Origin of the sequence: Mangrovibacter phragmitis (assembly GCF_001655675.1) — a bacterium.
In the GTDB taxonomy this organism is placed as follows: domain Bacteria; phylum Pseudomonadota; class Gammaproteobacteria; order Enterobacterales; family Enterobacteriaceae; genus Mangrovibacter; species Mangrovibacter phragmitis.
In genome coordinates, this window is the sequence record NZ_LYRP01000043.1 from 173,015 (window position 1) to 229,461 (window position 56,447).

Here is a 56,447-nt window from a genome sequence, read left to right on the forward strand (position 1 = left end):
CGGCACAGTTACAGGCACAACACTAATTTACATTTCTTTATTCAGCACCTGTCTGGCATTTTTACCAGCGGGTGCTTTTTTTTGCATCAGAGACTTACCTGCCCAACTCCCGTTTTTAGGTGAAAAATTATGTCAATTGTGCCTCATTAATATGACATTGGCGTGAATTTTGCGCATTGACGATGCCATAAAATGAGCGTATTCGTTATTACTGATTGCATAAATTGTAATCACTGTTTTCTTTTCCACCAGACAACAAATGAATGAGGGAAACGAGGCATGAAGAGACAAAAACGAGATCGCCTGGAACGGGCTCACCAGAGAGGCTATCAGGCTGGCATTACAGGCCACTCAAAAGAGATGTGCCCTTATCAGACGCTAAATCAGAGGTCTCATTGGCTGGGAGGCTGGCGAAAAGCCATGGAGGACAAGGTGTCATTTGCATGACCCTGTCTCTTTAGAGCAAAAAAGAAACCTCCGCAATGCGGAGGTTTCGCGTTTTAGCCAGGCTGTGGCTCAAATCAGAAAGCAGAAGTATCTTTAAACAAGCCTACTTTGAGGTCGGTGGCAGTATAAATAACGCGGCCATCAACCAGCACCTCACCATCTGCAAGGCCCATAATCAGGCGGCGGTTTACCACACGTTTAAAGTGAATACGGTACGTAACTTTTTTCGCGGTAGGCAGAACCTGTCCGGTGAATTTCACTTCGCCAACACCCAGTGCGCGGCCTTTACCTTCTCCGCCGAGCCAGCCCAGATAAAAGCCGACTAACTGCCACATTGCATCCAGCCCAAGGCAGCCAGGCATTACCGGATCACCAATAAAGTGGCAGCCAAAGAACCATAAATCAGGATTAATATCGAGTTCGGCTTCAACATATCCTTTGTCGAAATTGCCACCGGTTTCAGTCATTTTGACAACCCGGTCCATCATCAGCATATCAGGTGCTGGCAGTTGTGGACCTTCGGCGCCAAATAGCTCGCCACGACCAGAAGCAAGTAGATCTTCTTTTGAATAAGATTCGCGTTTATCAACCATGTCTACAATAAGCCTTATTTTAGTGAAGCACGCAGGTTAGCGAACAGGTGTACGCTCAACAAGTCCGATCAGTTGTGGTTAAACCAGTTTAACCACCGTAACGGCCAGGGCAGCCGATGCCTGGCATCCTGCTGACTTGCCTGAGCGATGCGTTCCTGTACCAACTGCATAAGATTGTTTCGCCCCTGGATTTCATCACTCCAGGGTAAACCTGTTAATAAAGGTAGAGCATCGAACACATCCTCGACAGCCCAGATATAAAACTGCTCTTGTTCCACAGCGCTGCGTAACGGTTCACACAGGCTGAGATGGCGCACATTCGCCAGAGGAATAATAACCCCCTGATTACCGGTAAGGCCCCGTGCTGCACAGAGAGCAAAGAAGCTTTCAATTTTCTCGTTAAGCCCACCGACTGGCTGTGCACAGCCAAATTGATCAACAGAACCAGTAATGGCAATGTTCTGGTAAACAGGCACATCTGCCAGTGCACTAATAAAGGCGCAGAGTTCAGCCATTGATGCACTGTCGCCATCAACCTCACTATAAGATTGCTCAAAGGTTAACGATGCAGAGAAAGGCAACTGTTGGTCCAGATCCAGCTCAGCCATCAGGAAGGCCTGCATAATCATCATGCCTTTGGCATGAATATTCCCACCAAGTTCCGCTTTACGTTCAATATCTGTCAGTTCTCCATCACCAACATGCACAACACAACTAATGCGAGACGGTTCGCCAACAGGTCGGGGATGACCGGGAAATTCAATCACAGACAGTGCGTTGATTTGCCCAACGCGTTCACCCTGGGTTTCCACGCGCACCTGGTCGTCGAGAATATCATCCAGAATACGTTCTGCAAGATACCCTTCACGCCAGGCTTGTTTCTCAAGAAACAGTTGGAAGGCTTCGCCACTAAAAGTCTCTGTGCCCGTGGCGGTAGCGATGGACGTGAAAAGGCGTTCAAACCACAAAGGGTTAACGGGCAGAGAGCACTGGTCTTCAGTATAGCGAGTTGCGAGTTCCAGCAACCGGGGCCAGGCATCACTGGCAGGTCTGGGAAGCGCTTTATTCAGTGCCCGGTTGTGAATCCAGTTTCGCCAGCGAATAATATCCTGCTCGTCATTAATCAGAATTTCATCTTCGTATTCGCTGTATACCGCTATTTCTGTCATTTCTGGCGTAAGGGCGTCCAACTCTGCCAGTTCGTCGCGGTCCCCAACCAGAATCAGGCGAATATCCAGAGGAATAGCTGGCATCGTTACTGGGAGCGGCTTTGTTTCATCCGGCGAAAACCAGGTGAACACCTGACGTGTAACCCACTGCTTCACCCGTAACCACATCAGGGGTTGTTCAAGCAGCAAACGCAGGCTGAGAATAAGCACGCCACCATTGGCGCGGTGGAGAAGCCCTGGCTGCGCTGAAAGCTCACCGTTGAACTGGCGAATACAACCACATAACTGCTCAGTTTCCGCCCAGGCTGTGCTGAGCACATTAGGACGAGTGCAGAACAGTGCATCTTCTGTTGTTGGTGCGTCAAATGTGACATCTGTAGTGGAGAAACGGTAATGGCCTCCATACAGTGAATTGGTGCCAGTAAACTGTTGGGAAACCAGCTCATGGATCGTATCAAGATAAGGCTGTGTGCCGGGAGCTTTGATCACCATAAAACGTGACGGCACAGAAGGGTGCAGGAAGTGTGTCAGTGTATCAGTAAGGCGTGGCTGTATGCTCTGTAACGCCTGGGAAACAGCATCGTTATCGCCTGGCTGTGCAAACAGAGAATCATAGGGCGTTGCATCCAGGGTAAGTGCTTGTGATGTCAGTCGATTAATGGTCAATGTGATATTTATAAGTTAGTTGCCAAAACGGCGATTATACAATAAGCCACTTCGTGACACACCTGAAACAAGACTTGCTTTCCTTGCAGACAAACAACTTATCATTTCTGGTGCGCGAACGGGCAGAAAAGCTGATATTCTGTAACGGGTTAAACGGTTACGCCGAGATCATAATGAAATATCAACAACTCGAAAATCTCGAAAGCGGCTGGAAATGGAAATATCTGGTAAAAAAACACCGCGAAGGTGAGGCTATTACTCGCCATATTGAAGCCAGTATGGCGCAGGAGGCGGTTTCCGCTCTGCTGGAACTGGAAAGTAATCCTGTGCGTGTTCTTAGCTGGATTGACCAGCATATGAACCCGGCTCTTGCCAACAGAATGAAACAAACTATTCGTGCGCGCCGCAAGCGGCACTTCAATGCTGAACATCAGCATACCCGCAAAAAGTCTATCGACCTCGAGTTTGCGGTATGGCAACGGCTGGCATCTCTGGCCCGGCGCCGTAACAGCACGTTATCAGAGACTATTGTTCAGTTAATCGAAGATGCAGAGCGTAAAGAAAAATACGCGTCAAAAATGACTACGCTTAAAGACGACCTCAGGGCATTGCTTGGCGATAAAAAATAACCTGTTCCTGAGCGCGTTATTCACAATACTGAAAAAACAAAAAACCCACCGAGGTGGGTTTTTTGTTGCGTGGTAACTTAAGCCTGAGGCTGAGTCACAACGTCTTTAACGCCTTTAACTTCGATCTCAACACGACGATCCGGTGCCAGGCAATTGATCAGCGCTGCACGTGCTTTCACGTTGTTGCAGGTGCTGCCAGTAACCGGGTTGGATTCACCCATGCCGCGTGCAGAAATCTTGTTAGACGGGATACCTTTAGAAACCAGGTAATCAACAACGCTCTGTGCGCGCTGTTCAGACAGTTTCTGGTTGTAGGAATCAGAACCGATACGGTCAGTGAAGCCCAGAACAACAACAGAGCCATCTTTAGGATCCAGGTTGCTCAGCTGAGTGTACAGCTGATCAAGCGCCTGGCGGCCTTCAGGTTTCAGGGTGGATTTGCCGAAAGCAAACAGCACGTCAGATTTCAGAGTGAAATGTTTGGTGCTTACTTCAGGAGCCGGAGCCGGAGCTGGAGCCGGAGCCACTACCGGAGCAGGTTCGCTCTGACCAAAACGGTAGGAAACACCAACACTCAGCATACCGTTATCAGGACGAGCACCTACAGTGCCTGCATCACCGATATTGTTAACCCACTGGTATTCCAGACGGGTTGCGATTTCCGGAGTGATTGCATATTCAACACCGCCAGCGAATACTGGAGAAACGCCAGTATCGTGATTTTTCAGGCCAGTGTTTTCTTTAGAATCAGCACGCCATACCATGCCACCCAGACGAGTATATACATCCAGATCGTCCATTACCGGGTAGCTCAGTTTAGCAGTCAGCTGAACGCCTTGAGCTTTGAACGCACCGTTAGTTACGCTGCCTTTATAAGGCATACGACCTAACCAGTCATAACCCATTTCAAAACCAACATACGGGTTAACCTGGTAACCGCCGTAAGCACCAGCACCCAGTTGGCTTTGATGAGTCGGGCCATTGTTTTGAGTATAGCCGTTGCCATAAAAGCCGGTATCGTGGTACTGGGACCAACCCAGTTTACCACCTGCATACCAGGTGTTATCTTTCGGTGCTGCCTGTGCTACGGTAGCGAAACCAGCCAGTGCCACTGCAATTGCGATAGCTGTCTTTTTCATTTTTTGCGCCTCATTATCATCCAAAAGGCCATAGGTCTTTAAATCAATCAAAACCCACGGTTAAATCCTTCACCCGGGTTATCGCTCAATTGCCACTCTACCGATAAACTCGGTTTATTATGAGCAACCCTGGCGAGTTAAAGTCTACAACTTAGTTAGAAAGTTACAAGTGTGAACTCAGTCAGACATATGAAAAAAATCTGACTACGGATTAAATTTTTACGGCAGAATGGATGCAAGGCGCTGCGCACAAAACGTGAATCTTTTAGCGGAAATCCCGCCAGACATGGCTTTTCTGATGCTGATTATTTCCAGTTATTCAGATGATTCGCCATGTTCAGGAATTATCCTAAATTTACTTAGTGATACAAATTTGATTGAATTTTTAGCCCAAAATTTTGTCTGTCGCTCAAATTAACCTGAGAAACAGGTCGCATGATAAACCCAATTGCCTGTCCTTGCTCGGCTGATTGCTGCAATAGTAACCGCTCCTGATCACTCAATTCTTCTGGCAACCAGCCAATTACGACACTGTAGTTACCTGAGTTTAAGGCTTTAGCCATAGCCGAAACAGTTGTGGGTTGTTGTTCATGCCGTGCCTGCACATGCATAACTTTTGACAGGGGCAAACCTGCAGAAACCAGCCATTGGCGGTTTAATTTCTGCCCGGGAGTAATCCATAACTGCCAGCGTGCCTGCTGGCTTAACTGGCGCAGCAAGGGCAAGAGGATCAATTGAGACATCCAGGGTTGGTCTTCACGAAACATCATTTCACTGACAATACCTTGTGCAATAGCCGGCTGTTCTTCTAAACCGGCCTGGTAATGCTCATTAATATGATGAGTGATACTTCGGTTTTGGTAAGCCAATGCGTTCATAATGAGTTCCGCCTTTGTCACTGTATGAATATACAGTAATGCGCAATGGATGAAAGATCAACAAAAAATTTTGGAAATTCCCTCGCAAAACCGATAACAAATAACTTAAACCCTTAACCTCTTCTTGCCCTGAAGAGGTAACTTTCTTATGGTTAAACGAGGGTGTCCCGGATTAGGGATTATTCGTTATTACATAATGAAATGTAAGGATTTTTATGGGAAAGGTCTCCACTCCACGTATTAAGGCTTCATTAGAAAAACTCTCTTCTCTGGGCCGCATTTCTTCACGAGCTTTGTTCGGCGGGTACAGCATTATGGCTGACAATGTTGCTTTTGCCATGGTGAGTAAAGGGCAGCTTTACTTACGTGCCTGTGAGGAAAATACAGGCTACTTTACCTCGCGTAACTTGCCGCTATTAGTTACGCATAAACGTGGGCGCCCGCTGTCACTGAACTATTTCCGTGTTGATGAAACGCTCTGGAATGATGATGAGCAGCTCATCACCCTTGCGGGGCAGGCTCTTGCCGCCGCCAGGAAGGAAAAGCGGGAAAAGCAGGTAGTCCGGCGAATTAAAGACTTGCCAAATGTCACTTTCGGCCTGGAAATGATGCTATGGGAAGCGGGTATCCGCGATATTGAAACCCTGAAAAATAAAGGGGCAAAGGCATGCTGGATAATCCTGCGCCAGCGTTGCAATACCCTGGGAGCCAAGATATTGCTGTCTTTGGAGGGCGCTATCACAGGTTCCCATAGTGAGGCGCTCCCACGCCAAAGGCAGTGGGAGCTTAATGAATGGGCACAGCAACAACTCGAGCAGGAAGCCAGAGATAAAGTGCGGCGCAAATCTAACTAATCTGAGTACGTAGTTTTGAAAGCTCGGGCAGTATTGAAATCAGTAAACCAATTTGTTGAAGAACAAGTGGTTCCTTGCTGTCAGCCTTTTGGTCCTGTTTGCTGATGCGTTGTACCAGTTCTGCCAGAGCTTGCTGGACTTTTTCATCATCGGCTGGTTCGTGATGTAGCGCATCGTCTACATAACAGACTGCATCATCAAGAATTGTCAGTATCTGGTTGTTACTGAGTTTTTCCCGGTGTGCGCCCAGGGCGGAGATATAACTGTTAAATGTGTGGTTCAGGCACAGCAGGCGAAAAGCTGCCTCACGAACCTGCTGCGTCATATGTGGTTCGGAAGACATATTTGAGACTACGGATGCCAGTTCCGCATCACGGTTATAGGCATCGCGACGGGCAATACGGTAAGCCAGTCGGTTATCTCTGCCCTGGTGGTATTGCTCAAGTATAGCGTCCAGATAGCGGCAGTTAGCATTAATGGCGCGCTCAGCTACTTGCGGTAACCGCCGGAAACGCCAGTCAGGCCAGATAAAGGAGACTGCAGCCCATGCAATGGCACAACCCAGTAATGTGTCAATGATGCGTGGCAGCGCAACTTCAAAACCTTCACCCAACAGATTAAAACACAGTAGCACCAACAAGGTGATAAACATCGTTGCATGAGCATACTGAACATTACGGAATGCGAAAAACAGCACGCCGGTAATAACGATTAACACCAGTTGGCCTTCCAGCGAGGGCACAAACCACAGCACAGGAATACCAATGGCAACCCCGACCAGCGTGCCGACGACCCGCAGTGTCAGACGGTGTCGGGTGGCATTATAGTTGGGCTGGCATACAAACAGGCTGGTAAGCAAAATCCAGTAGCCATGATTCATCCCGGTAAATTGTATAAAAGCATAGCCAACACATAATACCACTGACATTCGAATGGCATGGCGAAACAGTGCCGATTCTGGTGTGAGGTTACGGCTTAAGCGTAACCAGATATCACTGAACCCTGTTATCCCATCGTCGGCGAGGCGGTTGTCTGTATCCAGCTTGATTCCGGCTTCTGTCTGCTCAGATTCAATGGTAGCCAGCTGTGCATCAATAGCGCGTAAATTGTTTATCAAGTATTCCAGCGCAGTTAACTCAGGCATTACTGCCTGGCTGGCTTTGATGCGCGCCATTGCGGTGTCCAGGTGTGCGAACGCATTATCAAAGCGGGTATCATGAGAATAAGGCGTACGTGACAAAATGCATTGTGCGAGTTGGTTGCAGGCCTGGGATTGCATAAATAATATACGCTGAAAACGGAACATAATATCGCTGTGGCGAAATTTATCTCTCAGACTTTGGTACTGGATGTGGGACGAGTTCGCCCTCTCATGAATATCCTGGGCAACAAAATAATAGTGCAGCGTGCGGCGAGTATTTTTTTGCCCCCGGTCGCCACGCAGCCGGGTCAGTAGCGATGCCTTGGTCTGATTCAGGGTATTGACCAAATCACTGTTAGCCATCGCCAGCGCATAGAGTGGTGCCTGTGCATCAGTCTCAATATCAGGGTCAAATAAACGCGACTTTATCTCCAGAAAATGCGCCAGTTGTTTGTAGCAACGAGACAGGTTGTCCTGCAGGGGCCGTACCGGGAAGATTAAATGACCAGACAGGGTGAGGATGTTGTACCATATTGCGCCAGCGAGCAAGAACAGAGGTTGCTGATACCAGTGTTCATACAACGAAACACCCAGCATGGTATAGATGGCAATCAGCAGCGCTCCAAAGGCAATGGTGGCATAACGCTGTCCAAGCCCGCCAAGCAGAATAAAACCGCAGGTGGAACTCATCAGGCCGAGGGTGAACAACCAGGGCCAGGGAAACAACAGTTCAACAGATGCCGATGCGATAAAAAAACACAGTAACGTGATAAGCAAATTTTTGAGCCGGCCAGTCAGCCTGTCGTCCAGGTCGGTAAGTGCCGCAGCGACCACACCCAGAGTTAATGGAATGGTGAGGCGAACCTCACCGAGCCACCAGGGATATGCTGCTGCGCCCAGCAAAGCAACAAAAATGCGCAAGTTATAAAGCCAGCTACTTTTCCATGTATAACGGCGCAGCCATTGAGAGATTAACATCGCAGGTATTGCCCCGTTTACTGGAAACGACCGCGGGCGTTGGCTTCCCGGGCGGCCTGGGCTACTTCAACGGAAACCACTCGGCGGCCAACAGGCCACAAGGCAATTGCTGCCAGTTTAAAATTGGCGATACCTACCGGAATGCCAATGATACTCAGGCACTGTATTATTCCGGTGCTGATATGCAGCAGGCACAACCACCAGCCGAACACCACAAACCAGAAGACATTAAGCAGCGTTCCGCCCGCATTCATTAGCTCATTTTTGCGTTCGGGGTATAACACATCAACATGCACCGCTTCATTACCAAATGGGAACAGCGAAAGACGTGTTATTTCCCAGCATGAGCGGGTTAATGGCAATGTGAAGATCAATACAATGCTCACCAGTGTTGCCAGAAACCAACTGAAGGTGGTCAGAAAGCCACCCAGAACAAAGTTAAGAATGTTTAATACTGTTCTCATAAGATCTCATAGATATGTGACATGGCGGAAAATAACCCTAATGATTGTATCGTGTTTTTACTCTGGAGCACGATTTCTCTCGCAGGTACACTGACATAACAACCAGATAATCAGGCCTGATAATGGAACTAAAAGCAACTGCACTGGGAAAACACCTGGCCCAGCACCCTTATAACCGGGTCACATTACTCAATGCTGGCGTAAATGTGGCTGGCGAGAAGCATGAATATCTTATCCCGTTTAACCAACTGATTGCTATTAACTGCAAGCGGGGCCTGGTGTGGGGCGAGCTGGAGTTTGTCCTGCCCGATAATAAAGTTGTTCGCCTGCATGGTACTGAATGGAACGAAACCCAACGTTTTTGGTATCACCTCAATGAGCGCTGGCAACAGTGGGGGGAGGAAATGAGCCAGGTTGCTGCCAGCGCGCTGGATAACCTGGTGGCCTGGTATCAGGAGGTCGCACCTGAAGATAAATGGCTCAGCCTGGATAAAGTGGAGGAAATTTGCCAGCGAACACGGCAAGTGTTGCAGGCATTACCCCTGCCAGAACAGCGTATCCCTGCCTTTGATGTGTGTCGCGATACCTGGTTAGCCTGTAAAAGCTGGCTGGACAATGCACAGGCTAAACGCCTGGCACATAACCAGCATTACACTGAAGTGATGCTGGAACGCCATGCGGATTTCTTTGCTCAGGTGGAAAGTGCGCCGTTAAATGCCTCTCAGGCACGGGCGGTGGTGAATGGCGAAAAAAATGTGCTGGTGCTGGCGGGGGCGGGCAGTGGAAAAACCTCTGTTCTGGTTGCCCGTGCCGGTTGGCTCCTTAAGTGCAATCAGGCAAGTGCAGATCAAATTTTGCTGCTGGCATTCGGTCGTAAAGCGGCAGAAGAAATGGACCAGCGTATTCAGTCCCGGCTACATACAGGCGATATTACTGCGCGGACCTTTCATTCCCTTGCTCGCTATATCATCGAGCAGGGTGGTCGCAAAGCACCGCAAATCAGTGAACTGGAGAGTAATACTGCCATGAGGCACCAGTTACTGCTTGATACATGGATAGCGCAGTGTCAGGAAAAGAAAGCACAGGCGAAAGGCTGGCGGCTGTGGCTTGAAGAGGAACTGGAGTGGAACCTGCCTGAAGGGGATTTTTGGCAGGATGAGAGTGTCACAAAACGCCTTGCGCCTCGCCTGGAGCGCTGGCTGGGGCTTATTCGTATGCATGGTGGCTCTCAGGCAGAAATGATTTCCAGTGCACCTGAAGTTATTCGGGACACTTTCCAGAAGCGTATTCGCCTGATGGCTCCATTAGTCAAAGCATGGAAAAAATCGCTGAAAGATGACAATGCGCTCGATTTCTCAGGGCTGATTCATCAGGCGGTGAATGTACTGGAAAAAGGGCGTTTTATCAGCCCGTGGAAGTATATTCTGGTTGATGAATTTCAGGATATTTCACCACAGCGCGCAGCTTTACTTGGTGCACTGCAGCAGCAAAATTCACAAACTTCCCTGTATGCCGTGGGTGATGACTGGCAGGCTATTTACCGTTTTAGTGGCGCGGCAATTGATTTAACTACTTCATTCAATGACCATTTCGGCCCGGGGGATGAGTGCGCCCTTGATACCACATACCGTTTTCATTCCCGCATTGGCGAAATTGCCAATGCCTTTATCCAGCAAAACCCACACCAGCGAGAAAAGCCGCTGAACAGTGTGCGCAAAGGGGACAAAAAAGCAGTTAACCTGCTGGAAGATACGCAACTTCATGCACTGCTCGACAAAATGAGCGGTTATGTTAAACCCGATGAAACCATTTTGCTGCTGGCCCGTTATCATTACCTGCGCCCTGATCTGCTCCAGCAGGCTGCTATACGCTGGCCCAAATTGCAGATAACTTTTATGACGGTTCATGCCAGCAAAGGGCAGGAAGCTGATTATGTGATTATTTGCGGGTTGCAGGAAGGGAAAGATGGTTTCCCGGCACCAGCGCGTGAAACCATACTTGAGCAAGGTCTGCTGCCAGCCACTGAGGAGTTTACTGATGCCGAAGAGCGGCGCTTACTCTATGTTGCAATGACCAGGGCAAGGCAAAAGGTATGGCTGCTGTATAACAAAGCGCAGCCTTCCCGTTTTGTGGATACCCTCAAAGCGCTCGGTGTGCCTGTTTTGAAAAAGCCCTGAAAATTATTTCAGGCGGTCAGCCAGGTAGCGTTGATAGTCCGGGATCTGGATATCAACCGGCTGGCTGAACTCTGGCGATTCAATAATAAAGTTTGCGGTAGAAGCATTAGTTGCGACCGGTATATTCCATACGGTGGCAAGGCGCAGTAACGCTTTAACATCCGGGTCATGTGGAACGGCATTGAGTGGATCCCAGAAAAAGATCAGCACATCAATTTTGCCTTCAGAGATCATTGCCCCAACTTGCTGGTCACCGCCCATCGGGCCACTGAGCATGGCCTGCACATTCAACCCGGTTTCTCTCTGAATCAGATTACCGGTAGTTCCTGTTGCATACAGTGTGTGTTTTTCAAGAATGGACTGATGTTTCCGGGTCCAGTTAAGAAGAAGTGTTTTACAGTGATCGTGAGCAACCAGCGCAATATGCTTGTTTGCGCTCAGTGTGCGCGTTGTGAGTTCCATAAAGAGTTTACCAACCTGATTAAAGTCCCTACAGATTACTGGATGCTGCTCCAGCTTCAATACACCAGCGCAAAAAAAGTGATGTTGTTCAACCGGCTGACAGGTTTTACCCGATGAGTACCAGGCCAGACAGGTAATGATATAGTAAACTCATAACAGGTTATGATAAGGAAAACATGATGACAGATAATGAAATAGCACACATTCTGCAACAGGTTCACACTATTGCACTGGTGGGTGCCAGTGATAAGGCAGACAGGCCAAGTTATCGGGTCATGGCCTTTTTACTGGAACAGGGCTATCACGTTATTCCTGTTTCCCCAAAAGTGGCAGGCAAAACTCTGATGGGGCAACAGGGTTATGCATGCTTACAGGATATCCATGAGCCAGTAGATATGGTGGATGTGTTTCGTAACTCAGAAGCGGCTTATGAAGTGACACAGGACGCGATTGCAATTGGGGCGAAAACGGTGTGGATGCAACTGGGTGTAATTAATGAACAAGCTGCGGTACTGGCTAAAGATGCCGGGCTGAATGTTGTCATGGACCGTTGCCCGGCGATTGAAATTCCCCGTCTTGGGCTGAATAAGCAGTAATTACTCATGCAGCACGACTTTTAACCAGTGTCTGGCACCAGGATAATTGCAGCCAGGGAAAAATGTGCCAGCCAGATTGAGGCCAGATAAAGGCTTATACTTGGCTAACGCAAGTTAGTTACGAAGTACGGGAGATGCCAGTCTACGCTGTATGGTGGCAGCCAGTTCATCCATTGATGGCTGCTCAGGGTGTTCATTGGCGATTTCTCCACTCAATTGCGCCTCAGCCAGGTAAGTATGAACTGGCTGACCTGCGTCATCTTCCATCACAACATGGTACCAGGGTGCTTTGCGTAGCGAATAATCTGCACCCAGCTCATCTTCTGCGGGTTCATCCAGCGAATATTCTGCATCAATATCCACTACCACACCGAGGTAACCCAGCAAGGAGTGGCGAACTTGCTGACCAATACCGAATTTGCTGGCAATCATATATACCTCCCCGGAGTCTTGCCTTTGCTATTACTACTACAGATGAGGGCAAGACCTTTCCGTTTCAAGTTACATGATGCGGCAGGCAAACCCTTTAAGGTACAGCCCTTCCGGATATGTTGCGATAACCGGGTGGTCTGCTGCCTGACGGAACTGCTCTATAAATTGTATATCACGCCCGGCATCAATGGCGGCGTCGGCAACAATTTTCTGGAATAAATCGCTGGTCATCAGCCCGGAGCATGAGAAAGTAAGCAAAACGCCGCCTGGGTTGAGCAACTGAATTGCCAGCATATTGATATCTTTGTAACCCCGGCAGGCACCTGCCAGCTGGTTCTTATTTTCTACAAACTTTGGCGGATCCATGACGATAACATCGAATTTTTCCCCCTGATCACGGTATTTTCGCAGTAGCTTGAAAACATCGTCACGAACAAACTGCGCTTTACTCACATCCAGTTTATTCAGCCCGACGTTCTGACGTGCGACATCCAGCGCTTCCTGGGATGTATCCACGCTGACGACTTCTTTACAGCCACCGATTAATGCGGAAACAGCGAATCCACCGGTGTAAGAAAAACAGTTCAGCACCCGTTTATTTTCAACATAGCGCCGGGTAGCCAGCCGGCTATCACGTTGATCCAGATAGTAGCCGGTTTTGTGGCCCTGGCGGATATCCACCAGCAATTGCATTTCATGCTCTTTAATTGGCAGCAGAGCCGGGGGCATTTCACCACGGATAAGACCCTGGGTGAGCGGCAGCCCTTCCTTTTTGCGTACGGCCACATCAGAACGTTCATATAACGAACTTTCCGGGTAACAGGTTTGTAATGCCGTAATCAGTGCTTCCCTTTGGTGTTCAGCACCCGCAGAGAGCAGCTGTAACACTAAAAAGGAACCAAATCTGTCAATGGTAATGCCCGGGAGACCGTCTGATTCACCGGCAACCAGGCGATAACTATCCAGACCATCTTTTTCTGCCAGCCAGTCCCGCCAGCATTGTGCCTGGCGTAATTTACGAATAAAGAAATCAACGTCAATGTGTTCTTCGGCATCGAATGTCCACACGCGGGCACGGATTTGTGATGCCGGTGACAGCGCACCTCTGGCAATCCAGTTCCCCTGATGGTCTACAATATCAACAGTTTCTCCGCTACCGGCTTTCCCTTCAATACGGGAAACTGCACCAGAGAATACCCACGGGTGGCGGCGCAGAAGTGACTTTTCACGGCCTTTAGCCAGCACCAGTCGTGGCAGCGAACCAGGCAGTGAAGTGGAAATTGAGTGTTTACTCATCAAGGGTTACCTTAAACGCGAGACAGCATAGAATTAATATCGGAAAGGTGCGTAGCGTAGCACATTGCGTGCCAGGCAGCATTATCGAACCGCTTACTGTCAGGTTTTGCTTCAGGGCGATACGGGAAAAGCAACTCTTGTATACTTAACACATACAGGTTTTTGCCAGGAGACGGAAAAATGGCTGCATATTGCGTAATGGCCTGGGTTCATGGCCGGGTTCAGGGGGTTGGATTTCGTTACAGCACTCAGTTTGAAGCGAAAAGATTGGGGGTGACAGGGTATGCCCGTAATCTGGATGATGGCAGCGTTGAAGTACTGGCCTGTGGGGAGCCTGAAGCAGTAGAAGCGTTAATTACCTGGTTGAAAGCGGGTGGCCCACGCACTGCCAGAGTAGAGAGCGTTCTCACCGAGCCTCATCACCCTCAGCGCGAGTGGACCAATTTTGGTATCCGCTATTAGATACATTTAACAGGCTTAGGCAAACCGGCAATTTTAGTCGCCTGTTTTGCCGGACCTTTAGGAAACAGGCGGTAGAGGTAGCGGCTATTTCCTTTTTCTTCCCCAAAAGTTTTTGCCATTGCCTTGACCAGCATGCGAATGGCGGGTGAAGTATTAAACTCCAGGTAAAAATCGCGGACAAACATAACCACTTCCCAGTGTTCTTCACTCAGGGAAATACCTTCATTTCTCGCAATAGCTTCTGCCAGCGGTTTACTCCACTGCCCGGTGTCTTTCAGGTAGCCTTCGGTGTCGGTTTCAATTTCTGTGCCGTTAAACATCAACATACTATTTTGTTCACTAAACTCGGTTATCAACTAATAACAATGGCGCTCAGTGTAGCACTTTCTTTACTGTCACCAAAAAATTGCCCCGCACAGTGGCGGGGCAATTCAGTAACAGGCATGCCGGGCAACAAAATCAGTCGCGGCTGGCAAAACCCAGAATACTCAGCAGGCTGACGAAGATGTTGTACAACGACACATACAAACTGACGGTTGCACGAATGTAGTTTGTTTCACCACCATGGATGATGTTACTGGTTTCATACAGAATAGCCCCTGAAGAAATCAGAATAAACACGGCACTGATAGCCAGGTGCAGGGCAGGCAGTTGCAGGAAAATGTTGGCGACCATACCAATCAGTACCACAACGATTCCTGCCATTAACATACCGCCCAGAAAAGACATATCTTTGCGGGTTGTCAGCACATAAGCGGAACAGCAGAAAAATACCAGCGCGGTGCCACCCAACGCCATACCAATGACATCGCCCATTCCGGCGGACAGATAAGCGTTTAAAATGGGGCCGAGGATATAACCTAAAAAGCCAGTAAACGCGAACGCAGCAATAATGCCGGTGGGTTTATTGGCCAGGCGGTAAGTCAGGAACATTAAGCCATACATACCAACCAGGGTGAGGATCAGGCCTGGAGAAGGTAAGGCAAGCACTGTACTGGCGGTTGCAGTAATAGCTGAAAACGCCAGTGTCAGGCTCAACAGGAAGTAGGTATTGCGCAGCACCTTGTGGGTACTGAGTAGCGATGAGCGTTCGCGGGTAGAGGTAACTATACGATCCATTTTTACTCTCTCTATGTATACAGGTGTCATAGCGTTCAGAATAGGTAAGGCTTTTTCACGAGAAAAGCGCGTTTACCCATCTTTACCTGTCAGAATGGGGTTTGCGGCCAGTTTGTCACTCTTATGCTTCTGGGGGGGCAGATGCTCACCTTGTCTGTATTAATCAACCTGCCACTAACCATAAAGCAATTATTCAACCCAAGCGCGTTATACTCATCCCGCTATTTACCCTGCACGGATAACGCTTTGTTGCTGATTTTATTGCTGAATAACTAACCGAAATGCCGTATTTTCATGCAAATAACCGCGTTTTGTTGATTTTTAAAGCAAACGAACGAATTGGTGCTTTACATGACGCAAGGGGACGTTTATAGTGCGCCTCATTCCGGAAGTGTGGCCGAGCGGTTGAAGGCACCGGTCTTGAAAACCGGCGACTCGAAAGGGTCCCAGAGTTCGAATCTCTGCGCTTCCGCCATTTTTATGGCAAAATCAATAACTTACAGAATGTTTTTGATTCTGTCATGCATAAAGTAATGCATTAAAAGCCCGTGTAAAACGGGCTTTTTTTGTATCTAAAATCCGTGTTTTTCATCAAAAATTTATCCAGTCTTAAGCCCTTCCAGCGCAACTAAATCCTTTAAAAGCAGTAATCTGATAACAGAAAACCTGCAGTCCATTTTGTAATACTCACCAATCTTAAGAACCTGCCTGCATGAGATGCTTAGCTGCATTACGTGAATACTGGACAACATATTGTTCTGTCAGTTAAAACAACTAAAAATGGTAAAACGGATAGCACAGTAATGAAACGAAGCGAACTCAGGAAAGTATTGGAAGAATGGTTTGACGTTGAACGATATGAAGCGATAAAGAAACTCACCCTACAGCAATTCTATGTTGAGGTTGAGCGGCGTATCTTGGCCTACAAGATGTTGCTGAAAAGGGATACGTTACCGCCTCTGAACAGATTCTTATTGGATGATTACCGCTATAAGATCCTCAGAGGCGAAATTTTGTTTAGCGGCGACACATCCACGCAGGGACACGGGCTCGCCAAAACCTATGCAGTAAATCCGACAACACGCAGTCATGCGCAATTTTATGCGAAAACCGTGGCGTTAACGGAAGCAACTCCCGAAATTTCAGTGTTAAGCCAATCTGAATTCCTGTCAGAATATTTGAAAGAGACATCGCTGACAAACCTTGCTCGGATCACTATCGATATTCATCTGGAAGAGGCTTCAACCGAAGACATCATCGAACACCTGAAAGTGCTCATTCCCCAATGGAAGAAACAGCTAAAAATGAACGATCCGGCTGTTAGAAAGTATCGCTTTGGCAAAAGCACGTTGAGAAAAATCATCGACTATCGACTCATTCCGATGATGGATCTCATTTTTTGGGGAGCAGATAATAATGATACCAAAATATCACTTTCACTGATGTCATCGCTGTTGCATGAGAACAGCGAGAAGGATAGGGATGAGGGAATGCTTAAGGTGACTGACTATCCGCTGGCAATGGCGTTACTGACAGACGAGAACTATCTGAAATCGTTTGAAGATTATATGATGGAAAACAATGTCTTAAAAGACACGAAGATTGTAGATCACGTCAAAGACGAGAAGAAGAAGAAAGAAGATAAGTAAAAAAGGGTTACGTTCGCCCTGAGCGAACGTGATCACATCCATCCTCAACTATTTTTTTTCTGTTCACATACCCCCATTTTTTTCGAAAAACTCTTTTGCCAACATCCCTAAAACGCCATAAGCGAATTCGCTACTATTGTCCTCGTTGAAACAACAGAGGAAAAAACAAATGAGAAATGAAATCGCAGGTAAAAGATTAATCCGTGTTCCAGAAGTTCTGAGAAGAGTCGGATTTAGTCGAACCACAATGTATGAGCTTATCAAGGAAGGACGATTCCCGGATAAGGTAATCATAGGGGCAAGATCTGTAGCCTTTGTGGAAAGTGAGATTGATGCATGGATTGAAAATACCATTTCCGATTCACGCAGAAATAATAAATAACATAAAATAGGAAGCGAAAATGAAAGTGAAAAAGATAGAAATAAATGTTAGTAATGATGATACAAAATACTTTGTTCTGAAAAGTGGCGAAGACTATGACTACTATTTGCGATGTATGCATGAGTATATGGGGGAAAGGTTCTATCATAACCTTGAAGACGATGGTTATATGGAAGGTGTTTTAAAATCAATAATAGAGAACGGTAAGAAAGATTTTAATGAGTTCTTGAAAAAACATAAATATAAAGCATCGATTAAAAACGTATATTTTGATGAAGTGCTTGTCAACCTGAGGCAGATACATCATGTGATGAGTCACTATATTTTACATACATAATCGCTGGCGTCATCTATTCGGCCCCGCAAGGGGCTAATATAAAACGAAATGAATAAAATAAGCATTTAATTATGAGGATATAAGTATGTCTAAAGAAACTGTTATTGAAAATAAATCAACAGAGCTGTTTTATGATCTAGCTTGTAGATCGTTTTCCGCAAGTTGGAATATGTTTATGGAAGTTAATGGTGATGGTGACGCCAATAACTATTTGGATGATCCTGATTTTATGAGTCCATTTATTATTCATGTGATTGACCATATTCAAAACAACTTTGAAAGATTCACCACGCAAGAAGGAAACTGTGGTGATATTCATGAGGTTAACTTTGAACAAGTAGCAGCCCTGCTGGTAGGGCATTCAGAACACTTTAGAAAGTAAGAACTAATCTTGCCCCGCAAGGGGCTAACTATACACAATAAGGAAAAACAGATGAAGAATGATATGTCAGTAATCGTAAGTATGTTATGTAAGAAAACACCTAAAGTGATGAATCTTATCCAAGAGAGCTTGGATATATTTATCGCATTAAGAGGTAGCTCTGTCGAAGAAATCATGAATGATAAGACCTTATTAGATGATTTAAATCGTTATGTCAATGAGGCACTGTATGATGAGATGAATCTGGAATATGGATCTGCCATTATCAACATTGTGTATAACAACTAGTATTTACTGACTATTAACTGAAAAATAAGGATGAAAAAATGAAAGAGATTGTATTGAGCAGCTATGATAAAACAAAAAACCATCTTATTGCTAACATATTACAAGGATTCTGTGATGAGATATATGCCATTCATGAAGGCGATCCTGAAACAGCAATCTATATTATGAGTTGGGGAAAATTATCAGAAGCTATTTATGATGTGGTGATAACGCGTGAGATAATGAAATACTCTATCAAAAATAACATATATGATATCAATAAAAATGATTTGAAGGAAGAGATTTTACATTGGCATCTAGAGCATATCATTGACCTTGTGTTTAAAAATATAAATCAAGATGAAAATCAAGATCCTGTTTATTGGAAGTTAAAAATGACAGTTGTCTGATATTCAGATGTAATAAGTATTCCCTCGAAAGAGGTAAAAAAAAGAATGATAAAACTATGAGGTTTAATATGATTGATGAATTCCATGTTATGTACATGTACAGAAAAATCCAAGCTGAAGCGGCTACAACTGATCTAAAAATACTGGAACAGCTTTTGAAGAAGTTCCGTAAGGTGGTAGCAGAGCGCCGTGAAGAATACTATCAGGAGATTGGCGAGAAGAAGGCGCGTAAGCTCAGAGTGAAGAGGATTCTCAAGTTGATGGGAAAGGATAGAGTTTCACCAGAGGAGCTATGCTCTGCAGGCTCAGATTTGCTAAACCTTCTGTGGATCAAGGAAATACCAAATCTGAAAGAAAGCTTTGAGCCAGAGGTGGATGTTAAATCATCAAAAGAGATAGTTAAGCGGAAGTAGGTCATAACGACGTACCTAGCAGATCTGTTGATTCATCCAGTTATTTTCTTGTTTTTATCCCTCGAATGAGGTATAAAAAAAGGAAAATGATTATGGGGCCTTTACCGATGTACTCGCACAACCTCGCAAAAACCGTTGTATTGGCTGATCCGAATGATGTCGAATCTTACCTGCAGCCGATGAACCTTAGCCAAAGCGATCTTGCTCGTATCCTTGAGCGTGGCTTGTCTGGTCGCTATTCTACGACACAAAACCACCCCGCGACTTCCCGAGGGCAGTATTTCTACGGTGAAGGGGTAAGTGCAGCTCGTGAAATTCTTGCCCCTAAAGGATATGAGCGATTGTCATTACGAAACGTAGAATTGACCGTCAGCGATAAGGTTGCAATATATCTTTGCCGTGGCTGCGATCAGACTGGCTTTGTCCATGGCTATCCTGAGTCACGTATGAAGAAGGGTGACTTTACTTGCGAGCTTATGGGGTTAATCCATAATAACAATCCGGGTCAGGGGGAGTTAACACTGGACGACAGCCAGCTCAAGCTAGATTTGGACCTGCCGGAAGGCGATATTATTCCCTTGCTTCCAAATAAAATCGGAAGGGACTTATGGTTTTTACTCTATGAGTTATATGAACTGGATGAGTTCAATCGGGTAGGTATCCGCGCAGAGCTATCTCGACCTGTTTCTTATAATAACAAGAATGTAGTTAATAGTTTCTCTACTCGGTTGATTCTTGATGTCCACCAACCGGATCCAATTGTTCAAAATGGTGATGCTCCTCAGTTTACACCTGATATCGATCTCGACATTTTGAAAACAGGCTAAATATGCAACATGTTTAATTCAGAGCGTTTATGTATAGCAAGAGAACGAAGAGGCCTGACTCAAAGAGCACTAGCTGAAGCGGCTGGGTTAACCAGCAAGACCATTTCTAACTATGAAAAAGCTGGTATCTTTGATGCGATCGCAAGCGATAGCATGGAAAGAATCTCTGCTGTCTTAGAATATCCCATTGAGTTTTTCCTCGATCGGGATGTTCCTTCGTTAACACCCGAGGCAGTCAGTTTTCGCGCAATGACAAAATTAAGTGCGCAAAAACGTGATTCAGCTCTTGGGGCTGGGAAGTTGGCGCAGGAATTATCGGCATGGATTGACGGGCAATTCAAGTTACCAAAACCTAACGTTCCTGACTGTAGCTTCGATGGCTATTCAGAGCCTGAACGTGCCGCCAGAACGGTTAGAGAAGCTTGGGGAATAGGCGAACTATCGATATCCAACATAGTTCACTTGCTTGAAGTCAATGGCATTAGAGTTTTTTCACTTGCTGAAAATTGCGTTGAGGTGGATGCTTTTTCTTTTTGGATGGACGAAAAACCTTTTGTTCTGCTGAACACAATGAAAACTCCAGAACGAAGTCGTTTTGACGCGGCGCATGAGCTTGGCCATTTAGTTCTTCATAAGCATTCATGCAACAACGGGCGTCAGGCGGAACAGGATGCAGACCGTTTTGCATCGGCATTCTTGATGCCTGAACGTAGTATCTTAGCCTCGGTTCCAAGGATGCCAAGGCTGGATCAGCTCATTTTGCTAAAGAAGAACTGGAAAGTTTCACTAGCTGCACTAGTGCGACGGACGTTTGATGTTGGGTTATCGACAGAGTGGCATTATCGGCAGCTCTCAATAGAGCTTAACCGTCGTGGTTACCGTACGGGAGAACCCCAAGGTATGCCAGAACGTGAGAAGTCATTGATTTTGGAAAAGGTCTTTTCAGCATTGCGGAATCAAGGGATAAAGCGCACTGAGATCCTCGGGCAACTTAGGTTCCCTGCTGATGAAGTCAGTGCCCTGACGTTTAACAACCATTTCTTCATGGAAGCTATTACAGGCGACGGTCCTCAATCGAATATTGAGCGTAAGCAACCTCCTCAGTTAAGCCTTGTCAAATAGGATTGTTTGTTACGAACGGCGGTTGATTCCGCCGTATTTATAGTAATCACTATTAGCTCTGTATGCTGTTCCCTAAAAATAAATACTAATACATTTTCCAGTTTCTTTTCTGTAATGAATCTGTTTTATAAGTTTCTGTTACTTTTCTGGGTTCATATTTCCGCGAAGTTATTGTTTAAGCAATCACTAAGCGTTACAGATATCTTAGTAAAGATGAAATTGTTTTCCTTTACTTCATGGCGGCTATCGCCGCGATTCTTTATGGATAAATCCATCACTAGCAGGGATGAACCCTGTTCCAGCATTGTGATTGTTTTTGACAATCACTAAGTGCTGCGGCTATGAATATATTTTCCCTATACGTTGAAGAGCAAATGCTATATGTTGGGGGTTAACGCTAATTTCGAACATAGGATCAATTTTATAACTGAATGATGAAACGATCTAAATACGATCCTTTTCGGCTATGCTGGAAAATATTGAAACTACCCTATCAAGATAAAAATATATTAATGTCAGAGTTAGGGCGTAGCCGTGCTTCAGCACATGAGCGTTAGCTCATAGATAGTGATGATTTTCAAATAAGGATTTTAATGAAGTAAAAAGGAAAGCTTTGCAATAAAAAAATAAAAACCGCCCGGTTTCTTTTAATCCTCTTAAGTATTATCTCTTACTTCTTGCAAAATTAAATTCATGAAAAATCGACCTGTAGCCCTTGCGGTATAAGGCTTATGACGAAAATTTGCGACTGACTGTACGGTCAGTGTTCCTGACTCTATAGTCAGTATTCCTGACTGTACGGTGAGCTTTCCTGACTTTGCAGTCAGTTTCTATGTCATTTTTAATCTATAAAATGACAGTGCTTTAAAATATAGTCACTGGAATGCTTGCGTTTTCTAAAATATTTTCGCAGAAAAATATGCAAAAAAAACTTGATATCTATTTTGTGCATGGTATTTAATTAGAAATAAAACAATAAGAGGTAATGTCGTGATGAATGAAATAGAAGTTGATTTAGATTTAGGCTTAAATCCTTTTTGCTTTGAGACTGAGATAAAGATTGAAACAAGGAAAAGAAATCTGACTGTTTCAAGGGGGACAGAACTTATTGAAAGGAAGGATACCAGCAAAACCTATTTTGCCAATATCGTACATACACAAGAGGTCGATAAAGAAGAGTTCATTAAACTCTATACTTCACAGATAAAAGCGTATTTTGATCTAACGAAAACAGCTTACAAAGTTTTTTTTATCTTTTTACGAATATATCAGGATGCAATAGGAAAAGATCACTTTTACCTGAGTTGTAAAAAAGCCATGTCGCTTGCAGAAAAGATAGATCACTTCATCTTGTCTGAATCTATCTTTTACAGAGGGATAAAAGAACTCATTGAAAAACGTATTATTGCTAAAACCAATGAAAAAAACTGGTATTTTATAAACCCTGCTATTGTCTTCAATGGTGATCGTGCTCGCTTTGTTTCAGAGATTATAAAAAAGAAAGAAGTAATGGAAGATCAACCCGAAAATGCTGTTGGCACGGGCAGTAGAAATAGAAATACTGAAGTAAAAAACAGGTCAATTGAGTCAGTGATAGAAGATGTTAATGACCAACAGAATATTGATTTGTTAATTGCAAGATTACAAGCTAAAAAATCCCAAAGGAAAATGATGGATAAAAATCCGAATGGATCTATGGCTACCAAGGGAGAAATGCTTCTACCGCCAGAAGAACCGTTAGATTGGGACAATATTCATGGAGAGGACTTTTTCACAAAGATGACGTTCAGTGACCGAGTTCGTTAACCTATAAACCTTGCGCACATGCGGAATCTGAACAATGTCTATGTGGCAATGTTTGGTAACGGTGAGTCCGAACATGAGCTGAAGGGCGATCTCTATGAGATATTAGCTCAGGCCAATGATAGACTTAAGATCTCTGTTGTGATGTACAGAGTTATATGATTATATATGTAAATCAGCCTATTAGGCTTAACATCCTCGTATCAAGGTTCGGCAGAGACTACGTCTAGCAGTAATTTTTGAAAAATTATTTTATATCAGGTGGTTATGGTTGGTTAAAAGTTTTCATCTTCATTAAGGTGCTGATATGGACGCAAATGATTTAAAAGAAGCTTTAATCAGAATCTTCAAAACAAGAAATTCCGGTCCATTCCTATTTGTTGGTTCTGGTTTCTCTCGGCGGTATTTAGGAATCAAAGATTGGAAAGGGCTTTTGGATAATTATTGTGTTTCAGGAAAACCATTCGAGTATTATCTAGCAGCAGGGGATTCAACTTATCCTACAGCAGCTAGACTCATTGCGGAAGACTTTAATACTACATGGTGGAGTGACGCAAAATATGCTGGGAGTCGTGAAAGATATAGTAAGAAGGTTACCGATAATACATCCGCGTTACGTTTTGAAATCTGTGATTATCTCACTGCCTCATTAGAAGTCCCGATCAAGGATAGCGAGTATCAGGACGAAATTGAAATACTTTCAAGACTCAATGTTGATGGAATAATAACAACCAACTGGGACTGTTTTCTTGAGCAGCTTTTCCCAGACTATAAAGTTTATACTGGACAGAATGAGTTATTGTTTTCCAATCCTCAATCAATAGCAGAAATATATAAAATACACGGTAGTGCACATAAGCCTAAAAGTCTTATCTTAACTGATCATGACTATAATGAATTTAATAACAAAAACCCTTACTTAGCAGCAAAGCTGATAACGATATTTGTGGAGCACCCTGTTGTTTTTATAGGCTATTCACTTTCTGATAAAAACATTACTGATTTACTTGGTGCAATTTCAATATGTATTGGAAAGGATAGTATTTCACAGTTACGCAATAACTTAATCTTTATTGATAGAGAGGAAGGACTCACCGACTATTCAATATCTGAAACTTTTACAACGATCGAAAGAACACAGATACCAATAACATTAGTTAGAACTGATGATTTAAATCCTGTTTATGAAGCTATTGAAACAAATAAAAGAAAAATTCCAGCCCGTATTCTTCGATATTGCAAAGAGCAGTTATATGAGGTGGTTAAGTCAAACTCAACAGAATCAAAAATTTATGTAGTTGACATCGATGAGGTTGAAAAACATGATGATGTAGAGTTTGTTGTCGGCGTTGGTGTTGCTGAGGCTCGTAAAAAAGAAGAAGAGATTGGCAAGCTAGGTTATACACAAATAAACAATATAAATCTTTTTCACGATCTTTTACATGAGGATAATTCATATGATGCAAATAGCATTTTACAGAATGTTATTCCTAATGCGGGTCGATTCTCTCCGAATATAACCGTTTTTAAATACCTTAAAGAAATAGGCATTGTTGATGAAGTACAATATAGAGCATCTGAATATAATTTGGATAAATGGGTTTTAAGAAATGACACAAGTTATCAATGTAAAGGATATTTTAGGACGTTTGTAAGAAAATTTAAGGATAAAGATACTAGATATATTATCGAGCATACCACACCAGAAGTAGCAGCAATCCATCTGCCTTTTCTGATGAATAAGCTAGATCTGACATTAGTTAAAGAGTTTTTAATTAATAACGAAGAGAAACTGAATCCTGATAAATCAACTTATGCTAGTTATTTTAAAAAGTTAGCTTGCTTATATGATAAGCTATTACATGGTTGGTAATTTCTATAAAAATACCGAAGGAGGCCATGTTTGCTCGACTTCCTTTGGTATGTTATTTTATTTATTAATTTATAAGATGCTTTCTACTATGTAAATTAATTAATCCAGCAACCCACGCGAAACCTTACTCGCCGTCTGACTGAAATTATATCGGTCAACAATATCTCCCTTGAACCAGATTTCTAAGGAATTCATGTGCGCTGTATTACTGTTCTTCAGTAGGGCCAGACCGGGAATGTAGTTAGAGATCTGACTCTCGCCTGACATGCTGGAGTAGGACCACATTTCCTGACCATCATTAGTAGCTCGTGTCTGCGGTTCCCCGAATGCGTTAATAACATCTTGCTGAGTAGTTTTCCCTTTAACGATTTTGGCTTTTACGGTTTGTTGGGATTCGTCTTTCAGAGATTTGTTGCCGTAGGTTGTGCAAGCGGTAAGAGGCAGGATCACCAGAGCAGCGATAAATAGTTTTTTCATGTTAACTCCATATAAACAGTAAACGTAAAAATAGGCGTGAAAAAGCCGGGACCAGTGCTGTGTTCGGGCTGTCCATCGAAATAGGTCATGTAAATTAGTGGTGAAGAAAGCCGCTTATCAAAAGCCTGTGAGTTTTTATCTAATCAGTTAACGGCATCCTTCATGGTTGTTTTCCCTGATGTTGCATTAATCAAAGCTATCCAAAGGCCATAAATCGACATTAACCGCTTGCCTCATGGTTCAACGCTCTATCCACTTGAATCAGCTCGTAAACTGTCTGGTGGTCCTTAGGTTTACTTTACTCATTAACGATTCCTCTAGCAAGAAAATGATCGGTATTGAAGATCAATAATTGTATACTGATAGTTAATATCGATTGAAAGTGATTTATCGATCGGTATTTTAATTGATTTAATCGATCGAATAATGAAATATGATAGATGATAACTATCATTGCTTTGATTTTGATCGTTACAAACGATATGACGGCCTACAAAAATAATTGAATCCTATCAATTGGTTAATCAGGTGGTTTTGTTGCGTTATGCCAGTAAGAACAAGCCTTAACGACAAAAGAGGCGCTGCAGACTGCCTCTACATAACAGCATTTTTGATTATCAGGATGGATAGGAAGATGAAGAAGATTTTACTCGTTACTTGCTCAGCTCTTGCTTTGGCGGGATGCGGTGAAAAAGGCGATTTTGAGAAAGCGATCAACGCAAAAATATCACAATCAAAGCTGTGCTACTCCCTGCAGGACAACGACATTGTATTCAACAAAGGTTTTCCGATTAAGGTTAACCGTGGCTACCGTTCTGCCGGATACAGTGCCAGTGATGAAATCCTGAAAGGACTTGCTGAACAAGGGCTGCTCACTGTTTCGCAACAGGCAAATGGCTTTAGCAGTGTTGATGTTCTGGAAGTAACAGATAAAGGCCAAGAAGTTGAGTTTTGGGACCGTGAGAAAGGGGCCTGTATCGGTCATCGGGCAGTTGCTGAGGTTAAAAGCTGGACTGAACCGAGTGAGGGTAACGGCGTTAAAATGACACAAGTGACCTATACGTGGAAACTCGATGACGTTCCGGGCTGGGTGGATAAAAAAGCTTTCTCTGGCGTTAAGGGGATGGCTGAACCCGAAGAAGCGAAGATTATTCTGGTGAAGACCAATAACGGCTGGGCCGCTCGGTAATTACAGGAAAAGACGCTATGAACACTATCTATTGGGTGATTTCCATGGGGCTGCTGCTGAACATACCATCACTAGCACCAGTGCTGTTTCTTCGTAAGGCATCAAAGAATGTGAAAGTATCGATGGCGTTGAGGCTTTTTCTGCTAAACACCTTTTTGGTACTATCGCTGGTAACGGTATCGCAGAACACTACGCAAAAATACGGGCTGTTTCCTGTATGGCTGGTCTTTGCCGCTATTGGGCTATTTGTGGTCATGCTGGTGCCAACGGTAAAATTTATGCGTAAGCATTTAACCGTCGGGAAAAGTCGGGCTGTTATCCTGTCATCATTCCTGATTGTTTATGCCATTAGGTTTCACGGCGTGTTTTCAGTTGGGAATGGTAGTGGATATACGCTTAATGGATACAATGTGGTATGGACGCTGTTCTTCCTGTTTGCCAGTTTGTTGGCTTATCTCGGTAGTGCTGGGAGTAAAACATATTCTGGTTATTCTGCGTCGTCATCTGCACCACGACCTGATTATTTTAAGCCGAACAAAGAATATGAAACACAATCCCAAATTGATTATGATATTGCTGTGAAGGGCGCAGGTGTTCTGTCTGATCCTAATCTAAGCATTGTTGAACAACAGCGTTATCGGGATGCACTGAAAAACAGAGAATAAGATAGTTAGTCATACGAGTATATTTTTTTGAACATATAAAGCCGGATTGATTTCGGCTTTTTATTTTTTATATTTTCGGGTTAATCATTGTTTAATAATTCCCATAAGTCTATGTGAGTAATGTTTCCGTTATTTTTAAATTTATCTATTTTATCTTGTGGAAGATAATTTTTAACCAAGGGTAAATTTTCTTCACTAACAAAAGAATACCAAAAATGTAAATTGATGGCTTCTTCAATCATAAACTCACCACGTCTTACCGTTCTACTCCACCATAACCCATCTGGTTCAGGGTAATCATTAGACAATCGTGGTATATCATCTTTCCATTCGTTAATAAACTCAATCTGTTTTGATAATGGCACAGGTGTAAGCAGTTCATCAAGAATAGTATAATAATCTCTCTTCTGTTTATCAGTATCATATTTTTTAAGTAGATCTAAAATATCATAGGGTTGATATTTTTCTTTTAGCTTGTCTTTTTCTTGTTTTATTATCTTGTAATACATATACGGTTCCTTTTTATATATACATAAGTTCTATATAATAAAGAAGATATAAAATCAACTTTATCATCTACCTTTAAAAATAAGGTTTAGGAATTTAATAATGCCTCTTGATGTCCGATGTAATATACCTTTTATTGTTTTACTCTCCATTATAGAAAGTTTTTGATTTAACGAATTGATTCTTAATTTTTTATTTTCCATTTCGCGTTTTAGTGATTCACTTTCTTTAATCAGCTCATTTATATAATCATCAATATTTTGAATTACGATATTTCCACCATTCTCTTTTTTCCATGAAGATAGAACAATCAATTTTGATGCTTTCATTTCCCGAGATCGACCAGTACAATTTTCATTGTCATCATAGTCGAACTTTAAACCAGCGCCTCTATACATTTTATTTCGGCGTTTTAGATTATCTTCTGTGGCATCTGTTGGACCAAGTTTAATTGAGTTAACATCTGCATTAGGCCATTGCTTTGCCCAAGTTACAATTTCGTTAAATAACCACCTTCCCAGCCTATTTCCTTTGTAATCATTATGCCAAATACCAAGTGATCCGCATGTGAGCGAAATGGTTTCCGAGATAATAACATTATTATCATTCTTTAAAATAGTATGGATTGCTCGGAAACAGAGTTCAGGATCTTGTTTTTCTCCAACGCATCGAAAATAAAGTGTTATTAGATCATTATGCTCATTACCAATCTTTTTGTTTTTATAAATAGTCTCTACAAGAAAGGATTTCCAATACTTATCTAGATTATCTCGTTCGTAGATATGAAGGATTTCAAATGTTGGTCGCTTAGCGTTTGTGTGGATAGGTTCTTGCATATATGGTACTCTTTTATGATTACATAATGATATGATAACATTAAGCTTGACGTGACGTATCCTTTTGTTGACTAACTATCTTTTTGATGCAGACACATATATTCTAGCAAAAAAATCACTTAAAATAAGTATCCCGAACTAACTACAAGTAACTCTCGAAGTGTAATATGATTATTAGAAAATATGCACAAATGATAGTTTCGTTGAGTAACTATTGAATGGATGGATTCAGGCAAATCAGCGCTATGTCGATCTCTTAGGAAAGAAAGATTGTTGTTGGTGGTATAACGAACGGACCAATGTCTGTGTCCTTGCTGGCGCAGTATAGCGCAGAACGCATGGTATCCCTGACCCTCAACAAGCACGTTCAGGTGTGGGCTTAGAACTATCAAGACATTGACTAACCCTCAGATTGTTCCTATGTTGGATTTTCTGTTCTGGGTTAAGAGAGGAAAAATATCAAAATTTCGTATGAGATGCTGTCTGGTTTTCCACACCCAGATTCATTAGAGTCGATTAGAAGTGGCTGTTTAACATCTACGTGAGTAAAAAAAGTATGATAAACACAAAGATTGATGGGGCGATGGTAATGAATGAAAAAGAAGAAGATTAGTTATATCATATATATGCTGACTTATTAAATACAGCTACAATAGCTTAAAACCTCGTCTCTTCAGATAGAGGGAGATAATCAACTGTTATCCGCAATGGAGGCCGCGATGGAATGGTTTACACGAATGATTCTCAATTTACCACCACGAGCTAAGGACGTGAAAGAAATAAGAGAGAGTGCTCCTGAGTTATTCTCAGATGAAGAAATCAAAGAAACCAAAAGGTATCACCGAGGGTATATTCATCCTTTATATTGGGACACATATGAACTCCGAGAGGCAGTTCGTGTTTGGCTACAAGATTTTGAAGAAAAAACGCCTGAAGGGGATTGTTGCGATTATCCGTGCTGCATAAGGAAGAAGGCAGGAGATAATGCCGACGGCTATATGCATATGATGACGGTTGCAGGAGGAAGAGATCGCAATCCGCCTGCAAAATCATTTTTTGACTTAATAAATGCAACGAAAATAAAAAACGCAACAGTATTGCGGGTGATCCTGACCGATCCCTATATCTACTTCGACACTGGACAAAACGGTGACGGTGGCGGATTTAATAATTTGCTAAAGCTTCTCGAACATCTGAATATTGATAGTTCAACAGAATTTAGACTTGAGTTAACTCCACAAAACGATTCAGAAAAAAAAGACAGGTTTGAGACAAAAATTCAACAAGAATTTCCTAGTTGCACAGTGTTGAATCATAATAATTCATCAACTTTTCACGATAGATTTATTTTTGTTCAGTATAATAATAATCAGTGTAAAGCTTGGTATGGGCCATCTCTGAATGGCCTAAATAGTAATTCGATAATAATATTTGGGGATCTCACAGATAGTAATGCGGTTAATCAACTCTCACAGAGGTTATTGTGATTGCATTCAATGAACGATATAACCGGATAGTCCATTATAACTGATCGTTACTGTATGGATTTTCATCACCAAGAGAGTTGCAAGAGTATTTGATACATGGACGTGGTTTTATAACCATGAATGACTAAATATACTGCTGAATGGTATCATGCTTATGTAGTATATTCTGAGTTTGCCTAATTCTGGTAATTCACAGTGTTAAAAAAGTACTGATATAAAAATTTATGTGATGACTTGAAGTTTTAATTTATACAATTGATTCTTAAGGTATGTAAAAAGGATATTGATGATGTTTGAAAAAAAAGATTATGATAAAGAAATTTTAAATATAAACAAAAGAAGTAAAAAACACACATGTTTATACTCTGATTGTTTAGGTAAAACAATATACTCCCATGCCATATCTAAATCTATCTCTATCGAGAAAATTTCTGAAAATGGGCATGTAAAAAAATTTAGTCCTATCAGGCATGGAGATGAAAAAATACCGAAAATATCAGATGTTGGTATCAATGAAGCCACTGCTTTTAATGGTTTTTGTCACCTTCATGATGGTTTTTTTAATGATATAGATGAAAGAGAAATAAATAATTTAAGAGATCTTTTTTTGCAAATATATCGTTCTATTTCTTGTGTTTATTATTATGAACAAATAGGTGATGTGTTATATCCTGATATAGATATTGACGAGGCAGTTAAAATTATAGTAAATAATCAGATTACTAAAGACGAAATTGATTTAACTCAAGATAAACTATATAAGGTGAAAGGGTTTTTAAGCGATGAAATGGCAAGAGCAAATAACATAAAAAATAGTGAATTAAATAAAAGAAAGGAAGAGATAAACAGAGTTAGAAATTATTTTTTAAATAATATTCATGAACTGGATGAGTGTAAGTATACTAATAGAAAGTTAAATGAAAAAGGAACGGAGTTACAAACAATTAAATTTAACGATTTTGATTATGCATTATTTTATTATATAACTGATTTTCAGGTTCCGGTTGCAATAAACACCATGCATAACCTTAATTATGATGGGCGCAATTTTTTATTCTTTTATATAGTCATACCATATGAGGCATCTAATATAATTATCGGGGTGATGGAAAATAATTTACCTCCTGAATATTACGACAAGATTATAACTCTAATTGATGATGCGTTTAAAAATAGATTGTCCGTGTTAAATTTTATTGAAACTTTAGTAATATCATCTCCGGATGAAACCTATTTCAAGCCTTGCATTATTAATAATATGAGAAAGGAAAAGTTAGATTTTATTTTAAATGATTTTATGTTCTTACATGAATTTCTCAGTTTTGATAAATATTTTCTTGAGTATGATGTCTCTATATTTGATGAATTGAGAACTAGCATCATTTCAGAAGGTATAAACGTATTCAATGAAAGTGAGTTAGATAAAATTCATACATTGCCTATGAGAGAAAGCATTGATGTAAGAAAAAATAAAATGATGAGTAAAATAATGAGAGAAAACATAACAATAAAATCACTAAAAAATGACTTGTAGAGATAATGCTACAGAATGATGGTTTTATTATTTGTATGATACTATGGGCGTCTTTTTTTATTCAATGGCGGTAACCGATATTGGGTTTTGAACACTTCAGTTAGCAAAATTGTTTATATATACTCAATAATATTTTTCGTCCTATTAACTCTATCTGTTTTTATATTCAATCGTTATGATAAGCCGGTGGCTTCAATTTAGGCACCGGCTTTTTCTTGTCCGACGCGAGTGTTGGTATGTAGTCAAGATTGCTATCTGGCAGTTTTGGCTCAACAGGACGGCTTGGAAAACGCCTGATCTCTTCCTTGGTAGGCTTGTAGTCATCCTTGTTAAATCTGGCGCGCCTTTCATACTCAGCGCGTGAAACATAGATACCCTGAACCTCATCGAAGACATAGTTTTCAGCAATACGCTTATCATGTTCAGTATCGACTGAAACAGGAGCTGGCTTCTTCTTGGCCCAGACGAATTTCTCTCTGATATAATCTACTACCAACAGCGTGAAACGTTTGAAAATCCCATCCTGACGGGGATTAACCTGTTTCCTCTTACTTTTAACAGGAGCACGTTTAATCGCTCTTGCCGTTGAAGAACATGGTTTTTTCAGTGTAGTGCGTGTATGAGGCGCAGGAGCAACCAGAGCAGGTTTTTGCGAGTCTGAAGATGACGCTCTCCCGGTATTATCCGGGATAACAATTTCTTCCGGTTCAGCCAGTGCATGCACTGTAAAGCTGGCAACATCAACCACGATGTCTAATGGTAAATCCTTAAAGGCAAAGTAGGCTTCAACAGCTTCTTTTTTCAGCTCATCACGTATGGCTTGCTCTGCAGCACGTTGTTCCTGAGCGGCGACAGTTCCCCAGCGGTCACGAGGAATATGAAGTATTGGATCGCGGTTTGTTTCAATAGCTTTAGCCAGCCAGATTGCTTTCTCTTCATTGGTAGCGGAAGCGGTAGCCTGTTCAAGGGCTTCCTCATACTGAACCCTGATAGAACGGTGATCAATGCGTTCATCATAACCATACAGGTCAAGGAACGCATTACAGATGTTCTGCCAGCCTTTACGCCAGCTATCAAGGGTTTCAGGCTTATCCCACTCACGGACCTTTTTACCAAAGCCGGTAGAAAGAACCTCACGGGTTGTTCCCATGATATGGATATGCGGGTTATGACCATTGATATCATGAATAACAACATCGGCAATGATGCCTTGCTTGGTAAAGTGCTCAAGAACAAAAGCTGCAGTGAGTTCAATGTTCTGTTCTGGTGTTAGCTCTGCGGGGAGGGCAATTTTAAATTCTTTGGCAAGACGGGCATCTTTTCTCTTCTCTGAGGCTTCAACAGCATTCCAGAGTGTTTCACTGTCAACAATCAGGTCAGGTGGAGTATTTTCAGGTGCAAAAATCTGCGCAAAGGCAAGGTCCTTTTTATGTGCTGTTTTGCGACCACACACTTCACCTGTTCTGTTATCGAAGAAAACTTTACGGTGACGATATGCAGCAGAGTTAACCGAAGACTGACCTTCGCCTCTGCTGATGTTCTCCATTTTGAAACTGTATATCGCCATCCAAATATTCCTCAATGCCAAATGCTGCTTTTCGTTTTACGTAAGGAAAACGCCGGGGTTGACGTTGACCTTGATTTTGTTTCCGAAGGAAATGGTTTTAGCCTGCGGCAGGCAACCGTCGGTAGACCCCACGGCATTAGAGCGAAGCGATAATGCGTAAGTGGGCATTGCTTTATTTTTTATCGCCATAAATGGCTCAAAAAATAACAACAATGTATAAAGCTTACCTTTATTAATTAATACGAAATATATTAATCCCTGTAAAACAAAACGCCGAATTAAGCGGCGCAATCTGGATGAACGGGCGAAGTATTACCCGGATTGGGTTTTGAGAACGTCCGTAGGACAAAAAGAGTGTTAATTTATCCCGCCGTAAGGCGGGAAAGCACTAAAATAGCAAAAGATATTGGTAGTTATCCCTGTTGCACAATTCACAGGTGAGGATAAGGAATTAGAATAGAGAATGGAAAGGTGAAATGAATATCACTTATAAACAAAAATAAGTAACGCGGAGAGTATTAGATATTTTAAGTTAGTAATTGCTATCACTTGTGTTGCATAAATTACAAAGTACGCTATTCAAGATTGAGTTGATATGATCTAAGATCAGTATGGATCATTCTCCTCGCTGTTTGAAGAAGCTTAAATCATTATCGCATTACTAATCACGCATGGCAATTATAATGGAGATAAAGGGTCAGTTTTCCAAATGATGATTTATTTAACCTAATTAGGGTTAGGCACAGCAGCACCTCACTGCTATACCATTAAACCACAAGAGCCCAACTACATGTATCTATTGTCGCCTATTATTAAATGACTATGACTGTTTCGGCTTATCTAAGGCATATTTTGCGATATAATAGCCAACGAGCAATTCAATAAATGCTGCGGCTGCCCACGCTCCCCACACTAATGCCCATATGACTGAGATGGCTACAATAGCTATAATTGCACTACGCGAATCCTTGATAAAAGCACCAAGTGCGAAACCGATAATTACGAACACTATGGTGTAAAAAAGCATTATTTTATTTCCTTATTACAACAAGGTATCTGGTGACTACAAAAGTCATTTAACAATGTCTGTATAGTCGTAAATGATCAACTAGACTCATAATCTGCTATTAGGAAAAGTAGGTCAAGGAATAAAAATGGGAAGATGCCATGAATCGGAAGCTAGATGGTTTTGGGGCAAAACCGATTTAGTGTCGCTTGTCAGATCATGTAGGAGTCAGTACAAATAAATACTAAAAATACAAAATGATGGCGAACAACTCGATAACCTTTGAGTCTTCCTGAGTGCTAAAGAAAGGGCCTTTTGGCCCTTTCTGACTATTTACGGCGCTTATCAACTTCTTTAGCTACACCTTTGAATGGTGTACCATCTTGCTTTTGGTCCATAAATTGGCCGCTGTCAGTATCCCGTTTCGTATAATTACCATTCTTGGGATTTTGAACCTGAGTACGATCTCGTACTGAACCTTTTCTTGAATCATTTCCTGTGTTTGTAGCCATGCTTATTTCCTTAGAATAGGGCCACATCAAATGATGCATCGTCATTATTCTCCCTTATAGCTACACTGACAATAACAATCAATTATCATTTTTAAGAATAATGAATTATGGTTATATGTTAAAAAATTATTAGCTGAACATGAAATGGATAATATTAATTAATATCCCCCATGCTATTGATTATTTTATTAATTGTGATAATAAGTAATAAGGAAATTAATACAGGGAGGTTTTATGTATAAAAATAACGATGAAGCCATCGATCTTGAGGCAAAGCGATTACTTGATAATGGAATCTATACCGATCTGGAAAAAGCGTATAGTGAAGCAGAAAAGATTATCACAGAAATAAGAGTTGAATTTAAAAAGAAACAGGAAAAGAAAGAATTCCGTTCCCGTATTAAATCAATCAAACGAGCACTTTCAGATGATGAGTTCAGAAATAATGTTCCTTATAATCATAGAAATCAATGGAGTAAATAATGAGTGATGATGAAATACAAAATACCTATCTAACAGGTAAAGCTTTTCAGGGTGATAGAAGCAGGGCAGAAATAAAGAAAACTCTTGAGCAAAAAATTGCGGGAGCACAAAATAAGCTCAATTATCTTAAAGCAAAAGAAAAGAGAGATAGCAAAAAAGAAAATACACGACAAAAAATAATTCTCGGTGCAGAGGTTGCCAAGGTTTTAAATTGTGATATAAGTGAGGTAGATAAACAATTACTCTTTGGTTTGTTGTTAGAAGTTCCATCCTTACATACGCACGATATCGAAAGGTATAAAGTAAATGGACAAATCTACATTGAAAAAGTCCTCAAAAAATTCAGACCATAAAATCATTTCACGTCCGAACAGCTCTACGGCTTAAAACTTGTTTTAGGCTGGGGAGCTGTTGACCAAGCCCCAGAGGGCGCGGTAGTCAATTTTTACTGCCTTCCGTGGCAATAAATCACACCCCATTTCAGATGGCGAAATCTTCCAGAGTTTTACCATCTTCCAGTGCAGCAGTAATCGCTTTTGGTGTACGACCCTGACCTGTCCACGTCTTTTCATCGCCATTTTCATCAATGTATTTGTATTTAGCAGGACGAGGAGCACGAACAGCAGCCGGACGGGAAGATTTAGGATTAGCTAGCAGTTCTGATGGGTCAATACCATCTTCAAGCAGTTGTGTACGCAGCGCTTCAATTTTGGCCTGACGTTCAGCATTTTTTTGCAGTGCAAGTGATTCTTCTTGGCGTCGGTCTTCAACAATAGCAGTTAATTTTTCCAGCATCTCTTCCAGAGTAGCCAGATCTGTTTCTCGTGCCTGTGCGCGAAGGGTACGGATGTTATTAAGTGCTTTAATAGCGTCAGTCATTATCTTTTATCCTGATTGTTTAAGGTCTTGAGCAGGATAACATACAAAAGACGATAATGGATAAATTCACCCCTCCTAAATTTTATTGTTAACGGTTTTTTGTGGATTATATCTTAACCAACCTTGACCTCTTTTTTATTTTTGTTAATTGATATGTACGTGAAACAAAAAGGACGATGAAAATGAAAAAACAAAATAAGAAAGGGTTCTCATTACTGGAACTCATTTTGGTGCTGGGTGTCGGTAGTATGATGGCTTTTATGCGTTTTCAGGATATGAAAAATGAACAGGAAATGGTGATTGCTAAGGCTGTTGGTCAACAAATGAAGCAGATAGGGGAGGCGGTCAATGGTTATATCAATATCCGCTATGACAAGCTTTCCACGCTGACATCGAGCAGCAGCCAGTCAAGTGATCCGGGTCCAAGAACGTGTGATAGTTCTGGTTGTGAAATCACTTATCAGACGCTTATTAATGAAGGGTTATTGCCAGCATCATATACCGGGGTAAATGCCCAGAAATCCTCTTATAAGATACTGCTAAAACGTTCAGGTATTACGCCTAACTATGTGGTTAATGGCTTAATCACAACAACTTTACCTTGGAGTGAGGGCGGAAAATTTCGCTACGATTTATTAGGTAAGGCTATGCAGGAAGCTGGTATTGATAGTGGAATGACACAATCAGCATCTGTGGCATCAGGGCTGCAGGGGGCGTGGAAAGAAACTTCAATAAATTACAGTAATATCGCCAGTGCAGGCCTTATGGCATATCGCGTTGGATATGATTCTGCAATGTATTCGGTTTACCTGCGTCGTGATGGGACACTTCCTATGACAGGTGATCTGAATATGGGGGGGAATGACATTAATAATGTGAAAGATATTACAGCATCTGGAACAGCAACTGTAGCAACATTAAAATCAACAGGAGCAACAACCGTTGGTTCAACACTTACCGTTGGAGGTGCTCTTAATGCCAACAACGTTTTAACGGTAGCAGGTGTAAGTACGCTCAAAGGAGCAGCCAGTCTGAATTCCACCTTATCAGTTGCAGGGGCCAGTACACTTACTGGCGCATTAACCGTGAATAATGCAATTAATGCATCAGGGAACATCACATCCTCTGGACAGGTCAAAGGTGCTACAGTGGTTTCTACTGGACGAATGACAACAGGGGAATTTTTGCAGATTAATGGTACGGCAACAGTTGGTGCTGGATGTTCTCCTAATGGATTGCAAGGGAAAAGTAGTATTGGGGCGTTATTATCTTGTGTTAGTGGTATTTGGAAGGCTAATAATCCACAATATATGAAAGTAGGTGGTGTTTTTACTATTTATCCGGGCACGACAAAAAATCTTGGACGTTTTAAATTATGTATTAATACATACAGAATAGATGGTCAGGAAATGGCGCTGACACAATTAATACCGACAGATAACCCTGACTCAAATGGAAATATGAACTGGCGTGCGCATAATGGAACTCAATACTCTTCATATTACATGGGCATTCATTGCTTTATATAGTTAGTGTTAATTTCATTGGGTACTATTGATTTTTCATTGATACAGATTTAAGGATATCTGCTAATATAACTGGAGTGTGTTTATTAGTATATTGAATATGGCTGTGATATAATATATACCTCGCTATAAAATAGCACTGTTAAATGACTTTTTTATAGTAAATTTCGGAATATTTTACACGGGAAATATATTTTGTTGTTTTAATTAACGATCCCGTGAAATATTTACTTCAATGAAGTGTCTGGTTGCCCTCTATATGGGGAGTTGTTTACAACCCAATGTGCTGCTTTAGTTGCCCCAATTATTGGGTTTTGTATTCACTCCAGTAGAGTGTTCCCTTTAAGGGAAAATAAAAGAGCCTAAAGGCTCTTTTAACTACGGATGGTTCAGTCCATGATAGGAGTTAATAATTTATCAAGTTCTTCATCATCTTTTATCATCCAACGACAAAATGCGGAGTATGGATATGATTTCTTAATCATTACTTTCATTTTATTAAGTGCATTTTGCTTTTCTTCTTCTGTAGAGTCTTCGCTATAATAAACAATCATATGTTGTGTTAGCTTATGAGTGGTTTTGACGACTAGTGTTCGTAGTGAGCTAGCTGTAAGTCTTTTATTAATTGTATTATTGTTGTTATAAATATCGTTAAGTAGCTCTGCTGTTTCAAGTGTTTTTCTATCCTGAAATTGTGGCGTGATAATAAATTTTTTTGCTTTTGGAGAAAATCCGGGAGTTAATTTAATTCTTTCCCATACACTTATTGAACAACAATCAAGAAGATTATTGTATTTCGTTAGTTTGATATTATTGCAACGTGAGCATACTAAATAAAGATTATTCCATGAGAATTTTTTTATTACATTGCCCATATGTGGTTCAAAATGCTCGATATTGATATCTAAGGGTTTTTTAGTTTCACATAAATAGCATTTTTCATGAAAACATTCCTGTAAAGCAGAGTGGACATCATCACCGTCATATTTTTTCTGAGTTAATAGTGAACCGGGTGCGGGCATTGACCTCACTACATTGAACATAATTTTCATCCTACTCGCTTAAGTTTTTTTTCGTTTTAATTAACTTTAACTGTGCTGCATCAAGAAAAGCTTGAGTATCATTACTCATATTATCTTTTTCAGATGCAAAAGATAATATGACTTTTTCTAACTCACCGATATTTTCTGGTGTTATATTTTGAACTAAACTTTCGATGTAAGTTAGTTTATCTGTTAATGCGTGAGAATCAGGTACAACGCCGAAAATTTCCGCCATAACTACACCATATGAATATGTAGAAACATCTATAATTTGTTCATTAGTAGTAAGATCATAAATAACAGAATCTGTAACAGATGTAACTACAAATGGAGAATGAGTTGTTACGATAAATTGAATTTTTGGGAATGACTTAATGAAAAAACGTAATATTTGCTTTTGTAATGATACGTGCAAATGAGCATCAATTTCATCAATAAAAATGATTCCCTGTATATTATCAGGAGAGACCCCCCACATTTCAACTCTCATTATTAAATCAGTATAGATACTTAGTATTGAAGAGTATCCAGCTGATAACGTCTGAAAGGTATATCTGTCTTTCCCATCTTGATGTAAATAAAACTTCTCATCTTTTGTATCAAATTCTAGAACTAAATCTGGATCTTCAAATAATGAGCGTAGATCTAACTGTATCTTATCAAACCATAGGTTAATACGTTTTGCTTCATTTTCATCTTTATCAAAAGCTATTGCATAGCTTTGGTTTTTCTTTAAACTCAATAAATAGCTTTCAAAGAATTGACTGCCATCTTTATCATTAGGAAAATGCTTATTTTCCTCAATAAGAACAGAGTGTTTTGGTGCTTGATTTGGTGAAGATATTGCGGATTGTCTTGTAGCGCTATGGAATCTGAGCAAAGACCGAATGTCTTTGTTGTCAATAGACTCAATTTCGATATTAAAATCATTAAGTTCTTCTAATCTAACTTTATTTCTCTCTAACTCATTCTTATAACCATTGTAAGAACTACCATCTCGTCCAACTTTATCCATGAGGTATTTATAATGATTTATCTGGCCTATCAAGTATTCGGCGTTATTATTATTAGGGCTGTCTATTCCCTTTTTTAAATAGTTATAGATGGCTGTTATGAGACTTGTTTTTCCACAACCATTACCACCAGTGATAATCAGACTTCTTCCATCTAACTGTATATCAACTTTTTTTCTGGAGTATGGGATTGGTATATTTATTTTAGAAATGCTGCAAAGCATACAATGTCCTTTATGAAGATAGATGTGAACAGATCAGCTCTTTGGAAATCTTACCATTTTTCTTCTTAATTGAAACAGTGTGGAACAAAAATTAACCTATTAATTTGATCTTATGATATGTGTATTCTCATGTTTTTTCTACGGAATCAAGGTTCACTAACGCATAAGTCTGTCTTATATCTAACAGAGGGATTATAGGCTTACCATAGAATTACTTTGTTTTGATGGAATTAGGCGCTGTACAATACCCCGCCCAATCATCCATCAACGCTACCCGTTTAGGCCATAACGTTCCACGCTGATAAGCTGCCTCTGCTTTGTCAGCCAGTTGATGTGCCAGTGCATGTTCAATAACTTCACGTTGATGGTCTGTTGTTTCACCAGCCCAATCACGAAAAGTAGAACGGAAGCCGTGTTGGGTTAAACCTGTATGGTTCATTCGCTTTAATACTGCCAGCAAAGACATATCTGGTAGCTGCCCACCACGCGGGGCAGGGAATACAAAGTTATTGTCCTTAAAGCGTGGTAAAGCCTTTAACAATCCTACAGCAGCGTCAGACAGCGGTACACGATGTTCTCTACTGGCTTTCATTCTGCTGGCGGGAATGGTCCACGTTTTGTTCTTCAGATCAATTTCATTCCATTCAGCCCCCCGGACCTCACCAGAACGGGCAACGGTCAGGATTGAAAACTCAAGTGCTCGTGCTGAAATGCCCGCTCGTTTCTGCAGTTCAGAGATAAAGGGTTTGATCTCACTATAGGGCAGGGCTGCATGGTGCTTTTGTTGCTGCACCTTACTTGGCATTGGCAGCAGGGGCTTAAGCATACCTTTCCACGAAGCAGGGTTATCGCCCTCAAAGTATTCTTTCGCCTTGGCGTAATCAATAATGGCTTCAATACGACCACGCAGGCGGCTGGCGGTTTCATTTTTTGTTAACCAGATAGGTTCAAGTATTGCCAGTACATCAACTTTCGTGATTGAGCTGACAGGCTTTTCACCTACGACAGGGTAAGCATAGGCTTCAAGCGTTGAACGCCATTGTGCAATGTGCTTCTGGTTTTTAAGTTCCTTGGCCTTAATTTCAATAACGTCTTCAGCGCATTCGGTAAATGTCTTTCTCTTATGAGCCAGCTTTTCTTGTTCTGCTCTGGCGGCGTGTTTTTCTTCAAGTGGATTAACACCATTACGGACTTGCTTACGTAACTCACGGGCCTTATCACGGGCATCAGCTAAGGAGACTTCAGGGTAGGCACCAAGTCCCATGTTCAAACGTCTGGGGACTGTTCTGCCTAATCTGTTTACTCTGACTCCCATTGCAATACAAAGTATCCACGAACGGGACTGACCCCGGACCCGGAGATATAAACCGTCAACGCCACCAACCGCATAAGAGCCTTCAGTTTTTAGCTTGGCAACAGCCAGTCCGGTGAGTTCTTTGGCTTTCTTTGGCATATGTTAAATCCTGTCATACAACCCGCCATGCATAAGGTACTGCATAAAATGTCAGATTTTTTCGGATGTCGCAAGACGTCCTCGAACAACTGTTTTTGGCAACATATTGTTTATTAATGGTAAAAATGAACTATTTCTGACATTTTCGGACATTAATTTGGCGGACTGCGCTTCCGCCATATTAAAAAAGGGGTTACCAAGAGGTAACCCCTTTTTGCTTTTGGCTGCTGGAGTATGTCACTTAACCTCTTTATGTATCTCTTGCTATGCCTCTCTAAATTTTCTTCGAATGGCAGGGCGGAAGCACCGATCATAACTGATGTGTAGCCAGTACGTATGGTACGCATCACCTGTTCCAGTATCTGCCCGAAGCCCAGATGAATAACAACAGGTACTGTTGTTTTAATAGCAAATTCACGAAGATAGTAAATAATATCATCACCGGTAAATTCATACTCATACGGATGGGCTTCAAGAATAACAGGAGAGTGAAGTTTCTCTGTCATCTTAATAACGAGCCTTGCGAATTCTGCAGAAATTATATTAAATACCCGAACGCCGAATTTATTTTACCGAGCTACAGTTGAAATATTTTTCATATTCTGTTGAAGGTTAACTCTTCGCTCTGTAGCATGCCGGGTACCTTTTATCATTACTGATGTTAGCTTACGTTATTAATATCGGTAAACTATGTATTCTTTTACACGGATAATCACTCAGAAATACTGGTTGTGAAGGGTTTTATTTCCTCCATAAATAATATCCCGTTATTTATGATGGGGATGTAGTCAGTGCATATTATAACTCGATATTAAAATAAGCACTAAGTATGTTGCCCTGTCATCCAGGTGTATCATTACCATGAGGGAGTATTTCGTCCGCGATTCTTGAGATTACCCGCTGTACTGACACTGGCAGAAAGCCCCACCGACAGAGTGCTGAAGTCAGTGAACATATAGAGATATATATTCGCTGTGTTTAAAATAATATTTATTATGCATTGTATCATCATTTTGTCTGGTCAGTGTTTTATCTATTTTCAACATGTTAACTATTACTCTCCGTGCACATTTTTTGTTGTTATTCTTTTTTTGAATACAATGTTTTTATTATAATATATTGATTTTGTTTAATTTTTTGTGAGTTTGAGATATTTGTCACAATTTCATCTCTAACTATCCATAAATGTTTTTAGTTGAATGCCTGATCACATATTCCGTTTCTCTCTCTTCCTTTTTGTTTCTACTTGTATGGTAGTATTCATAATATAAAGAGATCACCTGCTTTACGGTCGGTACATGAACATTCAGTGACGGCAAACTGTTTTTCCCTTTTTCCGTCATAAGCGGAAAAGTTAAACACAACTTTCGGAGTCTGATTTTGATGAAAATTAAAAACTTACGATGGTGGATGATTGGCCTCGTTTCACTGGCCACAGTTATTAATGCACTGGCTCGCAGCTCCCTTAGTGTGGCAGCACCAACACTTTTCACTGACCTGAATATCAGCGAGGAACAATATTCATGGATTCTCGGGGCATTTCAATTCGCTTACACAGTTGCCGGGCCGATATGCGGTTTCTTTATTGATGTGGTGGGGCTGAAACTGGGGTTTTTTATCTTAATTATTGCCTGGTCGCTCATTAACATGGCTCACGCCTCTTGCCATTCCTGGGGCGGACTGGCTTTCTTACGTGGCCTGATGGGGTTGAGTGAAGCCTCGGCTATCCCAGCCGGTGTGAAATGCAACTCTGAATGGTTTCCGGCTAAAGAACGTGGTATTGCCGGTGGTATTGCCAACATAGGAACTTCCATTGGCGCAATGCTGGCTCCACCTCTGGTGGTTTGGGCAATTATGACCTGGAACTGGGAAATGTCTTTTGTAATAACTGGAGGATTAGGTCTGGTGCTGGCTGTGTTATGGTGGTTTGGTTACGAATCTCCGAAAAAACACAAAGCATTAACCACAACAGAAGCACAATATATTCGCGAGGGGCAGGAGCAATATCTTGATGCCGATGATAAAAAACCTTCTGTTCTGCAAATCCTTCGCCAACGAAATTTTTGGGGTATTGCCTTACCCCGCTTCCTGGCAGATCCCGCCTGGGGGACAATTAACTTCTGGTTACCGGTATACCTGATGACTGTCCGCCATATGCCGTTAAAAGAGATAGCGATGTTTGCCTGGCTACCGTTTTTGGCAGCGGATTTTGGTGGGTTAGCCGGTGGCGTACTGAATGCATTCTTAATGAAGCACTGGAATATTTCCACAGTCAATGCGCGTCGGATTGGTTTTTCGATTGGAGCACTGATGATGCTGCCGCTGGCATTTGTTGGGTTTGTTGACAGCCCCTACGCGGCGATTGCGCTGGTTTCTGTATGCGGATTTGCCCACCAAATGTTATCCACCCAGGTCATTATCATGGCCACCGATCTTTTTAAACGAAATACCACCTCAACAGTCAGTGGCTTTGCCAGTATGGCCGGATGGAGCGGAATTTTTATCTGCACTCTGATTATGGGCGAACTGGTAAAAGTCATTGGTTATAACCCGTTTTTTATTGTTCTTAGTGTGATGGATATTATTGGCGCCATCATTCTGTGGACTTGTGTCAGAGAACACCAGGTGGCAACACCGGCATCACAGCAGGCAGCTATGGCCTGATCTTTAACTGCCCGGGACAGACTGATGCCCCGGCTGATATAAACGGGAGTGTTGATGAAACCTTTTCTGGATGAAAATTTTTTATTAGAAAATAATGCAGCTACTCGTTTGTACCATGAGTATGCATGCGACCAGCCAATTTATGACTATCATTGTCACCTGTCTCCGCAGGATATAGCTGATAATCGCCAGTTCCGGGATCTGGCTGAAATATGGCTGGAAGGTGATCACTATAAATGGCGTGTAATGCGTGCGGCTGGTGTGGATGAAAAACTCATTACCGGTAATGCCAGTGGCAAAGAAAAATACCTCGCCTGGGCAAAGGTAATACCAAAAACGTTGGGTAACCCGGTATTTCACTGGACACATCTGGAACTGAAGCGGCCATTTGGTTTATCAAATATTATCCTGTCTCAGGATACTGCTGAAGAGGTATGGGAATACTGCCAGGCCAGGTTGATGTTACCCTCATTTAGTGCACAAGGTCTGATGAAACAAATGAATGTTCGTATGGTAGGTACTACAGATGATCCCCTGGATGATCTGACTCACCACCGACGTATTGCAGAAAATCCTGATTTTGATATTGAAGTACGGCCAACCTGGCGCCCTGACCCGGTTTTCAAACCTGAATTGCCGGGGTTTGCTAATTATATTGATGCACTTGGTTCATGTACCAGGATAAATATTTACAGTTTTGACGATTTAACTCAGGCATTACTGATACGACTTGAGTATTTTGCACAGCATGGGTGTTGCAGTGCTGACCATGGTATTGAAACGGTTCGTTTTGCATCATGCCCTTCTCAAAAGGTGCTGGATGATATTTTGCAACGCCGCCTTGCGGGGGACGTTCTCAATGATACTGATGTGGCCTGCTTCAGTACTGCAGTACAAATCTGGCTGGGCCAACAGTATGCCCGGCGGGGATGGGTTATGCAGTTACATATTGGTGCACGGCGTAATAATAACCAGAGAGCTTTTCAGATGTTGGGGGCGAATAGCGGGTTTGATTCAATTGATGACAGGCCTTTCGCTGAACCACTGGCTCAGTTACTCAGTGCGCTGAATGAGCTGGATTCATTGCCCAAAACTATTCTCTACACACTAAACCCTGCATGGAATGAAGTTGTGGCAACAATGTGTGGTAATTTCCAGGGGGGAGGAATTGCCGGGAAAATGCAGTTTGGTTCCGGGTGGTGGTTTAATGACCAGCTTGATGGGATGAAGAGACAAATGGAGCAACTGGCACAGTTGGGGCTTATCAGCCAGTTTATAGGGATGTTGACAGACTCCAGAAGCTTTTTGTCCTATACGCGCCATGAGTATTTTCGTCGGTTGCTGTGTAACACTGTTGGGGGGTGGATGAACCGGGGAGAAATACCTGCTGATTTTGCTTTAGTGGGAAGTATGATTAAGGACATATGTTATAACAATGCCCGCAGCTATTTTTCAGGCAAAAAAAATCATTAAATTTCAGTGCGCGTAGTTAATTTTAAAACACCAGAACGGCGAGCTTCTCTGCTCTTCGGGTCATAGAAATCTCCTTGCATTCAGGTTAGGAGAATATTGCGCTGGTGAATGAAACGGACACCCCGGTTCGGCCATTCAGCCGGTTGAGCCGTTTATGTTGTATAGGGATTTTCGCCCGTCCGCCGAACTTTTCAGTCAGGCCGCAGCCTGGTCACGCCAGTAAAGACTCAATCAGTTGGCAGCCACGTCCTTGTGGCTGCCGGGGATTGCTGGTCAAAAATAAGATTATTTCACCGGGGCAAGCGCTGTGCTGTCTACATAGGGTTTCATGATAGTGTCAGCCTGTTCCTGAGCGGCCCGGGCGGCACTTTCCGGTGTCACTTTAGGGTCGTTAACCACAGCCGCCAACTGGTTCTCCATCGCTTTACGTACCGCCACAGTTTCGTAAGTGGCATACCATGGGTGAGCGTACTGTAACTGTTTAAGCGCAATTGCGGCTCGTGGGTCATTTGCGAGGTATGTTTTCATTTCTGGTGTGTCATAGGTTGCTTTACGTGGCGAGAAATAACCTGTAAAGCGGCTCCATTCGCCACTAATTTTCGGGCTGACCAGGTAATTCAGAAATTCCCAGGCTGCTTTTTTCTGAGCCTCGGAAATACCTTTAAAGCTGACCAGGCTGGCACCGCCAATTGGCACAGCACGTTGTTCTTTGGCTGGCAGCATGGCGACACCTAACTCAAAGTCTTTACTGTTTTCACGCATAAAACCCAGCGCACCGGTACTGAGCATCGCCATACCCAGCTTTCCGGAAAAGAATGCCGCGCTGATTTGTTTGGCATTCAGTACACCAGAGGGCATCACATGATCCTGGTAAATCAAGTTTTGCCAGAAGCGCAGGGCGCCAATGGTGGTGGGGGAGTTGTAATATACTTCACCAGGCCAGGTATCGTTAAAGTAGTTACCGCCATTGGCGCGAACTAATGCTGAGAGGATCCAGCCGCCGTAATCATCATTAGTAGAAGGGAGCATGATTCCCCATTGTCCCTGATCTTTACTGGTCAGTTTAAGCGCGTCGGCGCGTAATTCTGCCCATGTTTGAGGGGGCTGGGTAATACCGGCTTTAGCAAATAGTGTTTTGTTGTAGTAAAGAATTGGCGTGGAGTTTTGGAACGGAATGGCATAAGTTTCGCCCATCACCTGGGCATTTTTCCACATGGCAGGCCAGAAATTCTGCTCCAGAAAATCATTCGCTTTCAGATTGCCATATTTCAGGATCTCGTCCATAGGCAGAATTTCTTTCTTCAGCGCCAGGTCGGTGGTGAAGTTGGCGGACATAATCACCAGCGCTGGTGGTTGCCCGGCTTTCTGAGCTGATTCTGCTTTAATTTTTGTGGTGTCGTAGTTGCCGGTAAAAATACCGCGCACTTCAACATCCTGTTGTGAATCGTTAAAGGTTTTAATGATACGGTTCATTTCCATGGTCAACTTACCGTCGACCGGAGCCGGAAACATAAAATCGATTTTTTCTTTTGCCAGTGCGCTGGCTGTGAACGCCAGGGTTAAACTGCATACCAGAGCCGGTAACCGGAAAGGCGTGGCCTTAAACATGAATAGTCTCCTGATGTAATAAATTGAGCTGTGTGTCAGCATCAAAAAAGTGCAAATCTTCAAGGGAAAAGCCGGGCTGAATAATGTCGCCGCATTCGGGAATGGTTCCCCGGTGGCGGCGGCAATAGCGCATATCCCCGAACGGGGTGGTCAGGTGAAGCAAATAGTCGGCACCCATCAGTTCTCGCTGGCGAAGGGTGGCGGCGAAGGTAAACTGGCCGGGTTGTGGGGTATCGGTAATATGTTCGGGGCGAATCCCCACCCATACCTGGCGTGCCTGCCTGGCATTTGCAGGCAGAGAGATAGCCTGTTCCCCAAAGAAAACCTGGCCGCTTTCGCAGGGTAACAGCAGCAGGTTCATGGCGGGTGAGCCAATAAACCCGGCAACAAAGACATTGGCCGGATGGTGGTAAATGTCGGCGGGGCGGCCGGTTTGCTGAATCACGCCATCTTTCATAACCACTATCCTGTCCGCCATTGACATAGCCTCGGTCTGGTCGTGGGTCACATAAATGGTGCTGATACACAGCTTCTGGTGCAACGCCATAATGCTGTCGCGCACCTCGGTACGCAATTGCGCATCCAGGTTGGAAAGCGGTTCATCCATTAAGAACAACTTCGGATCGCGGACAATCGCCCGCGCCATCGCAACACGCTGGCGTTGCCCACCAGAAAGTTTGCCCGGTTTACTGTCTAACAAGGGTTCCAGGTGTAACATTTGTGCGGCTTTTTCAAGGCGTGTTTGCCACCCGGATTTTGCCTCTTTGCGTACCTTCATTCCGAAGGTAATGTTGTCCCGTACCGATAAATGCGGAAACAGCGCATAGTTCTGGAAAATCATGGCAAAGTTGCGCTCCCCGGCTGGTAACGCATTGATTTGCTCGTCATCCAGCCAGATTTCGCCGGTGGTGGTGTCTTCCAGACCAGCAATCAGGCGCAGCAGGGTACTTTTCCCGCATCCCGATGGCCCAACCAGTACTACAAACTCGCCGTCATGAATATCCAGCGCCAGTGGGTGCAGCGCGGTTTTCCCGTCAAAAGTTTTACTCAGATTGCGCAACTTCAGCATGGCGATGACGGCTCCTCAGTGGGACAACTGGCCTGCGGGTCATACAGCCACGGGCCGGCAAAATGCGCCAGAGAGTGCTGGTAACTCACCCATTGCTCTCCCACCTGGCGGTGCATGGTGCATGCCGCGGGCGACATGTCGTAATACGGGCGGTTATCTTCATGGTGGTAAGGTACCTGGTGTACGGTGCCTGGCACGGTGGCAATAATGGCCTGGCGGTATTGCGTCATACACAAGTTATGGTTGTGCCCACAGAACACCCGAACCAGGTTGGGGTGGCGGGTAATCAGTTCCAGCAATAAATGGCCATTTTCACAGGCGATAGGGTCCATTTGCGCATTGCCCAGCGGCAAAGGCGGGTGGTGCATAAAGACTGCGGCGGGTTTATCCGGGGTGTCGCCCAGTTGCTTATCGAGCCAGGCAACTGTTTCTGGGGTTAGCCAGCCACTTGACGTACCTGTTCTGCTGGTATCAATAAACAAAAGCCGGGTGGCAAAGTGGTCAACCACATAGCGAATATTGTCCGGGTCATTTCCCAGTTGGGGGCATAACGGGCGTAAAAACTCCAGAAAATGGGCTTTATCATCGTGATTCCCCGGAATCACCAGTAACGGGTAACGCAAAGCTCCGAGCACCTGTCGGGCGACCTGGTACTCTTCCGGGCGGCCGCAATTCACTATATCACCACTGACAATTACGGCATCAGGCGCTTCGCGCAGTGCATTCAGTTGAGCCACTACATCGGCGTTGCCGGCATTCACATCAATAAAACCGTACAGTTTCTGGTTGTGGCTGCGAAAATGGGTATCAGAAATTTGTGCTAACAGCATAGAAACACCTCGTTATTTAATACCCGAAAAACCAAAGCTTCTCAGGAACTGCTTTTGGAACAGAATGAAGGCCAGCATTAACGGCAGGCATACCATGAGCGTACCGGCACTGATCATGCCCCATTGCCCGCCAGACTCTGCCCCCATAGCAAATGACACCAGGCCAACAGTGAGTACTTGTTTATCCGGGTCGTTGAGAATCATCAGTGGCCACAAATACTCATTCCAGTGGTAGGTGATACTGACAGTGGCAAAGGCCAGAACGGAAGGCCACGAACCCGGCAACATGACGTGATACAACACCTGCCACCAACTACAGCCTTCCATCAGTGCCGCCTCTTCAATCTCTTTCGGGATAGCCATAAAGGCCTGACGCATCACAAATACGCCGAAGGCGGAGGTGAAGTAGGGCATCATGACCCCGGTGAGTGTGTTGAGCAGGCCCAGGCTTTTCAGTGTGAGCATATTGGGCACCATCATGACGACAGGCATCACCATCAGTTGCACCAGAAACAGGGCGAACAGCGTTTGTTTGCCACGGAACTGGTGGCAGGCGAATACATAGCCTGCTGTGGTGGCGGTCACCAGTTGCACCACAAAGGTTCCACCAGCAAAAAACAGCGTGTTGGTATACAGACTGAGCCAGTTGGCGCTCTGCCAGGCATCACGGAAGTTATCCAGCGTGAGTGGCCCGCGGGGGAGCAGCGATGCCATATCGTTGCCAAATGTGGTGGCACTGAATGCTGAAGAGAGCATCCAGAGAAACGGGCTTATCCATAGCAAAGCCAGGCACAGTAACAGGATCGTCAATGTGATTGCAGGTACAGGCGTGGTGTGGGCACGCGGCAGCGCGCGAGGCCGTGTTGCCAGCGTTACCGGGGATATATCAGCGCTCATAGTGGGCTCCTTTCTCCAGCCACTTCAGGTTGAACAGCGAGAAAGCGAATAACCCCGCCAGCGTCAGGAAAGTTGCTGCTGATGCTTTACCAAGGTCATGAGTTTCCCAGGTGAGGTTCTGGATGTAATAGAGCAGTACTGTGGTGGCGTTATCCGGGCCGCCCTGAGTCATTACGGCAACGTGGTCGATTTGAGTAATGCCGTAAATCAATGCGGTGGTCAGGACAAAACTCAGGGTCGGGCGCAGCAGGGGCAGGGTCACCAGAAAAAAGCGCTGTGTGGCTGAGGCACCTTCCATGCGCGCCGCTTCATGTGTTGAGGCGGGTATTCCTTGCAGCCCGGCCAGGAAAAATAACATGTAATACCCGGCAAACTTCCAGACACCAATCAGTGCTAATGCAAACAGTGCTGTATTGCTGCGCCCCAGCCAGTTGTTATTTTGTGGGCCAAACCATATGGACAGATAATGGTCCAGCAACCCCAGCCCCGGCATAAAAATAAACAACCATAGCGCTGCAGCGCTCACCATAGGCACAATCATCGGGAAGAAAAACGCAGTGCGCAGCCAGCGGTTAAGCCGGTGGTTCTCCCAAAGCGCAACAGCCAGTAATAACGCCAGGGCAATGCCTGGTACCACGGTCAGTACGATATACACCAGGTTATTGGTCAGTGCGCGCCAGAAAACGGGGTCTGCCAGCAGGCGGGCAAAATTATTCAGGCCAACAAAGACAGGGTTTTCGCTGGATAGCCGGGTATCAAACAGGCTGTCATAAACCGACCGCACCAGGGGAAACCAGGTAAACAGCACTAAAAAAAACAGCGATGGGGCAAGGATTAACCAAGTTTGCCAGGTTCTGCGCATAACAGCATTTGCCTTATTACCACTCTCAGAAGGCAAACAGTCTGGTAGGGAAACACTGCAACAGCATGGCGCGCAGATGACGGTTTAATGAAAGGAAATGGTAGTGCAGGCAAGGAGCAGTATCCCACTCCTTGCCGTAACAGCAATTAAACGTTTTGCCGTTCTATGGTTTGCTCTCCCCAGAACAGGGTTTGTTTATCTGTCCTGGCGAAGGCGTTAATCAGGGCTGTATCGTTGCCTTCTTCCCACATTTTCTCGGCCAGTTGTTCGTCGTAATTCACCAGTTCGAAAATCGCTTCAGCAATTTCCGGTGAGGTATTGCGCAAGGCAGCCCATTCACCAACGTGATGTAATTTACTTGCCTGGTTTGTCATAACGCCTCCTGTAACAGGGTATTTAGCCAAACATGTTTACTGTGAACCCGGTGGGTGGTTGTGGTTTTCTGTACCGCGTTCCTTTCTATTAAAGATATGTGCCATGGCGCAGAGTGCAAATATGCTGGCAGTTTTTTTGCCATAGCCATTCATTCAGGCGCTATACCAGAGATATTTTGTTCTCCCTCTTGAAGCACAGGCATACCGGGCGCACACTGGTCATCTCCTTTCCAGTTAACAGGCTTTTTTCGTTGTGCAATCCCTGATGAAATTCTCCATTAAACCCCAGGAAGCCATTCTGATGCTTATCACCATGTTCTGGGGGGGAACATTCCTTGCTGTGCAGTATGCAACGGCAGACAGCGGCCCATTTTTCTTCGTTGGGTTACGTTTTGCTGCGGCGGCTGTAGCAGTAGGCCTGCTTTCGCTTCGCTCATTGCGTGGTTTGACCATGCTGGAGTTGAAAGCCGGGGTTGCGATTGGTATTGCGATTGCTTTCGGCTACAGCCTGCAAACCTGGGGGCTGCATTTTATTCCCAGTAGTAAGTCCGCTTTTATTACCGCGATGTATGTGCCACTGGTGCCATTGTTGCAATGGGTTTGCCTGGGCAAAATGCCCGGGGTAATGGCCTGGGCAGGCATAGCACTGGCCTTTGTCGGGCTGGTATTGCTGGCCGGGCCGCAAGGCTCACTACTGGCGCCAGGCCATGGTGAAGTGATAACCCTGGTCAGTGCGCTGGCGATTGCGGCGGAAATTATCCTGATCAGTGCCTGGGCCGGAAAAGTGGATGTGAAGCGTGTAACGGTGGTGCAACTGGCTACGGCATCATTAGTGGCATTTGCCACCATGTTGCCAGCAGGGGAATCCGTACCGGTAATGACGCCCCGGCTGTGGGTAGTGGGTATTGGCCTGGGGATTTTTAGCGCCATTATTCAGGTGACCATGAACTGGGCTCAGCGCAGTGTCTCTCCCACACGGGCGACGGTTATATACACGGGTGAACCTGTCTGGGCCGGTGTCTTTGGGCGGTTTGCCGGTGAACGCCTGCCGTTGCTGGCTCTGGTCGGTGGCGTTTTCATTGTGCTGGGTGTCCTGGTGAGTGAAATGCGCCTGAAACACAGAAAAAAAGCGAAAGATGAGCCTGATGACAAACCTCATGCCCGCACTGAACGAGAGGGTGCCACTCAATAAAAAACCAGGAAAATCAATTTATTGATTTTCGGCTGCTAACTAAAAAGAAGGAAAAACCACGTTTTTTCCTTCTTTTTCATCAATCTGAAGATGCAGTTGTCCCTGCTTCTCAGGCACCAGATAACTAAAGGCTCAGACGGCGCTAATCAATGGGTGGTAGCGCCGGTCAAACCAGACCAGGCCATGTGGCGCGCCTGCGCTCACTACATCCTGCAGTTGGCAAAACAGAATATCGTGTGTACCAACACTCACCACCTGGCTTATTTGGCAGTCGAAGCTGACCAGCGCACCTTCGAGTAGTGGGCAGCCCGTTACCCCTGTGCGCCATTGTGCGGCAGCAAAACGGGCTTCCATTGGGGTTTTACCGCCAAACAATGTAGACAATTCGGACTGGTTTGCTGTTAGTGTATTCACACACAAATGGCGGTTTTCATTAAATACCGGCCACACAGAAGCCTGGCGGTTGAGGCACACTAACAGCGTTGGCGGGTCGTCTGTTACGCTGCATACCGCAGAGGCGGTGAACCCGGCACGCCCGGCCGGGCCATCGGTGGTGATGATATTCACTGCCGCACCAAGGCGCGACATTGCATCACGAAATAAGGTTTTCTCCAGCATATTGCCTCCTACTCCAGCCCGCAGGCTACGCTGAAATCCAGTCGTGGCAGGCGCGCATGCACTTTGCTGTTGTCGCCATAACCAATATTAATCAGCAGATTACTTTTCCAGCCAGAATCCGCGAAGAAAGTGTCGTTAACTTTCTGCTGGTCAAACCCGGACATCGGCCCGGTATCCAGCCCCAGCGCCCGGCAGGCTATTATCAGGTAAGCGGCCTGCAGGCTGCTGTTACGAAAGGCGGTTTCTTCTGCCAGTGCCGGGCTTGATGTGAACCAGGACCGGGCGTCAGCATGAGGAAACAGGGTGGGTAATTGCTCATAGAATGCCGGGTCCCAGGCCACAATGGCAGTAACCGGTGCCTGCATGGTTTTCTCCAGGTTTCCGCTGGACAGCGCCGGTTTCAGGCGTTCTTTCCCTTCCGCGCTGCGCACAAACAAAAAGCGGGCAGGTGAGCAGTTGGCAGAAGTTGGCCCCATTTTCACCAGATCATACAGTTGAACCAGTAACGTGTCCGGAACCGGTTTTTCCAGCCAGTGGCTGTGGGTGTGCGCCCCGGTATACAGTGTCGCCAGTGCGTCCGGCGTCAGAGCTTCTTGCATAACATCTCCTTTTATCTTGCTTCACTCATGGTCGGAAATAATTCAGCCAGGCCATCGAGTAACAGGCTGTTAAATGTGTCACTGGCTGTGACGTTACAGGCATGTGCTCCCCAGGGCATCACACACAGGCGGCTTGCCGGAAGGCACTCATGCAACATTTGTGAGCAATGCCAGGGAACCAGTAAATCGTCTCTGGCGCAGATTAACAGTACCGGTTGGGTTATCTGGCCTGCCGTGTGGGTAAAACTGGCTTGTTTCAGGGCACCCAGGCGTGCACGCAAATTGGCTTCTCCCTGAAAATGGGCATTATGCAGCGCTTCTTCGGCTTCCAGCCGGGGCTGTTGCTCACCCAGCCATTCAGCCGGGTAGAGAAACAGCGGTTGTGCGTGGTTCCAGGCGGCTGCCCCACCACTGCCAAGCAGTTGCTCGCGGGTGGCGAAGCAGCGAGCAGTTTGCGGGTTCAGACTCAACCAGCCGTTAATAATCACCAGTGCGGTAATGGATTGCGGGTAGTTCAGCGCCAGTTGCATGCCAATCAACCCGCCGAGTGCGTGCCCGGTAACGGCGTAACGGGTCACTCCGTGGTTCGCCAGGGCGTGGTGTAACTCATCGGCCATCATTGCCATGGTGTAGTCAGCCGGGAGTTCAGACTGGTTTTCCCCGGTACCGCGATGATCATAAGTGATGACCTGATATCGGGGTTTCAGCGCGCTGAGTTGCGCCACCCAGTAGCTACCGCTTCCCCCCAACCCGGCACTAAGCACCATTACAGGAGCACCGGGGTATGGCGCATCATGGACGTGCAGTTTCATGCAGAAGCTCCGTTGCCAATATGGGCGGTGGTGGCGATTTCCACCAGTGCTTCAGGTTTAACCAGTCCACACTGGATGCAAAAACGTGCTGGTTTATCGCCCGGGAAAAACTCCGCGTAAACTTCATTAATCGCGGCGTAGTGAGTCCAGTCGGTGATAAAAATAGCGTTGAAGGTCACATCCTCCATCGTCCCGCCCGCTGTCTCGATAACGGTTTTGATTGTTTCCAGAACGTGGCGGGTTTGTGCCTTTGGGTCGCCGGGGTACACCACATTATTTTGCTTATCAAATGGTAGTGTGCCGGAAACATAAACCACGCCGTCTGCCAGTGTGCCAGGAACAAAAGGCGCAATAGGCGTTGTGGTGCCAGCAGGAATAATCACTTGTTTTGGCATGGTATGTTCCTTATGCAATATGGGCTAATGATGTAGTGTCAAGGGTGTCGCAGAATGTTTGTACATCGCTAACCCAGCCAAAGAAGGTTTCAATATTGAATAGCGCGGCCTGTTGAGCGAATGCTGGTCCTGCCTGATGCGTGGCGTCTTCCAGCACAATGCCGAAATATTCCAAAAAGAACCCATCACGCAGCGTGGATTCCACGCAGACATTGGTGGCGATGCCAGTAAAGAACAGCTGGCGAATTCCCCGGCTGCGCAAAATGCTGTCGAGCGGGGTATTGAAAAAGCCACTGTAGCGGGGTTTGGGGAGCAAAATGTCACCAGGCTCTGGTTTAAGCGCATCCACCAGTTGGTAATCCCAGCCGCCTTTGGCCAGTAACTTGCCCTCCAGTTCCGGGCGCTGGCGCATGGTTTTCAGCGCATTGGATTTATGCCAGTTAGGTGAGCCTGGTCCACCTGCCTCAACATACTGTTCATCCCAGCCGTTCTGGAACCAGATAACCGGGATCCCGGCGGCCCGTGCGGCACTGACGGCAATGTTGATTTTTTCAATCACCGGGCCGGTAGCTGAAACATCAAACCCGGCAAGGTCGAGATAACCGCCTTTGCTGGCATAGGCGTTTTGCATATCCACAACAATTAATGCGCTTTGTTCGGGGGAAAACGAAATTGCTTCCGGGCGGGCTTCAAGGGTCAGATCTTTCATCAGGCAACCTCCTGTTGAGCGGGAAGAACAGCTTTACGGCAGGACATCAATGGTTGGATGTGTTTGCCAAAGTTTTCAATACCTGTCAGGAAATCGTCAAAGGTCAGCAGTACACCTGCACAACCAGAGACTGTCGCCACTTCATCGAGCAGACGGGCGACGGTAGACCATGAGCCCACCAGGGTACCCATATTGATATTGACGGCGGAGGTCGGGTCGGCCATCTGGCGTACATTGGTATCGCTCCCCGAGCGGGTATCTTTCTGGCTCTGTTCTGTTAGCCAGGACAACGCATCTTCGTCAGCACCGGCTTTATAGTGTTCCCATTTGGCGCGGGCGGCTTCGTCTGTTTCGTCGGCTATTACCATGAACAACACATAGGAACCAACATCACGCCCGGCTTGTTCCGCTGCTGCTTTCATGCGTGCAGCGGTGGGAGCGAAGGCGGTGGGAGTGTTGACACCTTTCCCAAAACAGAAGTTGTAATCGGCGTACTGTGCTGAAAAAGCCATTCCGGCATCACTTTGCCCGGCGCAAATAACTTTCACCGGTTGTTCCGGGCGCGGGCTGAGGCGGCAGTCGTTCATCGTGAAAAATTCACCTTTGAAGTCGCTCTGGCCTTTGCCCCACAGATCCCGCAGAACTTGTACGTATTCGGTCAGGTAATCGTAACGGCGGGAAAAGTATTCATCCCCCGGCCACATGCCCATTTGTTCGTATTCGGGTTTTTGCCAGCCGGTAACCAGGTTTACCCCAAAACGCCCACCGGAAATGGAATCTACGGTGGATGCCATACGGGCGACAATAGCCGGGGGCAGGGTCAGTGTTGCGGCTGTTGCGTAAATCTGAATTTTTGATGTGACGGCAGCCAGACCGGCCATCAGGGTGAACGACTCCAGGTTGTGATCCCAAAATTCGGTTTTACCGCCGAAACCACGCAACTTGATCATCGAAAGGGCAAAGTCAAAATGGTAATG

The 56,447-nt window shown here is 44.1% G+C and carries 60 protein-coding genes, 1 tRNA gene and 2 pseudogenes (2 of these 63 running past the window's edge); 29 read left to right on the forward strand and 34 right to left on the reverse strand.

Annotated elements, in window-relative coordinates:
- Together pqiC and rmf are read left to right on the forward strand one after the other, a co-directional pair.
- Window positions 1–26 carry the end of a membrane integrity-associated transporter subunit PqiC gene (gene pqiC / locus A9B99_RS18390; RefSeq protein WP_064600027.1) on the forward strand. 544 nt of this gene lie to the left of the window's left edge, so 26 of the gene's 570 nt are visible here — the last part of the coding sequence; its start codon lies beyond the left edge, outside the window; it ends in the stop codon at window positions 24–26.
- Window positions 27–279: 253 nt separating this feature from the next.
- Window positions 280–447: a ribosome modulation factor gene (gene rmf / locus A9B99_RS18395; protein ID WP_064600028.1), complete on the forward strand. Its 168-nt coding sequence runs from the start codon at window positions 280–282 to the stop codon at window positions 445–447.
- Between the two features lie 74 nt (window positions 448–521).
- Here the strand turns inward: rmf and fabA are convergent, their stop codons facing one another.
- On the reverse strand, window positions 522–1,040 hold the full coding sequence (gene fabA, locus A9B99_RS18400; protein WP_064600030.1) for a bifunctional 3-hydroxydecanoyl-ACP dehydratase/trans-2-decenoyl-ACP isomerase: 519 nt from the start codon (window positions 1,038–1,040) through the stop codon (window positions 522–524).
- Window positions 1,041–1,108: 68 nt separating this feature from the next.
- Entirely contained in the window at window positions 1,109–2,875 is a 1,767-nt protein-coding gene (locus tag A9B99_RS18405; RefSeq protein WP_064600032.1) for an AAA family ATPase, read from the reverse strand.
- A gap of 173 nt (window positions 2,876–3,048) precedes the next feature.
- Here A9B99_RS18405 and matP point away from each other — a divergent pair, with 173 nt between their 5' ends.
- Complete coding sequence (matP, locus tag A9B99_RS18410) at window positions 3,049–3,504, forward strand: macrodomain Ter protein MatP (protein ID WP_064600290.1); 456 nt, start codon at window positions 3,049–3,051, stop codon at window positions 3,502–3,504.
- Between the two features lie 77 nt (window positions 3,505–3,581).
- On the opposite strand, the gene ompA is transcribed toward matP, so the two are convergent.
- Entirely contained in the window at window positions 3,582–4,643 is a 1,062-nt protein-coding gene (gene ompA, locus A9B99_RS18415; protein ID WP_156519096.1) for a porin OmpA, read from the reverse strand.
- Window positions 4,644–5,002: 359 nt separating this feature from the next.
- Window positions 5,003–5,521 carry an SOS-induced cell division inhibitor SulA gene (sulA, locus tag A9B99_RS18420; RefSeq protein ID WP_064600034.1) on the reverse strand — a complete coding sequence of 173 codons (519 nt, stop codon included), beginning with the start codon at window positions 5,519–5,521 and terminating at the stop codon, window positions 5,003–5,005.
- Window positions 5,522–5,736: 215 nt separating this feature from the next.
- On the opposite strand from sulA, the gene A9B99_RS18425 reads away from it, so the two are divergent.
- On the forward strand, window positions 5,737–6,375 hold the full coding sequence (locus A9B99_RS18425; RefSeq protein WP_064600036.1) for a TfoX/Sxy family DNA transformation protein: 639 nt from the start codon (window positions 5,737–5,739) through the stop codon (window positions 6,373–6,375).
- Here the strand turns inward: A9B99_RS18425 and yccS are convergent.
- Together yccS and A9B99_RS18435 are read right to left on the reverse strand one after the other, a co-directional pair.
- On the reverse strand, window positions 6,368–8,494 hold the full coding sequence (gene yccS, locus A9B99_RS18430) for a YccS family putative transporter (protein ID WP_064600037.1): 2,127 nt from the start codon (window positions 8,492–8,494) through the stop codon (window positions 6,368–6,370). The genes A9B99_RS18425 and yccS overlap by 8 nt on opposite strands.
- A gap of 17 nt (window positions 8,495–8,511) precedes the next feature.
- Entirely contained in the window at window positions 8,512–8,958 is a 447-nt protein-coding gene (locus A9B99_RS18435; RefSeq protein WP_064600040.1) for a YccF domain-containing protein, read from the reverse strand.
- Between the two features lie 122 nt (window positions 8,959–9,080).
- Here A9B99_RS18435 and helD point away from each other — a divergent pair, with 122 nt between their 5' ends.
- Window positions 9,081–11,135 carry a DNA helicase IV gene (gene helD / locus A9B99_RS18440; RefSeq protein WP_064600042.1) on the forward strand — a complete coding sequence of 685 codons (2,055 nt, stop codon included), beginning with the start codon at window positions 9,081–9,083 and terminating at the stop codon, window positions 11,133–11,135.
- Between the two features lie 3 nt (window positions 11,136–11,138).
- On the opposite strand, the gene mgsA is transcribed toward helD, so the two are convergent.
- Window positions 11,139–11,597: a methylglyoxal synthase gene (mgsA, locus tag A9B99_RS18445; protein ID WP_064600043.1), complete on the reverse strand. Its 459-nt coding sequence runs from the start codon at window positions 11,595–11,597 to the stop codon at window positions 11,139–11,141.
- Between the two features lie 179 nt (window positions 11,598–11,776).
- Between mgsA and A9B99_RS18450 the strand changes: the two genes are divergently transcribed.
- The gene (locus A9B99_RS18450) at window positions 11,777–12,193 is read left to right on the forward strand and encodes a CoA-binding protein (RefSeq protein WP_064600044.1); all 417 of its coding nucleotides are present in this window, start codon (window positions 11,777–11,779) and stop codon (window positions 12,191–12,193) included.
- Between the two features lie 114 nt (window positions 12,194–12,307).
- Here A9B99_RS18450 and hspQ read toward each other — a convergent pair whose 3' ends face one another.
- Together hspQ and rlmI are read right to left on the reverse strand one after the other, a co-directional pair.
- Window positions 12,308–12,625, reverse strand: coding sequence for a heat shock protein HspQ (gene hspQ / locus A9B99_RS18455; RefSeq protein WP_064600045.1), 318 nt, complete (start codon window positions 12,623–12,625; stop codon window positions 12,308–12,310).
- 69 nt (window positions 12,626–12,694) lie between these two features.
- Window positions 12,695–13,921, reverse strand: coding sequence for a 23S rRNA (cytosine(1962)-C(5))-methyltransferase RlmI (gene rlmI / locus A9B99_RS18460; RefSeq protein WP_064600046.1), 1,227 nt, complete (start codon window positions 13,919–13,921; stop codon window positions 12,695–12,697).
- Window positions 13,922–14,101: 180 nt separating this feature from the next.
- Here rlmI and yccX point away from each other — a divergent pair, with 180 nt between their 5' ends.
- Window positions 14,102–14,383 (forward strand): acylphosphatase, encoded by a 282-nt coding sequence (gene yccX, locus A9B99_RS18465; RefSeq protein WP_064600047.1) that lies wholly within the window; start codon window positions 14,102–14,104, stop codon window positions 14,381–14,383.
- Here yccX and tusE read toward each other — a convergent pair.
- On the reverse strand, window positions 14,380–14,709 hold the full coding sequence (gene tusE, locus A9B99_RS18470; RefSeq protein ID WP_064600050.1) for a sulfurtransferase TusE: 330 nt from the start codon (window positions 14,707–14,709) through the stop codon (window positions 14,380–14,382). The two genes, yccX and tusE, sit on opposite strands and share 4 nt — an antisense overlap.
- A gap of 133 nt (window positions 14,710–14,842) precedes the next feature.
- The gene (yccA, locus tag A9B99_RS18475) at window positions 14,843–15,502 is read right to left on the reverse strand and encodes an FtsH protease modulator YccA (protein ID WP_064600051.1); all 660 of its coding nucleotides are present in this window, start codon (window positions 15,500–15,502) and stop codon (window positions 14,843–14,845) included.
- Window positions 15,503–15,889: 387 nt separating this feature from the next.
- Here yccA and A9B99_RS18480 point away from each other — a divergent pair.
- The 12 genes and pseudogenes from A9B99_RS18480 (at window position 15,890) to A9B99_RS18535 (ending at window position 24,967) form a co-directional block, all read left to right on the forward strand.
- Window positions 15,890–15,977: transfer RNA gene (locus A9B99_RS18480), tRNA-Ser, on the forward strand.
- Window positions 15,978–16,305: 328 nt separating this feature from the next.
- Window positions 16,306–17,151: a DUF6387 family protein gene (locus A9B99_RS18485; protein ID WP_064600052.1), complete on the forward strand. Its 846-nt coding sequence runs from the start codon at window positions 16,306–16,308 to the stop codon at window positions 17,149–17,151.
- Between the two features lie 169 nt (window positions 17,152–17,320).
- Window positions 17,321–17,533 carry a helix-turn-helix transcriptional regulator gene (locus A9B99_RS18490; RefSeq protein ID WP_023302112.1) on the forward strand — a complete coding sequence of 71 codons (213 nt, stop codon included), beginning with the start codon at window positions 17,321–17,323 and terminating at the stop codon, window positions 17,531–17,533.
- Between the two features lie 19 nt (window positions 17,534–17,552).
- The gene (locus A9B99_RS18495) at window positions 17,553–17,870 is read left to right on the forward strand and encodes a hypothetical protein (protein WP_008499901.1); all 318 of its coding nucleotides are present in this window, start codon (window positions 17,553–17,555) and stop codon (window positions 17,868–17,870) included.
- 85 nt (window positions 17,871–17,955) lie between these two features.
- Complete coding sequence (locus A9B99_RS18500; RefSeq protein ID WP_064600053.1) at window positions 17,956–18,252, forward strand: hypothetical protein; 297 nt, start codon at window positions 17,956–17,958, stop codon at window positions 18,250–18,252.
- A 51-nt stretch (window positions 18,253–18,303) separates the two neighbouring features.
- Window positions 18,304–18,540, forward strand: coding sequence for a hypothetical protein (locus tag A9B99_RS18505; RefSeq protein ID WP_064600056.1), 237 nt, complete (start codon window positions 18,304–18,306; stop codon window positions 18,538–18,540).
- A 38-nt stretch (window positions 18,541–18,578) separates the two neighbouring features.
- The gene (locus A9B99_RS18510; RefSeq protein ID WP_064600057.1) at window positions 18,579–18,929 is read left to right on the forward strand and encodes a hypothetical protein; all 351 of its coding nucleotides are present in this window, start codon (window positions 18,579–18,581) and stop codon (window positions 18,927–18,929) included.
- A 68-nt stretch (window positions 18,930–18,997) separates the two neighbouring features.
- Window positions 18,998–19,222 (forward strand): annotated as a pseudogene (locus A9B99_RS18515) (H-NS family histone-like protein); the annotation flags it as partial.
- 212 nt (window positions 19,223–19,434) lie between these two features.
- Complete coding sequence (locus A9B99_RS18520; protein ID WP_064600059.1) at window positions 19,435–20,169, forward strand: hypothetical protein; 735 nt, start codon at window positions 19,435–19,437, stop codon at window positions 20,167–20,169.
- Between the two features lie 9 nt (window positions 20,170–20,178).
- Window positions 20,179–21,291 (forward strand): helix-turn-helix domain-containing protein, encoded by a 1,113-nt coding sequence (locus tag A9B99_RS18525; RefSeq protein ID WP_064600061.1) that lies wholly within the window; start codon window positions 20,179–20,181, stop codon window positions 21,289–21,291.
- A 993-nt stretch (window positions 21,292–22,284) separates the two neighbouring features.
- Window positions 22,285–23,097 (forward strand): hypothetical protein, encoded by an 813-nt coding sequence (locus tag A9B99_RS18530; RefSeq protein WP_064600063.1) that lies wholly within the window; start codon window positions 22,285–22,287, stop codon window positions 23,095–23,097.
- Window positions 23,098–23,401: 304 nt separating this feature from the next.
- Window positions 23,402–24,967: an SIR2 family protein gene (locus A9B99_RS18535; protein WP_064600065.1), complete on the forward strand. Its 1,566-nt coding sequence runs from the start codon at window positions 23,402–23,404 to the stop codon at window positions 24,965–24,967.
- Between the two features lie 99 nt (window positions 24,968–25,066).
- On the opposite strand, the gene A9B99_RS18540 is transcribed toward A9B99_RS18535, so the two are convergent.
- Complete coding sequence (locus A9B99_RS18540) at window positions 25,067–25,444, reverse strand: hypothetical protein (protein ID WP_064600067.1); 378 nt, start codon at window positions 25,442–25,444, stop codon at window positions 25,067–25,069.
- A 634-nt stretch (window positions 25,445–26,078) separates the two neighbouring features.
- On the opposite strand from A9B99_RS18540, the gene A9B99_RS18545 reads away from it, so the two are divergent.
- The gene (locus A9B99_RS18545; protein WP_064600069.1) at window positions 26,079–26,633 is read left to right on the forward strand and encodes a membrane lipoprotein lipid attachment site-containing protein; all 555 of its coding nucleotides are present in this window, start codon (window positions 26,079–26,081) and stop codon (window positions 26,631–26,633) included.
- Between the two features lie 17 nt (window positions 26,634–26,650).
- Entirely contained in the window at window positions 26,651–27,298 is a 648-nt protein-coding gene (locus A9B99_RS18550; RefSeq protein ID WP_064600071.1) for a hypothetical protein, read from the forward strand.
- A gap of 80 nt (window positions 27,299–27,378) precedes the next feature.
- Here the strand turns inward: A9B99_RS18550 and A9B99_RS18555 are convergent, their stop codons facing one another.
- Together A9B99_RS18555 and A9B99_RS18560 are read right to left on the reverse strand one after the other, a co-directional pair.
- Window positions 27,379–27,807, reverse strand: coding sequence for a hypothetical protein (locus tag A9B99_RS18555; RefSeq protein WP_064600073.1), 429 nt, complete (start codon window positions 27,805–27,807; stop codon window positions 27,379–27,381).
- A 63-nt stretch (window positions 27,808–27,870) separates the two neighbouring features.
- The gene (locus A9B99_RS18560; RefSeq protein ID WP_064600075.1) at window positions 27,871–28,641 is read right to left on the reverse strand and encodes a hypothetical protein; all 771 of its coding nucleotides are present in this window, start codon (window positions 28,639–28,641) and stop codon (window positions 27,871–27,873) included.
- A gap of 719 nt (window positions 28,642–29,360) precedes the next feature.
- On the opposite strand from A9B99_RS18560, the gene A9B99_RS18565 reads away from it, so the two are divergent.
- Together A9B99_RS18565 and A9B99_RS18570 are read left to right on the forward strand one after the other, a co-directional pair.
- Window positions 29,361–30,128 (forward strand): hypothetical protein, encoded by a 768-nt coding sequence (locus A9B99_RS18565; protein ID WP_064600077.1) that lies wholly within the window; start codon window positions 29,361–29,363, stop codon window positions 30,126–30,128.
- A 286-nt stretch (window positions 30,129–30,414) separates the two neighbouring features.
- Window positions 30,415–31,662 carry a hypothetical protein gene (locus A9B99_RS18570; RefSeq protein WP_156519097.1) on the forward strand — a complete coding sequence of 416 codons (1,248 nt, stop codon included), beginning with the start codon at window positions 30,415–30,417 and terminating at the stop codon, window positions 31,660–31,662.
- A gap of 166 nt (window positions 31,663–31,828) precedes the next feature.
- Here the strand turns inward: A9B99_RS18570 and mobQ are convergent, their stop codons facing one another.
- From mobQ to A9B99_RS18585, 3 genes are all read right to left on the reverse strand, one after another.
- On the reverse strand, window positions 31,829–33,229 hold the full coding sequence (gene mobQ, locus A9B99_RS18575) for a MobQ family relaxase (protein ID WP_064600080.1): 1,401 nt from the start codon (window positions 33,227–33,229) through the stop codon (window positions 31,829–31,831).
- Between the two features lie 820 nt (window positions 33,230–34,049).
- Window positions 34,050–34,256, reverse strand: a complete 207-nt coding sequence (locus A9B99_RS18580; RefSeq protein ID WP_064600081.1) for a hypothetical protein — start codon at window positions 34,254–34,256, stop codon at window positions 34,050–34,052.
- 308 nt (window positions 34,257–34,564) lie between these two features.
- The gene (locus A9B99_RS18585) at window positions 34,565–34,747 is read right to left on the reverse strand and encodes a hypothetical protein (protein ID WP_064600082.1); all 183 of its coding nucleotides are present in this window, start codon (window positions 34,745–34,747) and stop codon (window positions 34,565–34,567) included.
- Window positions 34,748–34,981: 234 nt separating this feature from the next.
- Here A9B99_RS18585 and A9B99_RS18590 point away from each other — a divergent pair, with 234 nt between their 5' ends.
- Window positions 34,982–35,230 carry a hypothetical protein gene (locus A9B99_RS18590; RefSeq protein WP_008499876.1) on the forward strand — a complete coding sequence of 83 codons (249 nt, stop codon included), beginning with the start codon at window positions 34,982–34,984 and terminating at the stop codon, window positions 35,228–35,230.
- Window positions 35,230–35,583, forward strand: coding sequence for a conjugal transfer protein TraD (locus tag A9B99_RS18595; protein WP_064600084.1), 354 nt, complete (start codon window positions 35,230–35,232; stop codon window positions 35,581–35,583). The genes A9B99_RS18590 and A9B99_RS18595 overlap by 1 nt, the downstream gene beginning before the upstream one ends.
- A gap of 127 nt (window positions 35,584–35,710) precedes the next feature.
- Here the strand turns inward: A9B99_RS18595 and A9B99_RS18600 are convergent, their stop codons facing one another.
- Window positions 35,711–36,109 (reverse strand): H-NS family histone-like protein, encoded by a 399-nt coding sequence (locus A9B99_RS18600; protein WP_064600086.1) that lies wholly within the window; start codon window positions 36,107–36,109, stop codon window positions 35,711–35,713.
- 182 nt (window positions 36,110–36,291) lie between these two features.
- Between A9B99_RS18600 and pilV the strand changes: the two genes are divergently transcribed.
- Window positions 36,292–37,638, forward strand: a complete 1,347-nt coding sequence (gene pilV, locus A9B99_RS18605; RefSeq protein ID WP_064600088.1) for a shufflon system plasmid conjugative transfer pilus tip adhesin PilV — start codon at window positions 36,292–36,294, stop codon at window positions 37,636–37,638.
- Between the two features lie 386 nt (window positions 37,639–38,024).
- Here the strand turns inward: pilV and A9B99_RS18610 are convergent, their stop codons facing one another.
- The 4 genes and pseudogenes from A9B99_RS18610 to A9B99_RS18625 form a co-directional block, all read right to left on the reverse strand.
- Window positions 38,025–38,678, reverse strand: a complete 654-nt coding sequence (locus tag A9B99_RS18610; protein WP_064600294.1) for an HNH endonuclease family protein — start codon at window positions 38,676–38,678, stop codon at window positions 38,025–38,027.
- A 10-nt stretch (window positions 38,679–38,688) separates the two neighbouring features.
- Complete coding sequence (locus A9B99_RS18615; RefSeq protein WP_064600090.1) at window positions 38,689–39,915, reverse strand: AAA family ATPase; 1,227 nt, start codon at window positions 39,913–39,915, stop codon at window positions 38,689–38,691.
- A gap of 211 nt (window positions 39,916–40,126) precedes the next feature.
- Window positions 40,127–41,368 (reverse strand): tyrosine-type recombinase/integrase, encoded by a 1,242-nt coding sequence (locus A9B99_RS18620; RefSeq protein ID WP_064600092.1) that lies wholly within the window; start codon window positions 41,366–41,368, stop codon window positions 40,127–40,129.
- Between the two features lie 152 nt (window positions 41,369–41,520).
- Window positions 41,521–41,925: pseudogene (locus A9B99_RS18625) on the reverse strand (class II fructose-bisphosphate aldolase); the annotation flags it as partial.
- Between the two features lie 826 nt (window positions 41,926–42,751).
- Here A9B99_RS18625 and A9B99_RS18630 point away from each other — a divergent pair.
- Window positions 42,752–44,032, forward strand: a complete 1,281-nt coding sequence (locus A9B99_RS18630; RefSeq protein WP_064600096.1) for an MFS transporter — start codon at window positions 42,752–42,754, stop codon at window positions 44,030–44,032.
- Between the two features lie 54 nt (window positions 44,033–44,086).
- Window positions 44,087–45,505: a glucuronate isomerase gene (gene uxaC / locus A9B99_RS18635; RefSeq protein ID WP_064600098.1), complete on the forward strand. Its 1,419-nt coding sequence runs from the start codon at window positions 44,087–44,089 to the stop codon at window positions 45,503–45,505.
- Window positions 45,506–45,790: 285 nt separating this feature from the next.
- Here uxaC and A9B99_RS18640 read toward each other — a convergent pair whose 3' ends face one another.
- From A9B99_RS18640 to A9B99_RS18665, 6 genes are all read right to left on the reverse strand, one after another.
- Window positions 45,791–47,113, reverse strand: coding sequence for an ABC transporter substrate-binding protein (locus A9B99_RS18640; RefSeq protein ID WP_064600099.1), 1,323 nt, complete (start codon window positions 47,111–47,113; stop codon window positions 45,791–45,793).
- The gene (locus A9B99_RS18645; RefSeq protein ID WP_064600102.1) at window positions 47,106–48,182 is read right to left on the reverse strand and encodes an ABC transporter ATP-binding protein; all 1,077 of its coding nucleotides are present in this window, start codon (window positions 48,180–48,182) and stop codon (window positions 47,106–47,108) included. The genes A9B99_RS18640 and A9B99_RS18645 overlap by 8 nt, the downstream gene beginning before the upstream one ends.
- A complete protein-coding gene (locus A9B99_RS18650; protein WP_064600104.1) occupies window positions 48,176–49,012 on the reverse strand; it encodes a phosphodiesterase in 837 nt (278 codons plus the stop codon). Before A9B99_RS18650 ends, A9B99_RS18645 begins: the two co-directional genes overlap by 7 nt.
- A gap of 12 nt (window positions 49,013–49,024) precedes the next feature.
- Complete coding sequence (locus A9B99_RS18655) at window positions 49,025–49,909, reverse strand: carbohydrate ABC transporter permease (protein WP_064600106.1); 885 nt, start codon at window positions 49,907–49,909, stop codon at window positions 49,025–49,027.
- Entirely contained in the window at window positions 49,899–50,771 is an 873-nt protein-coding gene (locus tag A9B99_RS18660) for a carbohydrate ABC transporter permease (protein ID WP_064600109.1), read from the reverse strand. Before A9B99_RS18660 ends, A9B99_RS18655 begins: the two co-directional genes overlap by 11 nt.
- Before the next feature lie 146 nt (window positions 50,772–50,917).
- The gene (locus tag A9B99_RS18665) at window positions 50,918–51,145 is read right to left on the reverse strand and encodes a YccJ family protein (RefSeq protein ID WP_064600111.1); all 228 of its coding nucleotides are present in this window, start codon (window positions 51,143–51,145) and stop codon (window positions 50,918–50,920) included.
- A 265-nt stretch (window positions 51,146–51,410) separates the two neighbouring features.
- Between A9B99_RS18665 and A9B99_RS18670 the strand changes: the two genes are divergently transcribed.
- Complete coding sequence (locus A9B99_RS18670; RefSeq protein WP_064600114.1) at window positions 51,411–52,337, forward strand: DMT family transporter; 927 nt, start codon at window positions 51,411–51,413, stop codon at window positions 52,335–52,337.
- A gap of 132 nt (window positions 52,338–52,469) precedes the next feature.
- On the opposite strand, the gene rutF is transcribed toward A9B99_RS18670, so the two are convergent.
- The 6 genes in view from rutF to rutA are tightly spaced (at most 11 nt apart) and all read right to left on the reverse strand, a layout consistent with a single transcriptional unit that may run on beyond the window.
- Window positions 52,470–52,955 carry an NADH-dependent FMN reductase RutF gene (gene rutF / locus A9B99_RS18675; RefSeq protein WP_064600116.1) on the reverse strand — a complete coding sequence of 162 codons (486 nt, stop codon included), beginning with the start codon at window positions 52,953–52,955 and terminating at the stop codon, window positions 52,470–52,472.
- Window positions 52,956–52,963: 8 nt separating this feature from the next.
- Entirely contained in the window at window positions 52,964–53,554 is a 591-nt protein-coding gene (locus tag A9B99_RS18680) for a malonic semialdehyde reductase (protein WP_064600118.1), read from the reverse strand.
- An 11-nt stretch (window positions 53,555–53,565) separates the two neighbouring features.
- Window positions 53,566–54,366 carry a pyrimidine utilization protein D gene (gene rutD, locus A9B99_RS18685; RefSeq protein ID WP_064600121.1) on the reverse strand — a complete coding sequence of 267 codons (801 nt, stop codon included), beginning with the start codon at window positions 54,364–54,366 and terminating at the stop codon, window positions 53,566–53,568.
- Complete coding sequence (gene rutC / locus A9B99_RS18690; protein ID WP_064600124.1) at window positions 54,363–54,761, reverse strand: pyrimidine utilization protein C; 399 nt, start codon at window positions 54,759–54,761, stop codon at window positions 54,363–54,365. Before rutC ends, rutD begins: the two co-directional genes overlap by 4 nt.
- Before the next feature lie 10 nt (window positions 54,762–54,771).
- On the reverse strand, window positions 54,772–55,470 hold the full coding sequence (rutB, locus tag A9B99_RS18695; protein WP_064600127.1) for a pyrimidine utilization protein B: 699 nt from the start codon (window positions 55,468–55,470) through the stop codon (window positions 54,772–54,774).
- Window positions 55,470–56,447: the 3' portion of a pyrimidine utilization protein A gene (gene rutA / locus A9B99_RS18700; RefSeq protein WP_064600130.1), read on the reverse strand. The gene runs 114 nt beyond the window's last position; only the last 978 of its 1,092 coding nucleotides appear in the window; the start codon falls outside the window, past its right edge — the gene reads right to left on this strand; the stop codon is at window positions 55,470–55,472. Before rutA ends, rutB begins: the two co-directional genes overlap by 1 nt.

Coding starts and splice junctions, on each gene's coding strand:
- yccA (WP_064600051.1), bottom strand. CDS start 15,502: ATGGATCGTATAGTTACCTCTACCCGCGAACGCTCATCGCTACTCAGT.
- A9B99_RS18580 (WP_064600081.1), bottom strand. CDS start 34,256: ATGCTTTTTTACACCATAGTGTTCGTAATTATCGGTTTCGCACTTGGT.
- A9B99_RS18560 (WP_064600075.1), bottom strand. CDS start 28,641: ATGCAAGAACCTATCCACACAAACGCTAAGCGACCAACATTTGAAATC.
- hspQ (WP_064600045.1), bottom strand. CDS start 12,625: ATGATTGCCAGCAAATTCGGTATTGGTCAGCAAGTTCGCCACTCCTTG.
- fabA (WP_064600030.1), bottom strand. CDS start 1,040: ATGGTTGATAAACGCGAATCTTATTCAAAAGAAGATCTACTTGCTTCT.
- rutC (WP_064600124.1), bottom strand. CDS start 54,761: ATGCCAAAACAAGTGATTATTCCTGCTGGCACCACAACGCCTATTGCG.
- A9B99_RS18555 (WP_064600073.1), bottom strand. CDS start 27,807: ATGTATTACAAGATAATAAAACAAGAAAAAGACAAGCTAAAAGAAAAA.
- uxaC (WP_064600098.1), top strand. CDS start 44,087: ATGAAACCTTTTCTGGATGAAAATTTTTTATTAGAAAATAATGCAGCT.
- A9B99_RS18600 (WP_064600086.1), bottom strand. CDS start 36,109: ATGACTGACGCTATTAAAGCACTTAATAACATCCGTACCCTTCGCGCA.
- A9B99_RS18540 (WP_064600067.1), bottom strand. CDS start 25,444: ATGAAAAAACTATTTATCGCTGCTCTGGTGATCCTGCCTCTTACCGCT.
- rutF (WP_064600116.1), bottom strand. CDS start 52,955: ATGCTGGAGAAAACCTTATTTCGTGATGCAATGTCGCGCCTTGGTGCG.
- yccS (WP_064600037.1), bottom strand. CDS start 8,494: ATGTTAATCTCTCAATGGCTGCGCCGTTATACATGGAAAAGTAGCTGG.
- A9B99_RS18655 (WP_064600106.1), bottom strand. CDS start 49,909: ATGAGCGCTGATATATCCCCGGTAACGCTGGCAACACGGCCTCGCGCG.
- A9B99_RS18650 (WP_064600104.1), bottom strand. CDS start 49,012: ATGCTGTTAGCACAAATTTCTGATACCCATTTTCGCAGCCACAACCAG.
- A9B99_RS18595 (WP_064600084.1), top strand. CDS start 35,230: ATGAGTGATGATGAAATACAAAATACCTATCTAACAGGTAAAGCTTTT.
- A9B99_RS18640 (WP_064600099.1), bottom strand. CDS start 47,113: ATGTTTAAGGCCACGCCTTTCCGGTTACCGGCTCTGGTATGCAGTTTA.
- rutD (WP_064600121.1), bottom strand. CDS start 54,366: ATGAAACTGCACGTCCATGATGCGCCATACCCCGGTGCTCCTGTAATG.
- A9B99_RS18525 (WP_064600061.1), top strand. CDS start 20,179: ATGTTTAATTCAGAGCGTTTATGTATAGCAAGAGAACGAAGAGGCCTG.
- A9B99_RS18530 (WP_064600063.1), top strand. CDS start 22,285: ATGAATGAAATAGAAGTTGATTTAGATTTAGGCTTAAATCCTTTTTGC.
- A9B99_RS18425 (WP_064600036.1), top strand. CDS start 5,737: ATGGGAAAGGTCTCCACTCCACGTATTAAGGCTTCATTAGAAAAACTC.
- A9B99_RS18550 (WP_064600071.1), top strand. CDS start 26,651: ATGAACACTATCTATTGGGTGATTTCCATGGGGCTGCTGCTGAACATA.
- rmf (WP_064600028.1), top strand. CDS start 280: ATGAAGAGACAAAAACGAGATCGCCTGGAACGGGCTCACCAGAGAGGC.
- sulA (WP_064600034.1), bottom strand. CDS start 5,521: ATGAACGCATTGGCTTACCAAAACCGAAGTATCACTCATCATATTAAT.
- A9B99_RS18495 (WP_008499901.1), top strand. CDS start 17,553: ATGAAAGTGAAAAAGATAGAAATAAATGTTAGTAATGATGATACAAAA.
- A9B99_RS18630 (WP_064600096.1), top strand. CDS start 42,752: ATGAAAATTAAAAACTTACGATGGTGGATGATTGGCCTCGTTTCACTG.
- matP (WP_064600290.1), top strand. CDS start 3,049: ATGAAATATCAACAACTCGAAAATCTCGAAAGCGGCTGGAAATGGAAA.
- mobQ (WP_064600080.1), bottom strand. CDS start 33,229: ATGGCGATATACAGTTTCAAAATGGAGAACATCAGCAGAGGCGAAGGT.
- pilV (WP_064600088.1), top strand. CDS start 36,292: ATGAAAAAACAAAATAAGAAAGGGTTCTCATTACTGGAACTCATTTTG.
- A9B99_RS18520 (WP_064600059.1), top strand. CDS start 19,435: ATGGGGCCTTTACCGATGTACTCGCACAACCTCGCAAAAACCGTTGTA.
- A9B99_RS18645 (WP_064600102.1), bottom strand. CDS start 48,182: ATGCTGAAGTTGCGCAATCTGAGTAAAACTTTTGACGGGAAAACCGCG.
- A9B99_RS18665 (WP_064600111.1), bottom strand. CDS start 51,145: ATGACAAACCAGGCAAGTAAATTACATCACGTTGGTGAATGGGCTGCC.
- A9B99_RS18590 (WP_008499876.1), top strand. CDS start 34,982: ATGTATAAAAATAACGATGAAGCCATCGATCTTGAGGCAAAGCGATTA.
- A9B99_RS18680 (WP_064600118.1), bottom strand. CDS start 53,554: ATGCAAGAAGCTCTGACGCCGGACGCACTGGCGACACTGTATACCGGG.
- rlmI (WP_064600046.1), bottom strand. CDS start 13,921: ATGAGTAAACACTCAATTTCCACTTCACTGCCTGGTTCGCTGCCACGA.
- yccX (WP_064600047.1), top strand. CDS start 14,102: ATGGCTGCATATTGCGTAATGGCCTGGGTTCATGGCCGGGTTCAGGGG.
- ompA (WP_156519096.1), bottom strand. CDS start 4,643: ATGAAAAAGACAGCTATCGCAATTGCAGTGGCACTGGCTGGTTTCGCT.
- A9B99_RS18615 (WP_064600090.1), bottom strand. CDS start 39,915: ATGCTTTGCAGCATTTCTAAAATAAATATACCAATCCCATACTCCAGA.
- A9B99_RS18610 (WP_064600294.1), bottom strand. CDS start 38,678: ATGTTCAATGTAGTGAGGTCAATGCCCGCACCCGGTTCACTATTAACT.
- A9B99_RS18510 (WP_064600057.1), top strand. CDS start 18,579: ATGAAAGAGATTGTATTGAGCAGCTATGATAAAACAAAAAACCATCTT.
- A9B99_RS18570 (WP_156519097.1), top strand. CDS start 30,415: ATGATGTTTGAAAAAAAAGATTATGATAAAGAAATTTTAAATATAAAC.
- rutB (WP_064600127.1), bottom strand. CDS start 55,470: ATGAAAGATCTGACCCTTGAAGCCCGCCCGGAAGCAATTTCGTTTTCC.
- tusE (WP_064600050.1), bottom strand. CDS start 14,709: ATGTTGATGTTTAACGGCACAGAAATTGAAACCGACACCGAAGGCTAC.
- A9B99_RS18450 (WP_064600044.1), top strand. CDS start 11,777: ATGACAGATAATGAAATAGCACACATTCTGCAACAGGTTCACACTATT.
- A9B99_RS18620 (WP_064600092.1), bottom strand. CDS start 41,368: ATGCCAAAGAAAGCCAAAGAACTCACCGGACTGGCTGTTGCCAAGCTA.
- A9B99_RS18565 (WP_064600077.1), top strand. CDS start 29,361: ATGGAATGGTTTACACGAATGATTCTCAATTTACCACCACGAGCTAAG.
- A9B99_RS18500 (WP_064600053.1), top strand. CDS start 17,956: ATGTCTAAAGAAACTGTTATTGAAAATAAATCAACAGAGCTGTTTTAT.
- A9B99_RS18505 (WP_064600056.1), top strand. CDS start 18,304: ATGAAGAATGATATGTCAGTAATCGTAAGTATGTTATGTAAGAAAACA.
- A9B99_RS18660 (WP_064600109.1), bottom strand. CDS start 50,771: ATGCGCAGAACCTGGCAAACTTGGTTAATCCTTGCCCCATCGCTGTTT.
- mgsA (WP_064600043.1), bottom strand. CDS start 11,597: ATGGAACTCACAACGCGCACACTGAGCGCAAACAAGCATATTGCGCTG.
- helD (WP_064600042.1), top strand. CDS start 9,081: ATGGAACTAAAAGCAACTGCACTGGGAAAACACCTGGCCCAGCACCCT.
- A9B99_RS18435 (WP_064600040.1), bottom strand. CDS start 8,958: ATGAGAACAGTATTAAACATTCTTAACTTTGTTCTGGGTGGCTTTCTG.
- A9B99_RS18490 (WP_023302112.1), top strand. CDS start 17,321: ATGAGAAATGAAATCGCAGGTAAAAGATTAATCCGTGTTCCAGAAGTT.
- A9B99_RS18535 (WP_064600065.1), top strand. CDS start 23,402: ATGGACGCAAATGATTTAAAAGAAGCTTTAATCAGAATCTTCAAAACA.
- A9B99_RS18485 (WP_064600052.1), top strand. CDS start 16,306: ATGAAACGAAGCGAACTCAGGAAAGTATTGGAAGAATGGTTTGACGTT.
- A9B99_RS18585 (WP_064600082.1), bottom strand. CDS start 34,747: ATGGCTACAAACACAGGAAATGATTCAAGAAAAGGTTCAGTACGAGAT.
- A9B99_RS18545 (WP_064600069.1), top strand. CDS start 26,079: ATGAAGAAGATTTTACTCGTTACTTGCTCAGCTCTTGCTTTGGCGGGA.
- A9B99_RS18670 (WP_064600114.1), top strand. CDS start 51,411: ATGAAATTCTCCATTAAACCCCAGGAAGCCATTCTGATGCTTATCACC.